Genomic DNA, 50872 nt, shown 5'->3' on the forward strand with positions numbered 1-50872 from the left:
CGAAGAATAATTGGGTAATTCCTAATACTGGTGGGAGCGGAACAACAATTTTTTACGTGATTGGTATTATGCTAATGTTTGGTGTGCTATATTTCTGTAAGAAAAATCGTATATTATGAACTAATTTTATAGAGTTAGACAGATTGTTGCGTTAGAGAGTTTTTAGGGCATGAGTTCGGTATTGTACTGGACTCATGTTACTAAATTTGTTGAAGGAGGAAGCATAATAGTAAACATAGAATATATTAATGAATTAAAATATTTAAGAGGTGAAAATGGTGGTAATAAAACAAGACGAAATTAAAGTAGTTGTCGGAGCTGGAGTGTTTAATAATAATCCAGGCTGGATTCAAACACAAGAAGATGAACTTAACTTACTAGATAAAGCTACGTGGGAAGAAAGATTTGAATACAACTCTATTTCAGCTATTTTAGCTGAGCATGTATGGGAACACCTTACTTTTGAAGAAGGTGTAAGAGCAGCTGAAATTTGTTATGAATTTTTAAAACCATCTGGTCATATTCGGTGCGGAGTCCCTGATGCATTCTTTCAGGATGAGGCATATCAAAATATAGTTCAAATAGGGGGCCCCGGTCCGAAAGATCATCCAGCAGCAAGTCATAAAATCGTTCATAATTATAAAACATTAACGAAAATGTTTGAAACTGCTGGATTCGAGGTAGTTTTACTTGAATATTGTGATGAAAATGGTCGGTTTTATTACAACGAATGGGATGCAAACGACGGTGTTATTTTCCGTTCGAAAAGGTATGATTCTAGAAATAAAGGCGATAAACTTGGTTTTCCATCGCTAATTGTCGATGCGATTAAGCGCTAATCATTCAACAAAAAAAGGAGTTAATCCTATGATTTCATAAGTCGCAAATGCGGCTTTTTTATTTGTACGTAAATCTATATTTAATTTTCAATACTATATAACTCGATTTAGAAAATATTTAAGTTTTTCTCAGCGTCATTCGCTTTAAATTAACACTTCGTTGACATAAATATTTATTTTATATTTATATTCGTGTAAAATGAAATAAGAACATATATTCTATATAAGGAGGCAATCAAAATGATAGCTGAAATTTGGAAACTAACTGATGGATATATTGTAAAATTTGAACGTGAATTTCCATATACGGTAGAGGAAGTTTGGTCTGTATTAACAGAAAACAGTAAGCTGAAAAAATGGATGTCCAATTTACAGATTGAAAGCCTTAAAACTGGTGGAATAATAAAGTTCGACATGATGGACGGTTCATTCATAAATATTGATATTTTAGAGTGTCAACTAAACTCAGTACTTGAATTTACTTGGGATAAAGACCGTGTCCGATTTGAAATACATAAAGAGGAAAATGGTACTCTTTTACTTCTTAAAGAGTACATTCATGAATTAACAGATCATACACCGAGAGATGTAGCTGGTTGGCATATTTGTTTAAATCTTTTTTCTTGCGTTTTAGAAGGAGAAGAGAAAGAATTTTCTAAAGATGAATGGCAACAATGGTTTGAAATATACAAGGGTAAGATTCATGAAGTTAGAGGATAATTACATAATAGGTAATATTCATTATGTAATTATTATATTATAAAAATGCTTTTATGGATAAATAAGAATAGAGGTTAATATGAAAGTAAATCAATTAATTGCTAATAACATAAATAAATTAGATGCAACTATACCGTTTAATAAATCGTTTGGAATTGCTGGGTTATCTGGATCGGGTAAAACAACTTTTTGCCAAACAATTGGTGAAGAGTCAAAAAAACGATTAGTTTCTTTATTACCAAAGGCTGAATATCAATATTTATTTCCTAACATTATGGAAACAAATTTTAGTGCTATTAAGATGGAAGAAATGCCATTAGTACTTTTTTTAGGGAAATCATCGATTTCGTCTAATCCACGTTCAACGATTGGTACTCATACTGGTGTTTTTACAGAGGTTCGGGAAAAACTTGCTGAAGTATTTAATCTTTCTCCAGAGGTCTTTTCATTTAATAATCAATTAGGCTGGTGTACTGGTTGTAAAGGCCGTGGTACTACAAAAAATGTTGAGTGTAAAAAATGTAAGGGAAAACGTTATAGTGAAGAAATTGAAAAACATGAAATTGATTTGTTGGCCAAGCCACATTCAATTTCAAATATTAATGATTTAAGTGTTGAATCTATTCTTTCAATAGCAAAAGAATTAAATATTAGTGAAGAAAAACAGCATATACTGCAAAATATTATTAATATGAACATTGGTTATTTAACATTAAATCGAATTATGGGTACGTTGTCAGGTGGAGAGTTAACACGACTTTATTTGGCTGAATTCATGGCAGTAAGTGAAAATGCTGTAATTATTATTGATGAGATTTCAGTTGGACTTGATCATGAAACATTATTGAAAATTTTGGAAGAGATTAAACGATTAGGGTGTAAAAATCAAATTTGGCTTATTGATCATTCAGATACGGTACTAGATACAACTGATGAGCAATTGTTCTTTGGACCTGGTAGCGGAAAATATGGCGGGAAAATTGTGAAAGAATCACCAAGACCAAAGTCAATACTGTGGGATCGAAATAAAGAAATACCAACAGAATATTATACATTCTATGATTTATATTGCCGTAATATCCAAATGGAGGAGTTTCAAATTCCTAAAAACAGGCTTGTAACGGTTACAGGAGAATCAGGATGTGGGAAATCTACACTTGTCAATGAATGTCTAGCTACAGATTTCTTGAAAAGATATCCAAAAGATAAATTAGTTATGGTGGGACAAGACCGAAATCAATCAATTACAAGTCGATCAACTGTAGCAACTTTCCTAGATATTAAAAAGAAACTAACAAAGTATAGTGAAGACATTGATGATATTTTTGAGCGCTCGATTGAGGATATTATTGATGAACTTCCAAATGAAGATATCGCTTATAAACGTTTGAGCCTACTAATTAAGTTAGGACTTGGCTATTTAACATTAGAGAGAAAAACACAAACATTATCGACAGGTGAGTTTCAATGTGTTCATTTAGTTTCGGAATTATTTGCAAACACTAGAAATCCACATACATTATTCATTTTTGATGAGCCTTCAAAAGGTTTATCACAAAATATTTTAAATCAATTTATCGATAGTATTAGAGGTATTCTGCAAGATGAATCAGTTTCTATCATTATGATTGAGCATAATCGTTACATGTTAGAAAGCTCTGATTATATAGTTGATTTTGGAAAAAGGCAGAATGAATCTGTAGAGCATTTGGATGTTGTTAATCATGAGGATTACTATCGTCAAAAAAGTAATGTGAATAGCACAGAGAAAATAAATATCTCTTCAATGCTTAAGCAGAAAAAAGGAGTTCACTATTTAGAAGAAAATCATATTAACTATTTTAAAAATGCCGAAAATGTTTATAAGGGCGGTATTTTAAAAAGTTTATCATCAATGGCTAGGTTAATTTATGGTGAATATGAATCTGATACAATCGCACCTGTTATTGCTATTGATCTTGAAAAACATTTATATAGTCAATATAGTTTCTTATATGAGCTTGGTGGATTAATTAATCATATTGTAGCTGCTCATCCAATTAATAAAGATACGAGAAGTTTTGATTTCTATTCACAGGACAATCATTGTCCATCTTGTTCTGGACGTCTTCAAATTGAAGTTTTTGATAAAGATATTGCCATTCAAGATAAAAGTGTTCCATTTTGGGATGGGCTATTCGATCCAGAAATCATGAAGGTATTAAAATTTTATCAGCATGAAAAAATAGAATTTCTATTCGAAGAAATAAAAAATGAGCTTGGTCACGATTTGTCAAAGAGCTATAATGATATGTCAGAAGAAGAAAAGCATACGTTTTGGTATGGATATTTTGAAAAATCATTTTATGATAAAAAAGGAAAGACACGTAGAACATGGGTAGGGTTTAATACAATTATTGGTGGATATATTGTTATTTCAAAAGCACCTATTAAAGAAGAAATTAAGAGTTCAAAAAAAATGATGAAATGTCCAATTTGTGAGGGGACGGTTTTAAATCATCATAAACCACTTAAATTTGGTAACGTAGATATTCGTGAAATAATCAATCAGCCTATTAATAAAGTATTGAAAACAGTTGGTGATTTACCGGCACTTGTTAAATTGAAGTCTATTGTTGGTGGCGATATGGTATTGACGGAAGATATTTCTTTATTGCCAAGAAAAGCACAAGTTGCACTGAAGATGTTTGAATTAGAACAAGCAAGCTTTTCAAACTATGAAATGGTGTTACAAAATGTCTTACCATTCTGGGGCGAAATAAAAGGAAATATCGAATCCATTAGTGTTAATAATCAAGTAACTGTTTGTGATTTCCCTAATGTTTATGAAACGAGAGAAACCATTATAGATAAGTATTTCACAAATGGTAAATATAAAAAACTTACGTATGTATACGAAGCATTTGGATACAAAAAATTAGTTACCCAAATTAATAAAATTAAAAAAAGTAATCCATGTCCATTTTGTAAAGGTAAGAAAGTGATAACCGAAGATAATCTACATGATGGTGTCTTTAAACTAACAATTCCATGTGTAACTTGTAATGCAAGTGGTATTAATGACGAAGGGTTAAAAGAAGTTGTCGAGGGCGTGGATGTACAAACGTGGTTAACTGGAAAAGCAAGTGATGTTGTGAATGAAAGCTTATTAACAGAAGCGGTTGGAAAAATACCAATTTTTAATCGCATACGTGAGTTGGATAAACGAGATATGATGGCGGTTTATGAATGTTTAGAGAAAAATAACTGATGATGGATTGTCAATTGTAGTAGTCATAAAATAGGAATATAGGTTTTTAATTATGTAAATATAACATGTTAAATTATCGTTTAAATCGTCAAAAAAACGATTGACCCTCACACAATGTCATTGTTTAAGATAAAGTTGAGCTTCAAAGTAGATGTAACTTATAGGAGGAAATCATGTTTAAAATAGGGGATTTTTCAAAACTATCTTCCATTAGTATACGAATGTTGAGACACTACGATAAAGTGGAATTACTACAACCAGTAAAAGTCGATGAGCAGAGTGGATATCGATTTTATTCAGCAGACCAATTAAAAAAAGTAAATCAAATTCAAACGTTAAAAGCTATGGGGTTTAATATTGCTACCATCAAAGAAATAATAGAATGCGATAATATAGATACCATAAAAGAGCAATTTTTAAATCGTAGTGCTCAAATTAAAGAAGACATGAATAACCTCCAAAAACAATTACGTCTCCTCGAAGACTCAATGAAAACGATGAGAGAGGATGTTGTTGAGATGAATTATCATGTTTCAATAAAAGAAATTCCAGAAAGAACTGTAGCTAGTGTTAGAAAGATTATTCCATCGTATAATTGCGAAGGTGATTTATGGAGTGTATTAATGCAAGAAATTCAAATGAAAAATATTAGTATTGCCCAACCGAGTTATAGTATTGCGGTTTTCCATGATCATGAATACAAAGAAAATGATGTAGATATAGAAATACAGCTAAGTATTCTAGGTAAGCACGAAAATACAAAAGACGTTACATTTAAAAATATGGAATCGACTCATGTAGCTTCTATAACAGTTAATGGAAGTTATGAACAGATGACAGCTGTAAATGAGGCTGCGGCAAAATGGATTGAGACAGAGGGTTACAAATTAGCAGGCCCGATGTTTAATATTTATCATGTGAGCCCAGCGATGGAATCCGATCCTAATAAGTGGGTTACAGAAGTTTGTTATCCAATAAACAAATAAGTAATAAAAAAAGGCATGTTTTATGCCTTTTTTTATTTTATTAATATCTCAAAATATATAATTTTTTCCTCTTTACAGTTTTCGTATCGGACTACATAAGGCAATAAAGACTTCAATTATTTTAGTAAAAGCAGCTAAAGCAAATATAAATACAGGATTGTAGGCTGAAATAATTCCACCTACTAATGCCCCCAATGGCATAGATAATCGTGTAAGTACACGAGAAAAACCTAAAACACGTCCTTGCAAATTGGATGGAACAGTTTCCTGCCGAATTGATGTAACAATCGTATTCCATGTGATATTACATGTCATCGCGATACCGAAAGCAATTCCGGGAGCAAGCCAATATGTACTCCATAAAGCAAATGTTAATCCAAGCGCTCCACAAAATAGGAGTAAAGGAATAAGTATACCACGTCGAAATTTCTTTTCTAAAGGAACGGCAATTAAGCTTCCTAAAAGCCCACCTATTCCTATTAAAGTATAATTATAACCACTTTGTGCGGAGGTAAAATTTAATGTCGATAATAAATAATACATAAGTACACCTAAAACAGCACTTGCTCCAAAGTTACCTACCATAGCTTGAAGTGACAAAGCTATATTTAACCGATCATTTTTGAGCCATTTAAATCCATCAAACAAATCATTTAGTACATTTTGCAATATTTTTTTATCAGTATTCTTTTTATTTAAGTTTTTCATAGAAGGTAATATAATCACAGCAATTAATGTAGCAATAAATGAAAGAGCATTAATCCAAAGTACTTGAAAGCCGCCAATAAAAGATATGAAAAGCCCAGCTATGATTGGACCAAACAAACTAGCCAATTGATTAACCATTTGATATAAAGAATTAGCCTTCGTTAATGATGCACCTGCGATGTGTGGAATGACTGTAACTGTTGTTACATCAAAAAGCATGGACATAACTGCTAAGATAAAAGTAATTACGTATAAATGCCAGACTTCTAATATATGTAATGCATGTAAAATTGGTACGAGACTTACTAAAATAATATTGGTAATATCCGCCATCCAAAGTAACTTTTTTCGATCATATCGATCAACTAGTACACCAACTAAAGGGCCAAATAAAACGATTGGCAATACGTTTACAGCAAATAAAGAACTCATAATTACAGCTGAACCAGTTAATTGATAGGCAATCCAAGGCAGTGCAAAAGTATATAATGAATCCCCGATTCGTGAAATGAGTAAACCAAAAATAAAAATCTTGTATTCTTTTGAAAAAATTGTCTTGACAGTTAATCTTCGTTCTTGTACAAATTTCACAATTGTATGAACCACCTTTAGTAAAGAGGAATTTGAAAATAATCCGTCCAATACGTATTAAATATAGAATTCTGTAAGAAGTTGTTGAATCCTACCTTTATAAGGTTAATTTTATATAAAAGTGTAGGGAATAGAAATTAGGGCGGCTTTTATTGGATGAGGCGGTATGATTCGAGAACAAAAGGGGTTGCTGGATAAAGAGTTAATCTTATGACCTTTTCCGCAATTATTGTTGTTAGCAGAACTTTTGAAAGAAGATCCTACATTAATATATCCCTTTTTTAGTTAATAATAGCCTCCTTAATACTAGTTAATACAAGGAGGCATTAAATTTTTAATAATTAATGATATGTGTACCCTCCATCAGGAAATAATACATTACCCGTAGTAAAACTATTTTGCATTAAATATAGGACAGTATGTGCAATTTCATCATTATATCCAGCTCGTTGTACAAGTGAAAGAGATTTATAAGCTTCGTAAGCAACTAGTCTATTTTCATTTTGTTCATTTTCTCTTTGTATTGTTCCAGGAGAAACCACATTAACTCTAATAGGAGCTAATTCCACAGCTAAGGCCTTCCCTAAACTTTCAATAGCACCATTGCAAGCTCCATAAGCAGGCGCACCTTTAAGTGGTCTTTGACTAAAGGCACCGGACATTAACACGATCGATCCAGAGTTTGAAAGAAAAGGAATTGCATATTTTACGGTATAATATTGAGGCCGAAACTTTCCGATGAAGCTACTTTCAGCAATTTCCTCTGTAGAGGTAATTGGTCCAAGTGTATAAGAGGCTCCCGGTGTGAATAAATGATCAAAGTTCCCAACTGTCTTGAAAAAATTTTGTAATTGCTCTTTATTTTGATTATCCAATATATAAGTTTGAAGATGATTGTTATTTATTACTTCTCGAGCAACTTTTAATTTTTCTTCCGAGCGTCCGGCAATAATAACATGTGCGCCTTGTTTAATTGCTTGAGTTGCTGTTGCTAATCCAATACCAGAACTCCCGCCAATGATAACAATACGGCTATTTTCTAATGTAGTAATAGACATATTTTAGCCACTCCTTTAATAAAAAACTTTAGAATATAACTGTGCTATGCTTTTATTATTCGCTAAAAGGGAGCAAGTGAAAAGTACGCACTTTATATGTACATAGTCGCAAATTTCGTACTAATTGCTATTTATGCGGATAAGTAATACGAAAAATTTCTACATATTGTTTATCCCGCATTAACGGGCAGTAAAACTCTCACCTCAAAGTTAGGAAAATGCAAGGAAGTTAGGTAAGAGATCAACTGCCCGTAAAAGCCCGATTGGTTCAACTAATAATCAGTGTGGGATGAACAAAACCCCCACTGATTAAAGTTTCACTTTATGATATCTGAGGAGAGGTGAGAAAAATGGATTTACAAGAACCGAAGTTAAAAGAGGTAATAGCAACATTACAAATAATCGGTGGGAAATGGAAGCCGCTTATTTTATTTATTTTGCTAACAGATGGAACGAAACGTTTTGGTGAATTAAAGAGATTAATACCAGATATATCTCAAGGGACGTTAGCAAAGCAATTACGTGAATTAGAGCAAGATCAACTAATAAAACGCGAAATTTATCAAGAAATACCACCTAAAGTAGAATATAGCTTAACTGAACATGGAAAAACAGTCAGTACTGTTTTGGATAGTATGTGTAGTTGGGGAAGAGGGCATTTAGAATATATAGATAAAGATAAACCATAAAAATATTATGTAAACTTATTGTAGTTTGAAGGGAAATGTTGTTTTAATAATTTGTATTTTATAATATATAATTAAGGAGTGTCGTAGGTTATTATACATATTTAATTTATTTTTACAAAGGGGAAGTAATAAGATGAACGAATTAGAGTATAAAAGCTTCTATGATAAAGTAGGAAGATTAAATGGATGGGATTTTAGTAAAATAAAATGTGAAACTGTAGGAGATACATGGGACTTTTATAGTGAGGTAAAAGAAAGGTGTAAACCATCACATATTTTACTTGATGTTGGTACAGGCGGAGGAGAAAATGTACTTAACATAGCATCATCAGCTAAATTGTTGATTGGAATTGATAATTCTAACGGCATGATTGAAACGGCACATTCCAACTTGAAAAAATCAGGTGTACAAAATGTTGAGTTTCTTCAAATGGGTTCTGAAGCGTTAACGTTTCAGAATGCCCATTTTGATATCGCTTCAAGTTGTCACGCACCGTTTATAGCATCTGAGTTAGCGAAAGTAATGAAACGAGGTGCTTTTTTCTTAACGCAACAAGTAAGTGAGAATGATAAATTAAACCTGAAAGAAGCATTTGGCAGAGGACAATGCTTAGATGAACGAGATGGCACTTTAAAAGAAAAGTATATGGATGAACTTATTAGTGCAGGATTTGATCTCGTGCAAGTACGTGAATATGATGTTACTGATTATTACAGTACGTCTGAAGATCTCATTTTCTTATTAAAACATACGCCTATTATTCCTAGATTTGGAAAAGAGGAAGAAGATTTTACTATTTTACAAAAGTTCATTGAAACGAATAGTTCTGAAAAAGGGATTCGTACGAATTCAAAAAGATTTATGATTATCGCTGTTAAATTATAATATATTTTAGTGTAAAAGCTGCTTTTCTTTAAATGAAAAGCAGCTTTTTGTGTGGAAAAGAATACAGGAAATACTTGAAAATAATAGAAATAAATAAAGTATAAATTAAAAAATCAAAATATGGAGGATAAATGTTTTGAAACGTTACTATATTAGCAATGAAAAAATAAATGTACATATTACTGAATGGGGGAATAATGACAAGCCCGTTATCTTTTGTTTACATGGATTAGGTAGTACGAGTTTAAGTTTTATAGAAATTGCTGAAGAATTAAAAGAAGAGTATAGATTTATCTCCGTTGATGCACCTGGACACGGTAAAACCCCGCCATTTGAAAGAACAGAAGATTATGAGATGCAAAATTTAGCAAATTGGTTAAATGAAATAATAAATGAATTGAGAATCGAACACTTCTATTTTCTATCACATTCATGGGGAAGTTTTGTAGCGTTATTTTATTTGTTAAATCATCCAGAAAAAGTACAAGGAAGTATTCTTATTGATGGTGGATATCAAACAAAAAGGCTTCAAGAAGAAGCGTTGGAAGAAGAAATTGCTTATTATGAAAAAGACTTTGATGAATACGTTTTTAATAATTGGGACGAATTTTTCAAAAGTGAAAAAGAAGCTTATACTAGGTGGTCTTCATTGTTAGAAGTTGCTGTAAAGGATCTAGGGATCGAAATGGATAATAAAGTATGGTGGCATGCCAGGGGGAATACAGCTAATAATATAATAAGAGGTATGCATAAAGATGAAACAATAGATATATATGAGAAGCTACCGGCTAATATTGTATTACTTCGAGCTACAGTCCCACAAGTTTGGGCGGATTATAGAGATAAGACAGTACATGTTTTTAAAGAGAAAACGGACAGTATAGTAAAAGTAATTCCTGATACTACACACATGTTGCACTGGGATAAACCAGAAATTGTTATAGCGGAAATAAAAAATAATTGTGGCTAACATATTCATACTAAAGTTGTAGTTTCTATATGAAAAATCCATCCTTCCGTTTGATTTTATCTGTTTATAAGTGTAATACAATACGAATAGATAATAAGAAATGAGGGGGAATGTAAAGTGATTACACATATATCAGATATAAAACTACAAACGGTTTCCATAGAAGGGGTAAAACAAGTTTATAAGGACATATTATCTTTTCCAATAAAAAAAGAAACAGCATCCTTCATTCAATTTGAAGTAACACCTTATACAACAATTAGTTTTCAAGAAGTGTATGAACCAATTGCACCTGCACATTTTGCTTTTGAAATCCCATATTCAAAATTTCATGAAACAGCAAGATGGCTTGAGGAGTCTGGATTACTCATTGTGAAATGGAAAGATGGTCATATAATTGATGAAGAGGATGGTCGATTCAATTTATACTTTAAAGACGGAGATGGAAATCTACTCGAAATTATCGCGCATAGTTATGTTAAAGAAGATGTATTAGTACCGCAGTCACCTTTAAACATTTTATATGTAAGGGAAATTGGTCTTCCTGTTAAAAGTGTACCTGTTTTTACGGAATGGCTAAAATCAAATCTAAATATGAAAACGATGGAAGACGGGGATATTTTTAACTTTGTAGTTGGTGGCACTGCTTATGTCGTCGCAACTTGGTGGCAGCGACCTTGGATTCCAATCGCGATGAAAGCTCTATCACCGAAAGTACACGTTTCTTTTGGAACACCAGACGTCGCATTTTTACAGCGAATCCAAAATAACTTTAAGAAAAATAGTGTATCATTTGAATGTAAACGTAATGAAGTATCATTTATTGAGCAAGGATATACATTTTCAATTGTGCATACATCAGAGTTTCATTCGGATATTCCTAAACAATTAAACTTACCGCTTTCTATTTAAGGATGAAAAGCGGTAAGTTTTTTGTATATTCGTGAAGAAGGTTTTAGCTAGGATTATAGTGAATTTAAAGAGAAGTATAAGGTGTTATTCTAATTTATGTTAAGGGGGGAAATAAAGTGGTTTTAGGTAATCCAATTGCAAAAGGGAATACAGCAGAAATTTATTTAACTGATGATAAGGTTGTAAAATTATTTAAAGATTACCTCCCAGATACAGAGTCTATGAATGAAGCAAAAAAACAAAAATATGCGTATTCATGCGGGTTGCCAGTTCCAAACGTATTTGAAGTGAAAAAGATACAAAATAGACAGGCAATTATTATGGAACATGTAAAAGGGGACAACATTGGTGATCTTCTGCTTAATAATTTAAATGAGGCAGAGCGTTATATCAGCCTTTGTGTTAATGAGCAAAAAAAGATCCATGCTATACATGTGAATACAGATGAAATGGAGTTAATGAGGGAAAGGTTAGAGCGTCAAATTAAATCTGTGCATAAATTGGATGAAAAACAAAAGGAAAATATATTAAATAAGTTAGAAGCAATCAAATTTGAACATAGATTATGTCATGGGGATCTCCATCCATTTAATCTAATTCTCAGTAATAGTAATGTGAAAATTATAGATTGGGTAGATGCTACTTCAGGTGATATTGGTGCAGATGTATTTCGTACATATTTATTGTACGCTCAAGCTTCAGTAGAATTAGCTGAAATGTATTTACATATATATTGCAGAAATACGAGGTTATCAAGAAATGAGATCTTTCAATGGGCTCCTATTATTATTGCAGCTAGGTTAACTGAAAAGGTGTCAGCTAATAACATTGAATTACTAAATAAATTAATGATTCAGTAGTGTAATTAAATGAGTAAAATTATTAGATTTTGCTTACAAAAAATATAGTAGTAAAAAAAGGAGTCCGTTTTATGAAAACTGATGAATCGATTTCATTGACCACCGAATTTGAGAAATCTGCTCCTGCGCTACAACTTTCGAAATTACATAAGCGGTTCGGTGAATTTATTGCAGTCAATCATATTGATTTAACTATTCCAAGGGGATCTTTTTACGGAGTTGTTGGTCCTAATGGAGCAGGAAAAACTACATCTTTATCGATGGCTGTTGGTTTGTTACGACCGGATGGAGGGAACGCTAAAGTTTTTGGGATTGATGTTTGGGGTAATCCAAAACAAGCTAAAGCGCTGATTGGGGTATTACCAGATGGGTTGGCTTTACCGGAAAGACTTACTGGTCGTGAATTATTAACATATATGGGATTGTTAAGAGGAATGAATGCCAAGGAAGTTGCTCAGCGGACAGAAGAATTACTTGCAGTATTAGAGCTGAATAATACTGAGGGGACTTTAGTTATTAATTATTCTACTGGTATGCGTAAAAAACTCGGCCTTGCACTTGCACTTCTTCATGCGCCAAAATTACTCGTTCTCGATGAACCGTTTGAGGCAGTAGATCCCATTTCTGCAACTACTATTAAAAAGATTTTACAGAAATTTGTTAGTTCAGGTGGTTCTGTAGTATTTTCTAGTCACGTCATGGCATTAGTTGAACAACTTTGTGATCACGTTGCGATTATTTCGCAAGGGGGAGTAATTTCATCTGGAAAGATGGAAGATGTTTGTGGTGAAGAAAAACTAGAGGATATTTTCATTCGATTAGTAGGTAAACCCGCCACTAAAGGAGGGGAATTGTCTTGGTTAATGTTTTAATTCAAATGAAGTTATCAATGCTTAAACATTCAATGAATCGTGGCAGGGCAGTGTTATTTATTATGACAGGATTAGTTGGTTTGTTGCTAGCGATTGGAACTATTCTACTTTTTTCTTTTTATCCAACAGAACAAACTATATCAAAAAGCATTTTATATGTAACATTCGCTATTTGGGCACTAGGGTGGATTATAGGTCCGATGCTTACTGGAGGAGACGGAATATTACGTCCTGAATATTTTGTGTTGCTTCCGCTCAATTCTTATAAACTAGCTAGGATGCTTCTCGGTGTAACTTTTATTGGAGTAGGCCCACTGGTTAGTTTTTTAGCTTTCATAGGATTATTAATCTATGCAGCTAGAATTAGTATATATGCAATTGTAGTTGCGGTCCCGGCAATTATTTTACAGTTAGTTTTTGTAGTGTTGTTATCAAAAGTAATAGTTAGTATTATGGGTGAGGCGATGAAATCAAGAGTCGGTATGGAAATGGGAGCGATGTTCATTGGTTTCATTATTGCATTTCTAAATGTGGGCTGGTATGCACTTCCTGTAATCAATAGAATAATATTTACTGATACCGTGCTACTTTACATGATGCCATCTAGTTGGACAATACTTGCTGTTGAGTACGCAAGTCAATCTAATTGGTTATTAACCAGTGTTTTCTTGAGTGCAATAACGATATTTTGTGGACTTCTTTTATTTATATGGACTACATTATTGACTAGAAGTACAGTGAGAGATTCTAAAAAAATCCAAAGTGAGATTACTAAAAAGCATTATAGAAAAGTTTTTAAAATCTTTTTTGAAACTAAAATAGGAGCGATCATAACTAAGGAGCTAAAATGTTGGGGGAAGGATCCACAACGAGGGCGTTTCTTGCGGATGGGAATATGGATAGGTGTATTTTATGGGATTATAGTTACAATTGCGGATATACCATACTTAATGCCTTGGGCGGGAGTAATTATGATTGTATTTACAAGTATGTTTGCTTGTAATTTATATGGTTTCGATGGAAGCGCGTTATGGTTAACGTTGGTGACACCTGGCGCAGAAAGGATTGACGTGCGTGGTCGTCAATTAGCTTGGTTGATAGCTATTGGTCCTGTAGCAATTTTAACTACAATAATTTTCACTTTTACTAGCGGACTTACTTTCGTTTATCCATGGGTATTTGCAGTAGTCCCAGCTTTACTTGGTGGGGCAGTCGGCCTTATTGTCTTATTTTCTGTAGTTAATTTAATTCCAATTACTGATCCACATCGCCGTGGAAGAGGAACGATAATATCTGGTGACGATATGAATGCGAGTAAAATGTTTATAACCACGTGGCTCATGCTGTTGATGGTGCAAGTAACAACGATACCCTCGTTACTAGTTGTATGGTTGGGGACATCATTACATATACAATTCATACAATGGTTAGGTGTACCGACTGGGGTTTGTACGGGAGTGTTTTTAGCATGGCTATTTGGGCGCATCGCTTACAAAAAACTTGAAAGAAATGGCCCTGAGTTGCTATTTGAAATGAAAAGTGGGGTGAAAATTAACAGTGATAATCACAAAAAGAAAATTCGTAATACAGAAATAGAATTACCGAAGAAAAAACTTGCCGTTGTTGTTCTTCTTGTGTTTATGGGAATCTTTTTCTTAGTGCACCAAAGTATAGTGCCGATTGTCTTTGAAATATTTGATGTGGATGAAAGAGTCCGTCTATTCTTTCTTCCGCGCTACCTTCCTCATATTGCCCGTATTCCAGTAAGTATCATTTTCGCTGTACTAGGTATAGTGTTTTTGTATAAAGCAATATTAATTAAGATACAGCACGCAAAAGAATCACAACTAATAAAAGATGATATGTAAAACATTCCTAATCAATTAAGTTTTTAGCGGATGTTGTTCAACTATAGTTACATAGTTAAACAACATTCGCTTTACATATTTATTAAGGAATAATTATTTTCAAGTTTTAATCTATAAAGATTCATTATCCGTACTTGTTCCTCCGTTAATTCTTCTTTATCCCAATACATATGCATTAAGCTATATTCAAAAATCTCTTTTAATTTAATAAATAATGGAAACTTGTCTATCATCTCTTTTGGTAGTTCATTTTCCTCTTGGTAGCCTTCAAATAGTGCTTTTGTAATAGAATACTCATAGTCAACGATATTCCCATTTCCAGCAAATGAATATTCTATCGCACTATAAATAGGAACGGCTAAATCGAATATGTAAAAATGTTTTTGGAATGAATCCAAGAGAATATCAACTTAACAAAATGCCTAGTCAATCATTTGTTAAACTAAATTTAAATAAAGAAGGGGCGTTTAAAATGAATATTTCTAGAAAAATAGAGGTTGAACAGTTACGAGATAGAAAGAGTAAGCTATTTGATAAAGAGGTACTTAACATATTAAATGGTCAAGTTATGTATGAAGAATTTAAAAACGAAAAGCTAATGGGTGATTCTGATTATGCCCCATTTAATGAGGCAATGTGTGTGAACTCGGCTACTACTCAAGTTTTTAATGAAGAGTTTATTAAAACAAGAGCGAAAGGACATAACAGTTCAGTAGAAAGTTATATAAAAAAGGTTATAGATCCGTTAGAAAACCTTTTTACGAAAAAGTATAAATGTATTGTTCTATGGTTTGGTGAAGATATGTTTTGCCAAATGAACCTACTTACCATACTTTCTCACCTTGAACAGTCTGCTTATGAAGGGAAGGTATACTTAAATAGCTTTAGAGAGGATGAATTTAAAGTAAATCAAATTGAACTTGAATTGGGGAATTATTCTTCTATATACAATGAAGTATTAGTAAACCATAAAAAGACCTCTCATAAAGTACCACCTGTAATGTATCAGGCTATAGACTTATTTTTAGAAATGTTAACAGAAGATAATGCAGTAATGAAATTCATCTCTAAAAATAAAGATTTATCAACTCGTGAATTATTAATAAAGTTGTTTTATCTTTTTCCAACAATCGGATATGGAGATACTCAGTACATAGAGCTGATTAATAAAATAAAGAAGAAAGCTACACCCAAAATATAGGTGCAGCTTTCTTCTTATAATTGCTCAAGTAATTCTAATTCTTTTTCTACAAATAGCATTAGTTCTTTAATTGTTTCACCAGAAAAATCAAAACGAATACCGGCTGCATCATACACTTCTTTTATAGATTGCGAGCTTCCTAGTGATAATGCCTTTTTATAATTTTCTAGCGCTTGCTTAGGATCCTCTTTATATTGTTTATACATTTGTAATGCACCAAGTTGGGCGATCGCATATTCAATATAATAAAATGGTACTTCAAAAATATGGAGTACAGGTAACCAACTCGTTGCTATCCAGTTTTCGTAGCCATCAATATGTATGACGCTAGACTGATAATATTTTTGAAGTTGTAAGTATTTTTCATTTCTTTCTTCAGAAGTATGACTTGGATTTTCATACAGCCAGTGTTGAAATTGATCGACAATAAGCATAATAGGTAAATATGAAATAACATCTTTAAAGAAGTTAATTTTTGCTTGTTTTAAATCTTTTTTGTCTGTATAGAAGGTATCCCAATAATTAAGCGAGAATAACTCCATTGTCATACTGGCTAGCTCAGCTGTTTCAGCTGGAATTTCTATATACTGTCGTAATTTTAATGGTTTTATGAGTTCGTTATGAATACTATGACCCATTTCATGTATAAAAGTGACAATATCATCTTGTGTATAATTTAAGTTCATAAAAATATAAGATAATTGTGAAGCTGGTAAGTACTCACAAAAGCCACCAGCTGCTTTTCCTTTGCGGCTTGTTAAATCAAGACAATTGTGTTTATACATTCGGTTTAAAAGTGCTGAAAATTCAACATCTAGTTTATTAAAGATATGAGTGCTCTTTTCAATTAAATCATTTTCATTTGTAATAGGTTTAAGTACTTTTTGATCTGGAGTTACAGCTGATACATCCCACGGGCGAAGTGTATCAACTTGCAGTTTATCTTTTTGCTCTAGCAATATTTTATCTTTAAGCGGCACAACATACTTACGTATCGATTCAGCTAGTTCATAGCAATCTATCGCTGAATAATCAAAACGCTCGTATTTTTTGAACATATAATCGCGATAATTCTCTAGTTGAATATTTTTTGCTTTTTGATGGCGAATTTTAATTAATTGATTTAATATGTTTTGGAGTTCTTTTTCAACAGATAAAAATTGTTCAGAAATAATGGTTTTTGCCTTTTTACGGGTGTCACGATTCGAATCTTGTAAATAGGATTGTAATTCTGTTATCGTTTTTTCTTCTCCGTCCCAAATTCCACTTAATCCTCCAGTGATTTCAAAGTACTCTGTGACTAATTTGTCTTCCTGTATTTCTAATTCGATATTTTCCTCACAAAATAACTTTTGAGCATTTTTTATTTTTGTATCTAATAAACCATATACGTTAGAATCTAATTCCATTCGAAAAGGTGACTCTAAATATTTATTATCCAATAAATTTTGGTACCGCTTTAAAAGTGGCTTTACAAATTGTTGATCATGTTCAAAAGTATCCTTTATTTCTTCATCATCCGTATTACATTGAAAGGCGATGTAATGTGATCTTAATTGTTCTTCGATGTCCCAAATTACTTTTGACTGCTCTTTTAACCAATTTTCAAGGTCTAGTTTTGAAGAAATTATTTTATTTAATAAAGTCGAAAGAGTTTTTTCCAATTGTAGTACATTACTAATATCAATCGTATTTACATGTTGCATTATATATCCCTCACTTTTTATTTATTCATAGAGATATTCTATTTATTAATTGTAATTCCCTTGTTAAGTGGGGTAAATGTGAAATAATGTTAAATTTAATAATTAAAGAAGGTATTTATATGTCAAAGTAAAAAGTTTATCGTAAATGAAAATATATGGAGGGGTGCTGCATGAGAAAGGGAAAGAAGTTACTTGTATTTTTATTTCCACTTGCTTTATTATGTGCCTGTGAGAATGACATTGAAGATGCTAAAAGTGAAGAGTCTATAGTGATGGATATTGCTACAGCCGCGGTAAAGGAGGAATCTTTTTTTAGTGCTGCTATAAGAGATGAAAAAGAAAGAATATTAGATTTAGAGATTGCTGATAGCGAAGATAGTAACGAAATAAAAAATGATATTAATAAAAGATTGGTGATACAAGGTGTAACGTCTTATAAAATCAATATAACTCAAAGAAATAGAGAAGTTGTAAAGGCAGAGAGTAGATGGAATCAAGTTTTTGGACATATATTTGATGACGTATTCAGAAAAAATGGATATGAAGGGTTTGGTATTCAGCAAATAAATTATAAAAAGAATCAACCTGTTACCATTGATATAAAAACTAAGATTAGCGATGATGAAGTAGGGGCGAGAGAACTTGGACAGAAAATAGAAAAAGAAGTTGAAGGGGTACTTAAAACAGAAGCAGTAAAGAAATGGATTGAAAATGATTCATATGCTATTGGGATTTACGATATAGATGATCGGAAAATTAACTAATTGAGGAATGAATGCTATATGAATGAAAAATCGATATAATTAAATATAGAATTACTGAAGGAGGTGTAAGATGTATAAGTATTTACATATTTTAAACGACATAGAAAATATGATTCAAAATGGAGAAATAAGAGAAGGAAAGAAATTACCGTCTATACGGTCACTCGTTACGCAATATGAATGTAATAAGGCAACAGTTATACGTGCTCTTCATGAATTAGAAAAGCGTCACATTATATATTCTGTCCCTCAAAGTGGATACTACGTTGTTAAAAAATCAGAGAGTACTATAGAAAATAACGAGATAATTGATTTTGCCTCCTCAGCACCAGATCCAGATGTTTTTCCGTATTTAGATTTTCAACATTGTATTAATAAGGCTATTGATACGTATAAAAATGATTTGTTTGTATATGGAACGCCGAAAGGCTTACCATCTTTAATACCAGTTATTCAAAAACAACTAGCAAATTATCAAGTCTTTACAAAAGAAGAAAATATTTTTATAACATCAGGTGTTCAGCAGGCACTTGCTATATTAACTTCTATACCATTTCCGAATGGAAATGAAACTGTATTAATTGAACAACCAACATATCATCTATATATTGATTATCTAGAAATAAATAAAGTTCCTGTAATCGGTATTAAACGTACGAATGAAGGTATCGATTTGAATGAATTGGAGCAAATATTTCAAACCGGAAAAATAAAATTCTTCTATACGATACCGAGATATCATCATCCGCTTGGAACGTCTTATTCTAAAGATGAGAAAGAAAAAATCACACTATTGGCTAAGAAATACAATGTATTTATAGTGGAAGATGATTATTTAGCAGATTTAGAAACTGATTCAAAAGCAGATCCATTATATAGCTTGGATAATTGTAGTCATGTCATATATTTGAAAAGTTATTCGAAGATTATTTTTCCAGGTTTACGGGTTGGAGTTGCGGTCATTCCACCATCCATTGCAAATGCGTTCTATACATACAAAAAGATACTAGATATTGATAGTCCGATGATTTCTCAAGCGGCTTTAGAAATTTATATAAAGAGCGGTATGTTTGAACGTCATAAAAGTAAAATTAATTCTTCCTACTATAATAGATCAATAAAACTAGCAGAAACATTAGAAAAAGTGCAAAATGAAGATCCATCATTATTTACATATAATAGACAAAACACATTTGGAATACACACCTGTTTAGAAATGCAGAAAAACATAGTTACAGAAACACTTATACAAAAATTAGGTGACATGCAAATAAGTGTCGATACTATTGATAAGAATTATATGAGGAATTTCCCTAAAGAAAAACTATTAAAATTAAATGTTTCGAATGTAAAAGAAGATAAGATTGAAGAAGGTATTCGTAAAGTAATTGGGGAAATCAAGCAATTAAGACAGTTTAATTTTCAGTTTAGAAAAGAATAATTTGAATTAGGGGTTTGTTTGGTTTTGAGGCGAAAAATCATTCTCTTGTTTGTATGTAGCGCTATAGTAGTTGGTGTAATGGTTGTGGCTAAATATAAAAAAAGAGATCAATGCATAGCAGTTGCAAAGTATTCAAGAGGTATTATCGTAGATCAAAATAACGAACCTATAATTAATGTGAAAATTTATGAAGATTCAATTGAAAGTAAGGAACACAGTATTTCAAATGCACAAGGTGAATTTGAAATACTAGATGGGGTTTGTGGTGAGATTGTTTTACAATTAGTTACTCCTGATGGAGAAATCTATACGAGAAAATATGATAGGAAGTATATACCAGAAGTAATAAAGCTGAATTATAAAAATAAAAGTGAATAAGATGAAACCATTACGGAGAAAAATAGCAGTTGTGGCCGGAGCAATTATATATGTAATTGGATAATTATATATTTTTTAAGAGCACTCTTAGCAAAGAGTGCTCTTTTTCATCAATGTAAATATTTACTTATCATCTTTTTAAAGTGATTTTTATCATAATTTACATATTGCGTAGCTGTATTTCGTATTGGATCTCCGGCATAAAATCTTTCATACAATTCGTGTCTAGATCCTAATGGACTTCCAATGATATCCCAGGCCAACTTAAATAATTTTGTGCGTTGTTCGGCATCTATATTCGTTCCTTTAAAGTACTTTTTCAATAAATCAGCTATCGGACTTTGGAAGTCATTCGAGCTCGAAGGAAGTTGAATGAACCCACCTGCTCCAATTAATTGTAAAATTTCTATTGCACGGGGATAATATTTGGAACCAAGATTCCTTGCAGTTTCGATATATTTAAAATTCGGCAAATAAGTTTTCGTTTCATTTGTAGTACCTTCAACTTCTGCAGCAATTAAAAGTGCGCGAATTGTTTCGATTTGCATAATTAATTCCCCAAGCTTCACTTGAACATACAAATAAGTAGTAGCACCGATCGCTTCAGCAATTTCACAAGCAATTGCAGTTATAAATTCTAGCTTTACTACTAATCGTACAATTGCTTGGTGATAAGCTAAACTACTAGAAGCTACATCTGACTTTATTGCCCATAACGCTTCAGGGTTGTTATATAGTAAGACTCGTTCCCATGGTACAAATACATTATCAAAGATTAATAGTGCATCCATTTCATCGTACTGTGAGCTAAGAGGGGAATCAACTGTAATTGAATGTGTATTCGCAAATGGTTCTCTACAAACCATATGTAATCCAGGGGAATTGGCTGCCACAATGAGAAAGTGAGCTAAATCTTTTTGCGTATCAGTCAGTTTTGCTAATGGATAGATTAATAAATCATTTGAATAAGGAGAAGCAGTACCAATCATTTTAGCACCACTTAAATAAATTCCATCAGAAGTTTTTTTCGTAACTCTTAGTAATCCTAAGTCGTTTGTATTCAACATTGATTCTGTAGATCGATTTATTTGTGGATCACGTTGAACTACGCTTAAGAATAAGTGATTATCTCTCGCTTCTTCATAATAAGATGTAATTTTATTTGGAAACTGTGCATCGAATTTTTTATAAAAATATTTTGATACGTACCAGCCAGTAAGTCTCGATCTTGCGTAATCAGATAGTCTACTCATTACACCGTCTGTAGCATAACTCCACGTTTCAAAAGCGGTTCTCCTCATTAATAATTCGTTATAGGAATTCGGAACTAAAAAGGCTGTATGAACAAATTCTTTCGTTTTTGGACTAACATATCCAACAGAATCTCTTCGTATTGGATCATCAAACAATGTAAATAAATTAGAAATGGTACTTAATGTTCCTGCAAAATGTTTGTCTGTAGTTACATCTACTTTTTGACCATAGAGCCAAACGTTACGACCATCTTGTAAGCTCTTTATATAGTAATCTTTCAAATTTTGCATATTTCCTCCTTCTAAAGACTATTCATATATTTGGACATCTTTTAATGGTGGGGAATATACGTGGAAAGTTATTACTGCTGAATCTGTAGCATTATACATTTTATGCACAGTATCTTTTTTTACTGTGAAAATATTTCCCTCTGTAAACTCTTCAATCCGCTCGCTATTATTTTCGTACGTTATATTTTGTAACGTACCATTGACTATTAGTATACATCCTACAGATATTCCATGATCGTGCACAAAGGTCTTTGCTTTGCTGGGGAAATTTAATACTAAAATCTCTACAAATTCAGATTGATAGATAATGTTCCTTCCGTATTCAAGGTTAACTGGTGAAGTAATAAAAGGAGCTATTTTATGAAGTGAAATATTTAATGATTGAATAGTGTGTATTAAATTGAACGTATCGTAGTTACATAGGTTATTAAATGCCTTTCTTATGTTATGAATCAATTGCATGTACAACTTCCTCCTAAGCATTTGCAGTGAAAGAAAGTAATCTCCTATTATATCGTGTGTAGTCGATTACATAACATTGTATTGAATAAATTCAAAAAGGTGACTGGTTTTAATTGGGTAATATTTGCTCTAGACTACATGGTAATTAATTCCTTTTTTATGATATGCTTGAACTATAGCCCGCTTTCTATTGGAAAGGTGATGAAATAAATGGCAGTTCTTTTAGTGGAAAATCTATATCAAATGTCTATTGTTTTACTGATTTTATGTTCATTTTGTTTTTATAGATATTTAAAGAAAATAAAAAAGGAAAGAAAGCTTACAGGTTTTGAAATTACGATGTATATCGTTACGCAACTTGCCTATTTCATTTGGGCGGCAACAACTTTTCTTAAAATGTTATCAGAATAGTAATCTTAAAGTGTTAGATGCTGAACAGTAATGTACAGGAGCAGTAACGGTATAAACGTGGGCAAGGGTAATTTCTCTAGTGGGTAAATAAATATAGTCGATAACTAGATGGATAACAATATTACTTATAACATCTTTATAAAAAGAGAGGATATAAATGGAACAATATAAATTAATTTTAAAAGGGCCTAAACAACTCAAGTGGGAAATAAATGAAATTAAGGACATACAGGACGATGAAATTATCGTTAAAACAATCGCAGGAGCGATAAGCATTGGGGCCGAGTTACCACAGTATAATGGATCCGATGTTACGGAAACGAATCCTTTTTATCCAAGAAAAACTGGATATGAAAGTTATGGTGAAGTGATTCAAGTTGGTAATAAAGTAACACATGTAAACGTAGGTGATAAAGTAGTTTCTTTTTATGGACATGAAACGATAGGGATAGTTAAGGGGCATAAAGTAATCCGAGTGCCTTGTTCTATACAACCTAAAGTTGCTTTATTATCTATTCTTTCGTGTGATGCTGCTAAAGGAGTATTGAAACTAAACCCGCGACATGATGAAAAAGTACTTATAACTGGAATGGGAGTTATTGGTTTGTTCGCTTGTTATTTCTTAAAATACTATCTAGGCATTGAGCACGTGGATGTTGTTGAGCCTAATAAAAATAGAAGAGATTTTGCAAAGAAGTTTGGTCCGAAAAACATATATGATTCAGAAGAGAAAATAATAGAAACATATAATTATGGTTTCGAATGTTCTGCTACAAATAGTGGGTTCCATACTTTGCAAAAAGCTCTTAAAACTAATGGTAAAATATGTATACTATCTGATGGTAATATAGAAGAACTAACATTAACTGCTAACTTTTATCAGAAAGAATTGCAAATCATTGGATCAAGTGATGGATACGATTATCAAAAGCATGCAGATTGGTTTTTTGAAGAAATAGGAAAAACACCATTTATAGAAGAGATCTTTCAACATGAAATACATTATACTTCACTCATACAATGCTTTGATGAATTGAGTTTAGGGATAATTAAACCATTAAAAGTATATGTTTCATATGAATAACGAAAAAAATGAGAAAATATTTGTCACATACCTTACAAATGTTTCGTCACATTTATGATTACTAAATGAGGAGGAACATATATGAAAATATTTGTAGCAGGTGCAACGGGTGTAATAGGACGTTCTTTATTGCCAATGTTAATAAAAAATGGGCATACAGTTTTTGCGATGATCCGTAATACTTCGCAAGTAGAAGCAATGAAAAAGGTTGGTGCCATACCAGTAATAGCTGATGTATTTAATAGAAAGGCTGTATTTTCTGTATTAGAAGAAACAAATCCCGATGTAGTTATTCATCAATTAACGTCATTATCTTCATGGGATTTTGAGGATAATGCAAAAATTAGAACAAAAGGCACTCGTAACCTTGTCGATGCAGCTAAAAATGTAGGGGTACAGAAAATAATCGCTCAAAGTATTTCATGGGCGTATGAACCAGGGGATACATTTGCGACTGAAAAAGATTCACTACATATTACTGCTTCCATGCCTCGACAAGTCACTGTTAATGGCATATTGAAATTAGAAGAAGCTGTTACTGAGTTACCTGAATCGGTAATACTTCGTTATGGCACATTATACGGACCAGGAACATGGTATGCGGAAAACGGATTAATAGCAAATCAAGTTCGTAATAATGAGATTATTGCATCAGATGGGATAATCTCGTTTATACATGTTGAAGATGCTGCAAGAGCTACTATGCTAGCCCTTAATTGGCCTTCAGGAATCGTAAATATTGTAGATAATTATCCAGCAACTAGTAAAGAATGGTTACCAATATATGCAGCAGCGATAGGGGCACCTAAGCCTAAAGTTCAAGATGGGAAAGATAGTTGGGAAAGAGGAGCTTCCAATAATAAGGCGCGTAAAGAGTATGGTTGGATACCTTTATTTCCATCATGGTCTGAAGGGTTTAACAACTTAATAGGTAAGTAAAACACAACTTTAATGGGAATGATAGTAAAATACACCATTAAAGGATTGGGTTATTATGAATATAATTTTGGAAAGTATTATATTAACTTTTACTGGAATAATTGTTTTGAAAATGACAGGTAGTGCATCTGTCAGCCAAATGACAAGAGCTGAAATCATTATAGTTGTATCAATCGGCCGTATTATTGTGGAACCTGTATTAAGTAGAAAAGTAGTCCCATCTATATTTGCGGCTATCATATTTGCAAGCATACTACTTATCATTCATTTCTTTGAATTGAAATCAAGGAAGGTGGAACAATTTCTAAATGGAAGTAGCATTATAATTGTTGAAAACGGAGAGATTGTAAAAGAGAATTTGATGCAGGCAAAAATGTCGGAGCAACAACTATATATGCAATTAAGAGAAAAAGGAATCCATGATGTAAAGAGTTTACAGCAAGTTACAGCGGAACCGAATGGTCGTATTGGTTATCAATTAATAAAAGAAGCACAACCAATAACTTTAGAAATGTTAGAAAAAGTATTAGATCGGTACAATATAAAAAGATAATTTCTCGTGAGAAAAAGCCAATACTATAACGGAAGTATTGGCTTTTTTATTTTTCTACAAATGTAAGGATTAATAAAATAGGGTGGATTTTAAACCAATCATTATAATAGATATAGGCTTATAATTGTGCTATATTCAATGGACTTATAGTGAATGTGGTAAAAAATTAATTTGGCATAGGTAGACGCAGCGTTAAAATTTATAAGTTTTTAATGTGATACTAAAAATGGATTGAAAATAAGGAGATAGATACATAATGGAATTTTGGGAATCAAGTTTTATCGAAAAACAAACGATGTGGGGATTTGAATCTACAGAATCTGCAATTTTGACAAAAGATTTTTTTCTTGAAAAGAACGTTAAAGACATATTAATTCCGGGTATTGGATATGGAAGAAATGCAAAGGTTTTTATCGATAATGGTATAAAAGTAACAGGTATTGAAATTTCAAAAACAGCCATTGATTTAGCAAAGCAAAATGGACTAGAAGATATTAGTATCTATCACGGTTCGGTAAATGAGATGCCTTTTAATAACAAACTGTATGATGGGATATTTAGTCATGCACTTCTTCATTTGTTGAATGAACAGGAAAGAGAGAAATTTATTGAAGATTGTTATAATCAGTTAAAACCAGGCGGATATATGGTTTTTACAACTGTTTCTCAAAAAGCCCCAATGTATGGAAAAGGAAAACAGCTGGAGCAAGACTATTATGAAATAATGGAAGGCGTAAAAATGTTCTTCTATGATTCTGAATCTATAAAACGAGATTTTAATCAATATGGATTAGTACAAGTTTCGGAAATTGATGAACCAAATAAGAACGTGGTAAATAAACCTTCAATCAATTTTTTTACGATAAAATGTAAGAGAGAACTATAATTAAAAGTTATTAAGAATGATTAAAGATGTTTATATATTGATTATGCACAAATAAAAAGGACAAGCATATAATAGAAGTACCTATTAACTTTAAGTAACCTTAACTTTCTTTAATAGGATATCTCAAAATCCCCAAAAAGAGCACTTGCGGAAACAAGTGCTCTTTTATTTTTTGTTTCATAAATATTTATAGTTGCAAATTTCGTGCAATAAAAATAAATCTGAGAAAAATAATCATATCTTTATTATACGATTATTTTTGAACTACAAACGTTATAGCATTTGTTTTTAATTGAATGTGTCTTTCATCACGAACTATATTATAAGCTAATTCTTTTATTTCAACTTTTACTTCTTTCCATCCTTTATAAATGCTTTTTAATAGACGTATTATTTCTTCGGTTGGGAGATTAATTTCAATTAAAGCTTCTAATTCTTCATTCGTTTTTAAATCAATTTTTTGTATGTTAGAGTTAATAATCAAACAATTAATACCGCCGTTTTTTGTCCCTTTTTTCATAGAATGAAGCACGTTTTTAAAATCTTCTTCTGATTTGACATGTTCTAAACTTGATACTGCAACGATATAATCATAAGCGTTAGAGTCAATATGATAGTTTTCAATTGCTGCTTGTTCTGTTTTTATAACCTCGAATACATCATGTTCTTTGCTATAAGTTTGTAGCTTTGTTAAAGCGGAATTAAGTAAATCAACACATGTAACAGTGCCGCTAGTATTCCTTAACTTTTGTGCAATTGGAATGCTATTTCTACCGACGCCAGAGCCAAGATCAAGTACTTGCAAGTTGTTTTGTCCTTCAAAGTGATCCATCAAGTCCATAACTGTTTTAACCGGTTTGTACAGCCAAGAGCCAATTTCAAATAGTTTATATTGTTCATAGCAAAGGTCGTGATATTTCTTTTCTTCTTGTCTTATGTAATCGATACGGTTCACATTGTTTCAACTCCAATATTTTTATTGCAAAATTCATATGTAGAACAACCTTTTATATTTGTTTGAATTCGAAAAATACCACCAGCATGTGGATACTCTTTTAATTCGTCATCCGTCATTCTTGTTCTGGCTGTTGTAACATATAAATCTGTTAAATTAGGTCCTCCAAATGTACATGATGTTACATATAAAGCTGGAATTGGAATATTTAATATTTGTTCTCCAGTAGATGGATTCCATCTAGTTATTTTTGAACCTCCCCAATGTGCAATCCATAAACAACCTTCTTCGTCAATTGTCATACCATCAGGTAGACCATCATTTTCAGAGAAAATGATTACATCACTTGGATTATGAATTTCTCCAGTACGTATATTATATTGATAGCGAACCACTTTTTTAGTAGGTGTATCTATAAAGTAAAAGTATGTATGATCAGGTGACCAAGCAATTCCATTTGATGTATTTACATGTGAAACTTTTTTCTCTACACTTAAATTATGATGTAAACAATACAAGGAACCTGCAGCATTCATACCGTATGTATCTGTAGAACCTGCCCAGAAACGACCAGCTGGATCACATTTTCCATCATTGAAACGATTTTCTATTAAATGTGGTTCAGGGTCAAAAATATGTGTCAGTTTCTCGGTATTTACATTAATAGAATAAAAGCCTTTTTCCATAGCTAAGAGTAATACATCCTCTAAATATGGAACAACACAGCCAATTTGTTGATTGAGAGCAATTACTCGGTTCGTATTAGCGGTAGGATTGTATATGCATAATTTTCTCTCCATAATATCAACCCAATATAAAAGTTGCTTTTTTCCATCCCAACATGGTCCTTCAGCTAAACTTGCTTTAGCATCTAAAACTAATTCTATATTACTGAACAAGATGTTCACCTCGCGTTATAAGATATTAATATAATTCGATAAGAATAGAGGTAAACCTTTTAGTCAAAGGATATTAAAATTTATACTGTAGAAAAATGACCTTCTCACAAGTGATTAAAAAAGTGTATAAACAAGGAGAGGAAAATGCATATGATGTTTTATGAGATTGTTTGCTTTTCTTGTAAGAATATATTTCGTGTTTACGAAGGCAGTGAAAAATATAAGCGATTTAAAGAGAAACCAAACGGGGCATATTGTTGTGATGAGTGTAGTCATAAAATTCAATTAGAAGCGATAAAGAATTTTTTTAGGTAATTAAACTAAAATTCCGGAAATCATAACTTAATTTTTATTTTAGAAGATTTTTTAAGAATAATGTCTAAATATAGAATGTAAATAAAGATGAAGTATACACAAAACAATTCGTTTAATCGATAAGTATATATTATGAAAATTGAGTTAGAAATAAAAACGGCAAGCTAGAATTCGCTTGCCGTTTTTTTTATAGTTTTGTATGTATTTGTATACCTTTTGCTTTTTCTTTTTCGTTCTTTACGCGTACAATTAAATTATAAGATCCAGATTTTGGTGCTTCAAAAGAAAGTAAACCTTCTTTTTGAGAAGTGACTTCTTCTTCGTAAATGACCTTATCGTCTTTAGTGATTTGTAATAAAATTGTACCCTCTTCAACGGTTGCATCAAAAGGAAATTGTACATTTCCTTGTTCAGTTTTGATCGTTTGTACATCGTAATACCCTTTCAGGGAGCCAATGTTTAAAGTTGTTTCGCCGTTTTTTTGAACCTTGGTGACTTTTACTGCTGTATTACCACATGCGCTTAATAATACAACAAGAGTTAGAATGAGAAATAAACGTAGTAATTTCATAGTGATCCCCTTTTTATCATTATAAAATTTTTCCAATGCGTAAATTAGTTTATCATTTTTTTATAAACAAATATATACATTAAAACTAAAAGTTGTTATTTAGTGATAATCTCTTATATACCATTTGGTTTCTATTAGTCTAAGAAACTTCAGTACATGTTGAATATTCGATTAATAAAATGTTATAGGAGTTAAATATTTTATCTTACTATTAGATTACTTGAATAAAAAGAAAACACCGAAAGTATATATAAAAGCAGGTACTTTCGGTGTTTTCTTTTTTACTATCGTGAATACATTTTTGGACATTCATCACCACTTGGCTCATAAAAACAATGGCTTTTAAACTGTCCTACAAATGGCTGATTATACCATTCAGGTGGACAAGCTCCGACTGGACGGAAATACCAAAGAGCCCATCGTGCAGGCCAGCGCCATTCACCTTGTAAAACTTTTCGTGCGATTTCTTTTTCTGATTCACGAGCGAGTTGGTAAAAATATCCATATTGTACTGCTTCAAATCCGCCGGGGCTTTGATATACAGCGTCGCGTACGGTACGGAGTTGTTTAAAATCTAAGCAATCACAAAATACACGGTTTACTACAACGCATCCAACTAACTCCTCACCTTGGCGACCTTCGCCTTCAGCTTCAGCACGAATTAAACGAGCTAGTAAATCAACATCACTTTCATTGTATGGAATAAGGGGCATAGTGATACCACCTTTCTGTTATAGTAAAGAGTGTATGTTATAAAACAATCTGCGTGCTTTTTTACATAAAAATAACATTTAATTTTAAGAGGAGCTTGTATAAAAAGAGCTAATTAGTAATAGTAGATAAATATAAAAGGGAGAGGTATTATGTATCGAATTCATAAAGACCATATCATTTACTCAATGTCACCAGAAAATAAGCCTTGTATGGAAGTGGAAATTGGGAGCAGTCTTGTATTTGAAACATATGATTGCTTTGAAAATCAAATCGATTCTGAAGATGTTGTGTTTCAAGAATTAGATTGGAACCGAATTAATCCAGCCACTGGACCTGTATATGTTAAAGGAGCAGAACCTGGCGATATATTAGCCGTAACGATTGAAAAGATTAAAATTGCAGAGCAGGGCGTTTTGACTACAGGTGCAAACCTTGGTGTAATAGGTGATGAGTTAAATGAAAATACAGTGAAAATTGTCCCAATACATAATGAACATGTTTTGTTTTCAAGTGAACTACAAATCCCGATTAATCCAATGATTGGGGTAATTGGTACTGCACCGAAAGAAGAGAGCATTTCATGTGGCACACCGCATGATCACGGCGGGAATATGGACTGTAAAGAGATTAAAGAAGGAACAACATTACTACTACCAGTTAATGTCCCAGGAGCACTATTAGCGTTAGGTGATTTACACGCAGCGATGGGTGATGGTGAAATTGGTGTTAGTGGTGTAGAGGTTGCTGGTGAGGTAACGGTGACAGTTCAAATTATAAAAGAAAAGAAATGGCCGTTACCAATGGCTATTCAAAAAGGAAAAATGATGACGATTGCTTCAGAGAAATTGTTAGATGATGCAGCAAGTCGTGCTGTACATAATATGGTAACATTTTTACATGAAGAATTAGCAGTGTCTAAAGCTGATGCAACTCTTTTATTATCGGCAGCAGGTAATTTAAAAGTTTGCCAAGTTGTGGATCCGTTGAAAACGGCGCGTATGGAATTAGGGATGGATTATGTGGAGAAACTAGGATTTACTTTTAGTAAATTTCATATTAAATAGATAAGGGACGAAAAAGGATACTTTTGTATAAAAGCATCCTTTTTTTAATTTACGGATTTTGTGAAAAGAGGTAGTATTTATTTTATATAAGTATATTTGAGATTGTGGATTAAAAAGGAGTTCAATAATGGTCAAAATTATGATTGTAGAAGACGATATGAAAATTGCAGAACTATTATCAACATATGTTGCGAAATATGGTTATCAAGGAGTTATTGTATCGGACTTTCAAAATGTATTAGACATTTTTTTAGATGAACAACCAGAGTTAGTTTTATTAGATATTAATTTACCGAGTTTTGATGGTTACTTTTGGTGTCGTCAAATTCGTGGTGTTTCTACATGTCCGATACTATTCATTTCGGCTCGTGAAGGTACGATGGATCAAGTTATGGCGTTAGAAAACGGTGGCGATGATTTTATTCCGAAGCCTTTTCATTATGAAGTTGTAGTGGCGAAAATTCGTAGTCATTTAAGACGTGCATATGGAGATTATGCACCGAAACTAGAAGAGCGAATGATTGAGCAACAAGGCCTTTGTTTATATCCTGAAAGACTTGTATTGAAACTTAGAAACGAAGAGATTGATATAACGAGAAATGAAGCTATTTTATTAGAGACATTAATGAAAAATTATCCGCGTGTTGTGAGTAGGGAAGTGTTGTTAAATAAATTATGGGATAGCGAATCTTATGTTGATGATAATACATTAAGTGTAAATACAACACGTGTGCGTAAAAAGTTACAAACGTTACATATAGAAGGTGCGATTGAAACGATTCGTAGTGTTGGATATAGATTGCATATTACTTGGGATACTGGTATAGAAAAATGATAAGGTTGTTTATACGTGATCATATACCACTTATTTGCTTTACTATAATTCAACTACTAGCTATATTTCTCGTATATTGGTTTGATGGGCATAATCATATTACAACGGCGTTATATGCAATGTTTCTAGGTGTTTTCTTTATGGGAAGTTATTTAGTGTTTCGTTATTTTACACATCGTTCTTTTTATGAGCGCTTAGCAAACCCGATGCAATCTTTGGATGAATCTGTTCAAAAATCTGATTTTGCAGCTGTATCGGCTGCTCTTCAAGAACTACTTGAGGTGCAATATCGACATTATCAAAATCAGCTGCAAATGCAAGAGAGAAAAAATAATGACCATTTAACCTTTATGAATCAGTGGATTCATCAAATGAAAACACCTTTATCTGTAATAGAATTAATTACACAGGATGAAGTAGATTCACGTTTTGAAAGTATAAATGAGGAAACTGATCGATTAAAAAAGGGATTAGAAATGGCTCTGTATGTCGCACGTTTAGAAGCATTTACACAAGATTTTTATGTAGAAAGAGTACAACTATATAAAATAGTGAATGATTCGGTACATGAGCATAAACGGTTCTTTATCCGGAATTTTGTATATCCAGAGCTTGAAATTGATAAGGACATTACAGTAGAAAGTGATGCGAAATGGTTACAATTTTTAATTGGACAAATACTATCGAATGCGATTAAATATTCATCTGGTAGTAGAGAGAAGATTAAAGTGAAAGCTTGTAAGGAAGGTAATAATGTTATACTTGAAATTTCTGATAATGGTGTAGGAATACCGAAGCAAGATTTACCAAGAGTGTTTAAACCTTTCTTTACAGGAGAAAATGGTAGAGATTTTAAAGAATCAACTGGAATGGGGCTATATCTCGTACATGAAATTACGAAGCAATTAGGACATAGTGTAGAAATCCATTCAGAAGTTGGTAAAGGTACCGTTGTACGTATTAAATTTTAAATGTGTAAAAATGACTCAGGCTAAAGAACTTTTGAAATAAGTTTTTTAGCCTTACTTTATATGGATTAAATAAAATGATATAAAAGACTGGTATGATCCTAATAAAAGGTCGTGTAAGTATGTGTAATGACACAATAATAAATAAGGCTGTTAAATGAGAGGTTTTTAATAATTTATTAATATTTAAATAGTTTTTTGTAAGAAAAAAGCTCGCCCTTTGAAAGAGCTAGCTTCATGAATTTTAATTAAGTAAACAAACTTAATAATTTATATCCAATTAATCCTAAAATAGTGATAGGAACCATCATTAAGAAAGAAGAAATTCGATTAGCATTAGAGCGTTCTAATACAAGAATCAAGATAATCCCGACTATGACTTCGGTATATCCAACAGGTAACATGTGACTATAGTCTTCAAAATTTAAAAGAATGTGAAGTCCATCCGTTACAAAAACGCCACTAATAAGCGCGCTTCCGAATTTATGAAGTGGATCCGTAGTATCTTTCCATAGAAAACCTGCAACTCCAAAGATAGTTCCTCCTATACATGCACATACAATCCATACGGATATAAAATAAATAGAGTGAGCTACATTTTTAATAACTATTGCATAACCATAGTAGCCTAATACCATACCGAGTAGTGCAAGGATACCAGAAAGTATAGCTGTACGCTTAGAATAACTAAAGCTAGCCACAAAAAAGGATGGAACTAACCAAATGCTTCCTAGATTAGCTAATGAATTCCAATGTCCAGGAAGTATACCTTGCCCCAATTTAGTTAGTATACCAACAATTATCCCTACTATAATCGGGACGAGAAAAATCCTTAAAAACATATTTAACTTTGTGATTTTTAATGTCCTGTCCATAAATTCAATCCTTACATTAATATTTTCTGTAAAGATATAATAGCTTATTACAAGGGAATAATCAATAAAAATTTATCGAAAAACAATAAGTTATTATTGGATAATGAATAACATTTTGTTTTTATACAAAATTTATCCCGCTTTAATGGGCAGTAAGACCCCCACCTCAAAATTCAGCGAAAGCAAAGAAATTAGGTGGGGGTCGGGCTGCCCATTAAAGTCCGATTGGTTCAACTAATAATCAGTGGGGATGAAGAAAACCCCCACTGATTAAAGTTTCACTTTATATAATAGAGAGTGCTTAGAAGTTTACTACTGGGGAAATCTAAAGGACGTATTACAATCAATGTAACTTGTGCTTATTCAACATGAAGTTAAGGAATGATAAATAAACCTAAAAGAAAGCAATCTTTTTAACAGCACATATAATTGCATTTACTCATACAGTACTAGTATGGTACAATATGGTTATTAACGACGGAAAGGAATGATGGGTGGACGATGATTAACTAATCTTATTTTTAAATGTTGAAATTAAATAAATTTCAATTTCTAAAAAATAGGATTAGTCTGCCCAATTTCCATACAACGGTATTGCTATTTATATTGCGCAATAGCTTATTTGGGTATAAATAATGTAATGACTAATCCTGCCAAATTTATTTGGGAGGATTTTTTATTCTCCCTTAATGAAAGGGATCGGTATTTATGAAAGAACTATTAAAATTAAATGATGTTTATGTTGAAATAAAAGAAAATATGTTGTTAGAGAAAATGAATGTGACAGTAAAACAAGGGGATGTTATCGGATTAATCGGTAAAAATGGTGCTGGTAAATCAACGTTACTTCAATTAATAAATGGGAAGATTGAACCTTCAAAAGGTACTGTTGAATGGATGCAAATGAATATGACAACAGCATATGTTGAGCAAGAAATAGAATCTTTTATTAGTAATGATGTAATTGCAAAAGAAGCAGAACTTCTTGCGAAATGGGGCGTGCCAACGAACGATTTTCATACTTTAAGTGGTGGTGAAAAGCTGAAAATTCGATTAGCAAAAGGATTTGCTGAAAATCCTAATGTCTTAATATTAGACGAACCGACAAATCATTTAGATGAGATCAGTACGGGATTTCTCATTAAACAAATAAAAAACATGAAAGGTACAGTTATCGTTGTATCGCATGATCGATATTTTTTAGATGTTGTCGCAACAAAAATATGGTCAATTGAGGACAAAAAATTAATTGAGCATAGTGGTAATTATACGAGCTACATGAAAGCACGTGAGAAAAAAAGAAAGTCGCAGCAGCGTGAATATGAAAAGCAGCAAAAAAAGATAGAACAAGTAGAAACACATATAAAAGAATTGAGTTCATGGTCACAAAAGGCACACGCGCAGTCTACAAAACAAGAAGGTGTGAAAGAATTCTATCGTGTAAAAGCGAAGCGAATGGATGCACAAGTGAAGTCAAAACGAAAACGACTTGAAAAAGAGCTGGAGAAAGCGAAAGTAGAACGTGTGAAAGAAGAGTATTCAGTTGAGTTTTCTATTCAAGCGAACAAAAAAGTAGGAAAACGTTTTTTAGAAGTGAAGCAATTAAAAAAAGACTTTCATGGGAAAGTATTATTTGAAAACGTTAATTTTACAATTCAGCACGGTGAGAAAGTTGCGATTGTTGGACCAAACGGTAGTGGGAAAACAACATTACTGAAGATGATTATGGGAACGGAAACTGCTGAAGGAGAAATATGGATTTCACCATCTGCGAACATCGGCTATTTAACACAAGAAGTTTTTGATTTACCGCTTGATAAAACACCAGAAAATTTATTTTTTAAAGAGACGTTTGAAGAAAGAGGAAAAGTCCAAAATTTAATGAAACATTTAGGGTTCCAAGCTTCTCAATGGAAAGAGCCGATTGAGCATATGAGTATGGGAGAAAGAGTAAAATGTAAGCTAATGGCTTATATTTTAGATGAAAAAGATGTACTCATTTTAGACGAACCGACGAATCACTTGGATCTACCTTCACGTGAACAACTTGAAAATACATTAGCTGAGTATAACGGAACATTAGTAATTGTATCTCACGATCGATATTTTTTGGAGAAAACAACTAACACAAAACTCGTGTTTTCAAACAATACGATACAAAAGCAGCTAGAAGAACCTACGAAAACAAGAGATGATATTGAAGAGCTACGTTTAACGTTAGAAACAGAGAGACAAGAAGTATTAGGGAAATTAAGCTTTTTAACTTCTAACGACAAAGAATATAAAGCACTGGATGAACGGTTTATGGAACTTACGAAGCAGATTAAGGAGCTTTAATGTAAGTAAGGGGGATTAACATGGATGAAGAGAGATTCACTAAGTTATTTAAAATAGATTGTGGAGATATATACCTACAAGAGTTTACGGTCAAAGATACAGAGAGTATTTATAACATATCCAATCAACCGGAAATAGAAAAGTTTTTACCGGACTGGAAATCGACGAAAGAACAAAGGGTTAATTGGGTTGTAAATTATGAAATACCAGAAAATAAAGCGTTTCTTCATGCAGTGAGAACTACGACTAACATAGATGATCACATATTAAGACTAGGAATATTTAAGAAAACCACAAATGAATTTATTGGATGGTGCTGCACAGGTATGAAAGAAGAACTCCCTTCACCAAACAGAGAGATAATGTATGCTATCTCAAATGAACATCAAAATCATGGCTATGCTACAAAAGCGACTAAAGGTTTAATTGACTTTTTGTTTAAAGAAACAAATTTAAATGTCCTTAACGCAATTGCTTTAATTAACAATGTAGCATCAAATAAAGTTATTGAAAAATGTGGGTTTATTTATAAGAGCCAACAGAGGATAGAAAATCAAATATATAATCATTATATATTGAGAAGATCTGAGTGGATAAAAATATAACGTTGGGTAGTAAAAGACCGATAAAGCAATCGGTCTTTTCTCATTTATATAATAAAGGTTTCATATACTTTGTATTTCCTGCTACTATACAATTATTATAAGATAGTTATGCGTTAATTTCAGTTTAAAAAAAGTTTTATTATCAGTTTTTTTAGAAATCTTACAAGCGTGTAAGATAAATGAAAGGCGAATCAATATGAGCTGTAAGACAATTCATTTACACTCTGTTATGAGACGTGCAAATGAAGGGAGAATATACATGGAAATTTTACATGCAAAAAGTATTAGTAAAGTATATAAAGGGAAAGTACCTTATAAAGCATTAGTTGATATTGATTTATCAATTCAAGAAGGTGAATTTGTAGGGATTATGGGGCCATCTGGTAGTGGAAAAACAACGTTATTAAATATGGTATCTACTATTGATTCTCCATCATCGGGAGAAATTTTAATAAATGGCACAAATCCTTTCCAATTATCATCAGAAGATTTAGCGTTATTCCGCAGAAAACAATTAGGATTTGTTTTTCAATCATTTAATCTTCTTAGCACACTTACTGTAAAAGAAAACATCGTATTGCCGATGACTTTAGATGGTGTTTCCGTGCAAGAAATGAACAAGCGATTGGAAGAGATTGCAGAGAAGTTAAATATTACAGATATCTTGAATAAAAGAACATTTGAAATATCAGGGGGACAAGCTCAAAGAACAGCAATCGCTCGTGCGATCGTTCATAAGCCGCAATTATTACTTGCAGATGAACCAACAGGGAACTTGGACTCTAAATCTTCAAATGATGTAATGGAGATGCTTGATACTCTTAATAAAGAAGAAAAAGCAACGATGATGTTAGTTACACATGATCCGTATGCAGCGAGCTTTTGCAGCCGAGTAATCTTTATTAAAGATGGTCAACTATATAACGAAATTTATTGTGGTGAAAGCAGACAAGCCTTTTATCAAAAGATTATGGATGTTCTTTCTTTGTTAGGAGGGAAAAGGCATGACTTTTCGTCAGTTCGCATTTAATAATATTTTTCGTAATAAGCGTACATATGCTGCCCATTTTTTAAGTAGTACATTTTCTATTATGGTTTTCTTTACGTATGCTCTTTTATTATTTCATCCTGATTTACAAGGGGAATTAAAATCAACAAGTGCAACAATGAGTGCATATGGTACGATGGGATTTACAATTTCGCAAGGTTTGATTTTTGTATTTTCATTTTTCTTTATTTTATATTCAGTTAGTTCATTTTTAAAAACTCGTAAGAAAGAATTTGGCATATTAATGATGCAAGGTATGTCAATGAGACAGTTTAAGAAATTATTATTAATTGAAAATATGTTGATTGGACTTGGTTCAATTTGTATAGGGATTTTCATTGGACTCATATTTTCTAAACTAGTTTTATTGATAAGCGCAAGTGTATTAATGATTAATAATGGTTTGCCTTTTTATACACCAGTGAAGGCTGTATTATTAACAGTTATCACTTTTCTTTTCTTATTTTTCATTGTTTCACTATTTACATTTAAAATGGTAAAAATAACGGAACTTGTCGAACTTATTCGAGCAGAGGAAAAACCAAAACCTGAACCGAAATCTTCAATTTTATTATCACTGCTTTCTTTAATTAGTATAGGATATGGATATTTCTCAGTATTTCGCTTTATTTCAAGTTCCAGTTTTACTACACTTGGAATGGGTGTCTTACTAGTAATTATAGGAACGTACTTTTTATATACACAGTGTAGCGTTTATATATTACATCTTGCTAAAAGGAGAGAATCTTTCTTTTTAAAAAGAACAAATATATTAACGTTTTCTGAATTAATTTACCGTATGAAAGATAATGCAACGATGTTTTTTATTGTATCTATTATTTCAGCAGTTGCATTTACAGCTATTGGTACAACAGCTGCTATTGGTAATAGAAATTTAGTGTGGATGACAAACCCATATACATTTCTGTATGAAAGCTCTGAAAACAACAAATTGGTAGATAAACATCTCTCTATTATAAAAAAACATCTCTTGGATGCAAATATTCCGTATCGAATGGCTTCATCTTCAAGTAAATTTACAGAAAGTAACGTAAATGTATTGAAATTAAGTGAATATAACGAACTTACGAGAGCACTCGGGTACCAACATGAAACGATTGAAAAAGAAGATGAAATTTTACTAATCCCTGGGAGGGTGTCACAAAAGCAAGAATTTAAAAATGGTGACTATAAAAAAAATATTGAAGTCATTCAAGGAGATTGGACAAAGACATTTCGTGTGAAGAAAACTGTAGAGAATTTAGTTTTACCACATGATTCTAGTAGTATTTATATTGCTGTTCAAGATCATGTGTATGATGAAATTCCTCTGACGAGTAATCCAGAGGATGAAGATATTCAACATCGTACTTACGGATTTGTTGTAGATGATTGGATAAAAACGAAAGAGATTTCCAATCAATTAAAGAGTATATTCGATAAAGATCTTAGGGACAGAGATTTCTACTTTGAAGCTTTAACATTAAACTTGTTGGAGGCAAAGCAAAAGAATGGTTTATTACTTATGGCAAGTGTTTTAGTCGGAATCGTTTTCTTTACATTTGCTGCTAGTTTTATTTATTTTCGATTATATACTGATTTGAATCGTGATCAACAGCAGTATAAAATGATTTCGAAAATGGGGTTAAGTAAACGGGAGCTAAAGAAAGTTGTAACGAGACAGTTATTATTAATGTTCTTCTTACCGATTGCTGTTGCGGTGATTCATACTGTAGTAGCGTATACGGCACTGCAACAATTAGTTAGTTTTTCTATTTTAAATAGCTCGATTTTTATTTTAATTTCATTTATATGTATACAAGTTTTATATTTCTTTATTACTCGTTGGCGTTACCTACAAAAGCTTTATAAGACTATGGAGCAATAAAGGATATCAACTAATAAAATTACAGAAAAGCATGTAAAAAATGATATGAATTATGAAAGGAACCGTGATGAAAAGAACTTTAACTATTTTTATGTTAACTATAATACTTTTAATAAGCTTTAGTTCATGCTCTAAAAAGGATAAATCATTTCCTGCAAACGGTGTATTAATTATTGGAGATGAAAATAATATTTCACCAATTATTAATCGTTATCAGGAAATTACGAAAGAAAATGAAGTGTTTTCTGTGAAAAAAGGTGAAGTTGGAAATGGACATGTATTAATTTTAAATGAATCTACAGCACTAGCACTGATTAAAGAAAAAATTTTTCATAAACGAGGTAATGGCTCAAATTATATTTTAGATACGTTACCAAAATTCCCAAAAGAAGGATCACTATTGTTTACAAATGAAGACGAAAAGACTATGAAAAGTATTAAAATAGAAGGAAATGAGATTCCTGTTACATACGATAGTGACACTTGGATAGGAAACACTCGTAAATATCCAACGCAATCGTATGTGATTGTAGCAAAAAATAGCGTATATAAGGAAATAAAAGCAAATGAAACGAAAATGCACCTTCTTCAATTAAAGAAATCTCTAGGTGATGAAAGACCTAAAATGTCGACAGATAATACAATGGTTAATGAAAATGTCAAAGTAAAAAAGCTAATTAAAGGTTTGGAAGGAGAAGTATCTTTTCAATTTGTAACGATTGGCGAAAAACCTTAAAAAAGAGTTCGGAGTTGATAAAAATTTCATCAGCTTCGAACTCTTTTTAGTTTATAGACAAATCAATTATTATGCTTTACATTACTTCATTTAATCGAGTCTCGTTTGTTTCCTCAATCCCATTTGAATTTTGAACTGAATTATTTTGGGCTTCTTTTTCTTTACGAGCCTTTTGTAGCATTTCAAGGATGATCCATAAGGGAACACCTTTATCCTTTAACATCTTCCATAAATCTAATTCATTAAATTTATGCTCAGGCTGTTTCATTTCTTTTTCAGATAAACGAATATCAAACTTGATAGGATCATTTATTTTCTTACTTTCAAGTTTAGTAGAAGAGATAGTATTATGCTCAAGATTAGATGGAGTTATTTTAGTAGGTTGAGACAATGTATGAATATTTGATCCGATTTGCATGATTTTTCCTCCTTTTCAAGCAATGAGATTAGTTTTCTTATGGTTTTTAAATCTTTTTAACATGAGGAAACTATATCTAATTATAAATCTAAATAAATAGATTTATAAGTTGTATTGTAAAAAGTAAATATTTACTTGAATTAATATTTATCAACATTTGTATATGTTTTCTATATATACAACGTATATAAAATACTTTACATTATGTTTAAATTGTTAAATTATTCTGTTATTTTTTTGAAAAGAAAAATGTAAACGTTTTATTAGGGGGAGAAAGTATGGGGAAGTTATTTTTAAAAATATGTTTTTTTGCATTAGTGACCGTATGTTCATTCGCAGCGAAAATATCATACGCTGAAGAGAGGCAACAAAATAATTATCCTATCATATTGGTGAATGGATTTGCTGGATGGGGTAGAGAAGAAATGCTTGGCGTAAAATATTGGGGTGGTGTTCATGATATACAGGAAGATTTGAAACGAAATGGTTATACGGTACATACCGCAGCTGTTGGACCTGTTTCTAGTAACTGGGATCGTGCATGTGAATTGTATGCACAAATTAGCGGTGGGACAGTAGACTATGGTGCAGTCCATGCTGAGAAACATGGACATAATCGTTTTGGCAGAACTTATAGTGGTTTTGCGCCGAATTGGAGTGAAACAAATAAAATTCATTTAGTTGGACATAGCATGGGTGGACAAACGATTAGAACATTAGTACAGCTATTAAAAGAAGGTAGTTTTGAAGAAAAGAATTATGTGAAAAATCACCCAGACACCAAAATATCACCACTATTTGAAGGCGGAAAATCATACGTTCATAGTGTTACAACATTAGCAACCCCTCACAACGGTACAACACTTGCGGATGGTAGTCTTCTACTGCCGTTCGTTAAAGATTTACTCATTACAGCTGCAAGCTTTGGAGGAAACAATAATTTATCATTATATGATTTTAAATTGGATCAATGGGGTATAAAGAAGAATGCTGGAGAGTCCTTTTTCCAATATAGTAATCGTATTCTAAATAGTTCACTTTGGAAAAATACAAAAGATATAAGTCAATGGGACTTAAGTACAGATGGTGCAAAGGAGTTAAATAATTGGGTAAAGACGCAACCAGATGTGTATTATTTATCCTATAGTGGACATGCATCACAAGCAGCACCTATAACAGGTTTACATTTGCCTCATATAACGATGAATAAAGTGTTGATGGGGAATGCATTTTTCTTAGGTTCTTATGCGAGATATGAAGAAAACCGTCCGTTAGTTGATACTTCTTGGTGGCAAAATGATGGTGTAGTAAATACGAATTCTATGATTGCACCATCTTCTAATGTTGCTGTAAATAATAATGGGTCATTACAGATTGGAAAATGGAATCATATCGAAACGAAAGCGAATTGGGATCATCTCGATATGGTAGGATTAAGTGTTTCAGACTCATTAGGTTTTTCTAGCATTCAAGAGTTTTATAGAACAATTGCTGAAAAGCTATCACGTTTACCGAAATAGGTAATAATAAAGCGCTCTCGATGGAATTCGAGAGCGTTTTATATTATATTGAAAGAGGGATTTGGTAGAAAAATATGGGGGGATATTATGAAAATTCAAGTTGTATTATCAGGATACGGAACAGTAGGCAGAGAGTTTATAAAATTATTAAATGAAAAATATTCATATATATATGAAACATATGGGATTCAATTAGTTGTAAGTGGCGTATTAGGGAGAAATATTGCAATACATAATGAAGACGGCTTATCACTTCATCATTTATTGATGTATGGTGGCGGTACCGCTGCAATTGAAAAATATTTAGAGTATCATCCGAAGGAACGTGCAACAACTAGCATAAGTGGTACTGTATTGGTAGAATCAACAGTTACAAATCTTAAAGATGGAAATCCAGGGAAACAATATATGAAACAAGCGATTGAAAAACAGATGGATATAGTAGCAATTTCTAAAGGTGCGCTCGTTACAAACTGGAGAGAAATAAATGAAGCAGCAAAAGGCGCAAATATACGAATTCGATATAGCGGTGCAACAGCCGCTGCACTACCGACACTAGATATCGGACAATTTAGTTTAGCCGGTTGCAGTATTGAAAAAATAGAAGGAATATTAAATGGAACAACTAATTATATTCTTACGAAAATGTATGAGGAAGATATGACATTTGAAGAAGCACTGAAAGAAGCACAAAATAAAGGAATTGCTGAGACGAACCCTATATTAGATATAAGTGGTTCAGATAGTGCGTGTAAATTGTTACTTTTGACAAACAGCTTAATGGAAACAGAGAAAACACTTACTGATATACATATAAAAGGAATCGAGCACGTTACAAAACAGCAAATTCGAAATGCTAAGGAACAACATAAAATTATTAAATTAATAGCATCAACATATAAGGATGAGGGAGGCAATGTGAATTTAAATGTTGAACCGTGCCAAATAGAAAAAAATCATCCGTTAGCAAAAGTAAATGGAACCGAAAAAGGAATTACGTTCTTTACAGATACGATGGGACAAGTTACTACAATTGGTGGGGCTTCTAATCCAAGAGGCGCTGCAGCTGCAGCTTTAAAAGATGTAATTAACTTATATCGAAAAGATTTGTAAGACCGTACCGCCCTTTATAAAAAATACATATGTCGTGGACCTTTTGAGAATGAAATAAATATGCAAAAATGATTGCAGGGGGTAAGGAATTGTTTAAGGATTTTAAAGTTGTTAAAGATCGTCCCGTTTATATTCAGTTGAAAGATTATTTGAAGAAGATGATTATGAAAGGGCATTTGCTCGGGGATCAAAAAATCCCATCAACAAGGGAACTAAGTGAATTACTAAGTGTGAGTAGAAACACTGTACTCGCTGCTTATGCAGATTTAGAGCAAGAAGGACTCATTTATGCAGTTAAAGGAAAAGGGAACTTTGTTGCGAAGGTGGATATATCTAACACTTCGTCTGTTGAAATAGATTGGAAAAAGAAACTTAATACAGTGACCGCATTAGCGGATGAATTAGATTTAATGAAACATGGTGTTCGTTGGGAAAAGGGAATGATTGTTTTTAATAGTATAGCCCCGGATGAGAAGCTATTTGATGTTGAAAATTTCAAAAGAGCTTTTCTTACTCGTATGTCCATTGAAGGAGACATCGTATTGAACTACGGATATGCAAAGGGATATAGACCGTTAATGAATTATTTACTTCATTACATGGAAATGAAAGGTGTAGACATTTCGAATAAAGATATTCTAATTACAAATGGATTTACAGAAGGATTGGATATTGTACTCTCTTCTTTATCAAAAAAATCCGGGCGTGTCATTTGTGAGAATCCAACTCACCACGCTGCACTTAAGCTTTTCCGTTTACATGGACTTGAAGTTCATGGGATTGATATGCATGAGGATGGTATTGATACGAATGAAGTTGAAAAAAGTTTGCGTGAAAAAGATTTTGATTTTGCTTATTTAATTCCTTCTTATCATAATCCAACCGGTATTGTTACGAGTTCAGAGAAAAGAACGGAATTGATGAGGTTATTCTCAAAATACAAGGTTCCTATTATAGAGGACGGATTTAATGAAGAATTACGTTATTCAGGTTCACATTTAGCTCCATTATTAACTTTTGCTGGAGCTGGCAATAATGTGATTTATATTAGTAGCTTTTCAAAGGTACTTTTCCCTGGTTTACGTGTAGGCTGGATTATTGCAGATAAAGAGCTGATTCATTATTTAGAAAGCGTAAAAAGAGCAAGAACGATCCACACATCTACGTTAGATCAAGCTGTTCTGTTTCAATATTTACATGAGGGATATTTTGAGAAATATTTAAAAAAGGCAAGATCTGTTTATAAGAAAAAATATGAGTTAGCTGTCGGGGCATGTAACCAGTACATTCCTTTTAAAAGAATGACTGGAGATGGTGGACTGCATTTATTTATAGAGCTAGAAGAGCATATGAATGCCCGCACACTTTTACAAAAGTGTTATGAGAAAGGCGTTACGTTTTCACCTGGAGATGTTTTTTACTCTGATGGAGAAGGAGCGAACACTTTCCGATTAGGGTTTTCGCGCTTGAAAGAAGAAGAAATAGTTCGGGGAATTAAAATAATTGGTGATACATTAAAAAATGAAATTTGGAGTTGAGAAAATGAAAATCGGTGTTATTATGGGCGGGGTATCGTCTGAAAAACAAGTTTCAATTATGACGGGGAATGAAATGATTGCTCATTTAGATAAAAATAAGTATGAAATAGTTCCAATTCCATTAAATGAAAAAGTGGATTTAATTGAAAAAGCGAAAGACATTGACTTTGCGTTGCTCGCATTACACGGAAAATACGGAGAAGATGGGACAGTTCAAGGAACACTGGAGAGTTTAGGGATTCCTTATAGCGGAAGTAATATGTTATCTAGCAGTATATGTATGGATAAAAATATTTCGAAAAAGATTTTACGTTATGAAGGTGTAGAAACACCAGATTGGATTGAACTTACAAAAATGGAGGATCTAAATCTTGATGAGTTAGATAAGTTAGGATTTCCATTAGTAGTAAAACCAAACTCTGGCGGATCGAGTGTCGGAGTGAAAATCGTTTATAATAAAAATGAATTGATCTCAATGCTAGAAACTGTATTCGAATGGGATTCTGAAGTAGTAATTGAGAAGTATATAAAAGGTGATGAAATTACATGTTCAATTCTGAATGGAAAACAGTTACCTATAGTTTCAATTCGACATGCAGCCGAGTTCTTTGACTACAATGCAAAATATGATGATACTAGTACAGTTGAGGAAGTTATCGAACTTCCAGCAGAAATTAAGGAACGTGTAAATAAAGCGTCACTTGCTTGTTATAAAGCATTAAAATGTAGTGTTTATGCAAGAGTTGATATGATGGTGAAGGACGGAATTCCATATGTAATGGAAATTAATACATTACCAGGGATGACACAATCAAGTTTATTGCCAAAAAGTGCAGAAGCAGCGGGGATTAGTTATAGCAAACTATTAGATATGATTATTGAAACATCATTAAAAGTTAGAAAAGAAGAAGGATTTTAAGGGAATTATATAACGAATTTTTTTGACAGTTTCACGAAGTATGCTATGATGAATACATTATAAAAACAAAATATTTATCCACTAGGGGGGCCTCTTATAGGCTGAGATCAAATGTGATTTTGAGACTCTTAGTACCTGATCTGGTTAATGCCAGCGTAGGGAAGTGGGAAAGACGTTGCTATTTAATGAGTAAATAAATACTGTCGATTTCACTTTCTTTACGCCTGTAAAGAAAGTTTTTTTATTTTACAGCTTTAATAATTGTGGATAAATACTTATATTTTATACATTATTGGAGGGATTTAAATGACTTTTTCACAATCATTACGTAAAGAAGTAGATTCAATTTGGGAAGCGAGTTTTAACCATCCTTTTGTAAAAAAACTTGGTGAAGGAACGTTAGATTTAGCTAGTTTTCGCTATTATGTGCTTCAAGATTCATATTATTTGAGTCATTTTGCTAGAGTACAAACATTAGGAGCTGCAAAAGCTCTTGAATTAGAAACGACAGCTCGTATGGCACACCATGCCCAAAATACATATGAGGCGGAATTATCATTACATGAGAATTTTGCGAAGAAATTAGGGATAACAAAAGAAGAAAAAGATAATTTTATCCCTGCTCCAACTGCATACGCATATACTTCACATATGTATCGTGCTGCGTACGAAGGACATTTAGGCGATATCATTGCAGCAATTTTACCTTGCTATTGGTTGTATTATGAAATTGGCGAACGCTTAAAAGAGTGCCAGCCGGAAGAGCAAATTTATAACGAATGGATTTCTGCTTATGGATCTGATTGGTTCCGTACGCTAGTTGAAGAGCAAATTACACGTTTAGATACTATCGCTGAAAAAGTAACAGAGGCAGACCGCAAACGTATGAAACAGCATTTTATTATTAGCAGTCAATATGAATATTCATTTTGGGAAATGGCTTATACATTAGAAAAGTGGCCAGTGGATACAGACGTAAAAGACGTAATTGGATAAAGAATAGAAGTAATGTTATAGATAGGTATGGATCATACCTATCTATATATTTTTTCTTGTCAAATTTGCGTAAAGTCATTAGTGCTACGGATATGGCGAAATAGAATATCGATAATTTAGCTCATTTACTTGTCTACGCATTAACTGGATAAACTTCTGTCACATTTATTTTACAATCAAAGAACGTAAATGTTGGTGGTATGAAGTTAAATAAGAAAAGAAACCCGAGCTGTTAGCTGTAACGGAGTTGTTTTTTCTTTGCAGGAATTTCTAAATTATCATGGAGTGTTGTTAATACGATATGCAAATATGCATATCGTATTTTTTTTGAGCTCTTTATGTGTTAAAATCAGATATAGAGATATGGAAATATAAAGAAGCAAAAGCAGGAATATCCAATGAATTTTGAGAGGTGTTATATGTTTACAAATAAGAAATTAATTCGATTTGGTTTATCGTTATTTGTATTTTTAGGGATAATTAATTTTACAATCAGCTATTTCCAAACATATCTTGAAACAGCAGCAGATATTAAATGGATAATTCCAGAAATTTGGAAAACCATTTTGCTAGATGTTCCTCAAGGGATACTTGTTCTTTTAGGCGCAATTGCTTTATATGATTTCACAAAAGAGGCATCACAAAAAGGCGCATCAATCTAAGTGTGTCTTTTTTCTATTAGGAATTTCATAGAGAGTTTTACTGGAGAAATAGAATGAAAAGCCCTAATTAGGGCTTTTTTTGTTGGAATTTCTTATCCGTCATAGAAACCGGTCACTTGGAGGTGTTATAGCGAAAGCCATTTACAGTACAGAAAAATCTAAGCAGCAGACGGAAATATATAGGATATGGCATCATAATTATTGAGAAATTAATTGAACTTAGTAAGTATGAAGATATGACGCTAGAATTCATATTTTTTAATTTTTATTTATCCCGCTATTTGCCGGGCAGTAAGCCCCCCCCTCAAAATTCAGCGGAAGCAAAGAAGTTAGGTAGGGGATGAACAAAACCCCACTGATTAAAGTTTCACTTTATAAAAATGAGCCCATAGTAAAAATAGGTATATGAACAAGGTGCATCATCTAGTGATAAGTCATACTTTGTTGGTGTACGTATTGAACTTAGTTTATAGCGCTATTTCTACTTAGATGTAACGAACAGGAATATAGGGAAGTATCGATGAAGTTGTATTTTATAAACGGAGGTTATGAAAATGAATCAGTTTCAACAAGAACTACAAGCGTTAAGCCTTAATGATTACCGGTCTGGAAATATTGTCTATTGGGACCAGCAAAACCAATATCCATATTACTATATTGAAGATGCTGCTCGTCGCTGTGGCGGTTGTGGTCGTTGTGGCGGCTTCCGTTGTGGTGGCTTCCGTTGTATTGGTTGCTTCGGTTGTTTTGGTTGTGGAGGCTGTGGAGGCTGTGGTGGTTGCTCTAACTGTTTTGATGGTTTTACTGATACTACCGGTACTATTGTAACGTATGAATATTGATAACATCTATCTTGCTAGTTGCGGGCAGTAACATCCCCAAAAAAATTCAGCGAGAGCAAAGAGAAGCTAGGTGGCGGACTGCCCATAAAAGCCCGATTGGTGAGAGCTGATTAAAGTTTCACTTTAGCAATTAAAAAACATTAGTTATATGTACGTGCCGACAAAGAATATAGCCATTATTAATGGATATATTCAATCATTCAAGTGAAAAAGTAACAATAAGATATATAGATGTAATCAAGATGTGATGGATAAAGCAATGACTAGATTTAAAATCTAATCATTGTTTTTTTCTTATGGTTTTATCATTAAATATCTGTCTAGTTTGGGCATTGCTTCCTTCTAGCTAATGATTTTATTACAACCGTGTAAGGTTAATGTAATGTTAATCGATAGTAAAATAAGTTGCTTAAGTGTATTTTAAATAAGATTAAAAAGTACTGTTTATCTACAAAATAATAGGGTAAATACTATGTAATTAGGAAGTGTATGAATATGGTTGAACTAAAATCTATTTTCCATTCGTATAAACTAAAGAGAAAAATAGCTAAAGATTTATACGGAAAAAGAGATGAATTATCACTGTTATTAAATGAATTTAATAATATGAAATGTACAGTAACATCTGAAAAGAAGAAAAATAATATATTATCTCGTTTGCAACTAATTTATCAAAATATGAAATCGGATAAGCAGTACCCTCTAGCAGTTGCTTTTGATAGTAAATTATTGGAGCGATTAGAAAAAGAATCTCTACATACTATTGAGGAGGGTGTAACATGTCTACATTTAATGTTAGATATGAATTATGAGAAGATAAAACAATATGGTTCGGGTACAAGTAGGTCATTCGTTCCATTATCGCAGTCTTCTATTTGTCTTGCTGATTGTATTTGTTTAACAGGAGTTGTAGTAGGTTTACTAGGAGCAATTTCATTTGGAGGATTACTGTTATCTATATGTTCAATTACATAAAGGTTGATATTTGTAAAAAGGGCACCGAATTAAGGTGTTCTTTTTTGGTTTTTTGTAAAGTTATTGTAAATGATAAGTACAATGCATTAGGTGTAATGTATAATTCGAATGTATTGAAATACAAATATTATAGAGGTGTTATACATGATAATTACTTTGAATTTTTAAAAGAGTCGGTTTGATAATAGTTTATGTAGATAAACAGTTTTTACGTTTCTTTTAAATACTTGGTTTAAATGGATTAGATTAAGTAACTATTGTTCTAGCTTTTTGATAATCAAGACAACTGAAGAAAGGAAGGAATCATTTTATGAAAAAATTAAGGCTGCTAACATTTGAAAATATAGTAGAACCCCTTTTAAATGAAAAGGTATCATTTATATACTTTCCTATTGAATGGCTGGACATCGTAGAGATACATTATAAGACATTTTTATTAACGAGTAAGTTGAAACGTTTGAATGAAAGATTGTATGATATGTTTTCGGATATATTGTTTATTCAGCATAACCCGTACGTATTAAATGAAAATACACCATGGATTGTATCGAAAGAGCCTATTAGACAAGAGCAGCTCGATTATATTTTTCAAAGTTGGTATGAGATTATTCATGATTGGAAACCAAATAGATTAGTAGAACCACCAAAATATGAATGGCAATCCGATTTGATTTCTAATTTGCCAGTACTACATGATAATGAAACGTATTCTAAGTGGGTGCCCGCTTTAATCTCACATATTTTTTGTGAGCGTCCTATATATTTAGAAAATACAAATGAAGAAGAAATCTATTTTTCCCCTCTTAGATCACAAAATATTTGTGAGGCGATGTCTGGGCCGATAAAAGATGAAAAAACACAAGATTTTTTCTCCTATGTATATCGATTCGAATGCATAACCCGCGGTGGTGAGAACGCTCCATTATTAAATATTTCAATAGGAATTCGGAGATTTTATCAAGAATATAATCATCCAGATATTCCTTTACTTTTAAGACGAAAACGAGGCATGATATTGATTTCTACCTCAGAGTTTGCGTCAAATAATAAAAAAATACGGTTTGTAAAACTAAAAATACAACAAGCTACAACCGGCATGAAATGGATTAAGATATTTAGAAATTTAAAAGATGATTTTCAAATAGGGGGAGAGGTGGATTTAGACCATATTCTCCAATATCCGAAAGATTATATTGTAGGGGAAAATAAAAGGGTGTTATTTCCATACAATGAGAGAATTTATAAAGTTCGAGGTACTAAAATAGAACCGGGTATAACAGTAAAGGAAAGAGAGTATTTATTTAAAGAATTTCAGCGTAACTTCTCTTATTTCACAATACTTCCAGAATGTAAAAAGGTAGCAACAAATAACAAAAATGAATTATTTCCTTTATTTGCACCAAAAGGATTAGAGACATTAACATTAGAAGTTTGGTCTGAAAATATAGCGCTGGAAATAGAACAAGCATTACTTGATAGCAAAATTGTTTTGACTAAAGTT

General features: G+C 32.3%; 51 protein-coding genes, 1 pseudogene and 1 riboswitch (1 of these 53 running past the window's edge). Of the genes and pseudogenes, 40 read left to right on the forward strand and 12 right to left on the reverse strand.

Annotated elements, in window-relative coordinates:
* The 5 genes from V6946_RS12995 to V6946_RS13015 all read left to right on the forward strand — a co-directional run.
* A protein-coding gene (locus V6946_RS12995) for a SpaA isopeptide-forming pilin-related protein (RefSeq protein WP_325826297.1) crosses the window boundary here: on the forward strand, positions 1-119 show its 3' portion. The gene continues 1837 nt to the left of window position 1, outside the view; the window shows 119 of its 1956 coding nt (coding positions 1838-1956); its start codon lies off the left edge, out of view; the stop codon is at positions 117-119.
* 159 nt (positions 120-278) lie between these two features.
* Positions 279-839, forward strand: coding sequence for a hypothetical protein (locus tag V6946_RS13000; RefSeq protein ID WP_006929239.1), 561 nt, complete (start codon positions 279-281; stop codon positions 837-839).
* 240 nt (positions 840-1079) lie between these two features.
* Positions 1080-1559, forward strand: coding sequence for an SRPBCC family protein (locus V6946_RS13005; protein ID WP_006929238.1), 480 nt, complete (start codon positions 1080-1082; stop codon positions 1557-1559).
* Between the two features lie 79 nt (positions 1560-1638).
* Entirely contained in the window at positions 1639-4809 is a 3171-nt protein-coding gene (locus V6946_RS13010; protein ID WP_016122551.1) for an ATP-binding cassette domain-containing protein, read from the forward strand.
* Between the two features lie 173 nt (positions 4810-4982).
* On the forward strand, positions 4983-5795 hold the full coding sequence (locus tag V6946_RS13015; protein ID WP_006929236.1) for a MerR family transcriptional regulator: 813 nt from the start codon (positions 4983-4985) through the stop codon (positions 5793-5795).
* A gap of 72 nt (positions 5796-5867) precedes the next feature.
* Here the strand turns inward: V6946_RS13015 and V6946_RS13020 are convergent, their stop codons facing one another.
* On the reverse strand, positions 5868-7094 hold the full coding sequence (locus tag V6946_RS13020; protein ID WP_366981577.1) for an MFS transporter: 1227 nt from the start codon (positions 7092-7094) through the stop codon (positions 5868-5870).
* 341 nt (positions 7095-7435) lie between these two features.
* Positions 7436-8152, reverse strand: coding sequence for an SDR family oxidoreductase (locus V6946_RS13025; RefSeq protein ID WP_006929233.1), 717 nt, complete (start codon positions 8150-8152; stop codon positions 7436-7438).
* A gap of 350 nt (positions 8153-8502) precedes the next feature.
* Here V6946_RS13025 and V6946_RS13030 point away from each other — a divergent pair, with 350 nt between their 5' ends.
* From V6946_RS13030 to V6946_RS13060, 7 genes are all read left to right on the forward strand, one after another.
* Positions 8503-8841, forward strand: coding sequence for a winged helix-turn-helix transcriptional regulator (locus tag V6946_RS13030; RefSeq protein WP_366981576.1), 339 nt, complete (start codon positions 8503-8505; stop codon positions 8839-8841).
* 133 nt (positions 8842-8974) lie between these two features.
* Positions 8975-9727 carry a class I SAM-dependent methyltransferase gene (locus V6946_RS13035; protein WP_006929231.1) on the forward strand — a complete coding sequence of 251 codons (753 nt, stop codon included), beginning with the start codon at positions 8975-8977 and terminating at the stop codon, positions 9725-9727.
* Between the two features lie 136 nt (positions 9728-9863).
* Positions 9864-10697, forward strand: a complete 834-nt coding sequence (locus V6946_RS13040) for an alpha/beta fold hydrolase (RefSeq protein ID WP_006929224.1) — start codon at positions 9864-9866, stop codon at positions 10695-10697.
* Positions 10698-10814: 117 nt separating this feature from the next.
* The gene (locus tag V6946_RS13045; RefSeq protein ID WP_102956490.1) at positions 10815-11609 is read left to right on the forward strand and encodes a VOC family protein; all 795 of its coding nucleotides are present in this window, start codon (positions 10815-10817) and stop codon (positions 11607-11609) included.
* A 116-nt stretch (positions 11610-11725) separates the two neighbouring features.
* A complete protein-coding gene (locus V6946_RS13050) occupies positions 11726-12469 on the forward strand; it encodes an aminoglycoside phosphotransferase family protein (RefSeq protein WP_006929222.1) in 744 nt (247 codons plus the stop codon).
* Positions 12470-12540: 71 nt separating this feature from the next.
* On the forward strand, positions 12541-13341 hold the full coding sequence (locus V6946_RS13055; protein ID WP_366981575.1) for an ABC transporter ATP-binding protein: 801 nt from the start codon (positions 12541-12543) through the stop codon (positions 13339-13341).
* Positions 13326-15209 carry a hypothetical protein gene (locus V6946_RS13060; RefSeq protein ID WP_366981574.1) on the forward strand — a complete coding sequence of 628 codons (1884 nt, stop codon included), beginning with the start codon at positions 13326-13328 and terminating at the stop codon, positions 15207-15209. Before V6946_RS13055 ends, V6946_RS13060 begins: the two co-directional genes overlap by 16 nt.
* 71 nt (positions 15210-15280) lie before the next feature.
* On the opposite strand, the gene V6946_RS13065 is transcribed toward V6946_RS13060, so the two are convergent.
* Positions 15281-15607, reverse strand: coding sequence for an aminoglycoside phosphotransferase (locus V6946_RS13065; protein ID WP_366981573.1), 327 nt, complete (start codon positions 15605-15607; stop codon positions 15281-15283).
* Between V6946_RS13065 and V6946_RS13070 the strand changes: the two genes are divergently transcribed.
* Entirely contained in the window at positions 15598-16410 is an 813-nt protein-coding gene (locus tag V6946_RS13070; protein ID WP_231392313.1) for an AraC family transcriptional regulator, read from the forward strand. The two genes, V6946_RS13065 and V6946_RS13070, sit on opposite strands and share 10 nt — an antisense overlap.
* Before the next feature lie 14 nt (positions 16411-16424).
* On the opposite strand, the gene V6946_RS13075 is transcribed toward V6946_RS13070, so the two are convergent.
* Entirely contained in the window at positions 16425-18116 is a 1692-nt protein-coding gene (locus V6946_RS13075; RefSeq protein ID WP_006929518.1) for a M3 family oligoendopeptidase, read from the reverse strand.
* A gap of 170 nt (positions 18117-18286) precedes the next feature.
* Between V6946_RS13075 and V6946_RS13080 the strand changes: the two genes are divergently transcribed.
* From V6946_RS13080 to V6946_RS13090, 3 genes are all read left to right on the forward strand, one after another.
* Positions 18287-18880 carry a DUF4030 domain-containing protein gene (locus V6946_RS13080; protein WP_001225387.1) on the forward strand — a complete coding sequence of 198 codons (594 nt, stop codon included), beginning with the start codon at positions 18287-18289 and terminating at the stop codon, positions 18878-18880.
* Positions 18881-18950: 70 nt separating this feature from the next.
* Positions 18951-20321, forward strand: coding sequence for a PLP-dependent aminotransferase family protein (locus V6946_RS13085; protein WP_149215687.1), 1371 nt, complete (start codon positions 18951-18953; stop codon positions 20319-20321).
* A gap of 24 nt (positions 20322-20345) precedes the next feature.
* Positions 20346-20699, forward strand: coding sequence for a serine/threonine protein kinase (locus tag V6946_RS13090; RefSeq protein WP_033692968.1), 354 nt, complete (start codon positions 20346-20348; stop codon positions 20697-20699).
* Positions 20700-20809: 110 nt separating this feature from the next.
* Here the strand turns inward: V6946_RS13090 and V6946_RS13095 are convergent, their stop codons facing one another.
* Together V6946_RS13095 and V6946_RS13100 are read right to left on the reverse strand one after the other, a co-directional pair.
* Entirely contained in the window at positions 20810-22243 is a 1434-nt protein-coding gene (locus tag V6946_RS13095; RefSeq protein ID WP_006929512.1) for a 4-hydroxyphenylacetate 3-hydroxylase family protein, read from the reverse strand.
* A gap of 18 nt (positions 22244-22261) precedes the next feature.
* Positions 22262-22705, reverse strand: a complete 444-nt coding sequence (locus tag V6946_RS13100; protein WP_001176008.1) for a cysteine dioxygenase family protein — start codon at positions 22703-22705, stop codon at positions 22262-22264.
* Positions 22706-22915: 210 nt separating this feature from the next.
* Between V6946_RS13100 and V6946_RS13105 the strand changes: the two genes are divergently transcribed.
* The 5 genes from V6946_RS13105 (at position 22916) to V6946_RS13125 (ending at position 26578) form a co-directional block, all read left to right on the forward strand.
* Positions 22916-23116: a hypothetical protein gene (locus V6946_RS13105; protein ID WP_000279694.1), complete on the forward strand. Its 201-nt coding sequence runs from the start codon at positions 22916-22918 to the stop codon at positions 23114-23116.
* Between the two features lie 157 nt (positions 23117-23273).
* Entirely contained in the window at positions 23274-24200 is a 927-nt protein-coding gene (locus tag V6946_RS13110) for a zinc-binding dehydrogenase (protein ID WP_366981572.1), read from the forward strand.
* Between the two features lie 81 nt (positions 24201-24281).
* Entirely contained in the window at positions 24282-25139 is an 858-nt protein-coding gene (locus tag V6946_RS13115) for an NAD(P)-dependent oxidoreductase (RefSeq protein WP_006929510.1), read from the forward strand.
* A gap of 55 nt (positions 25140-25194) precedes the next feature.
* Positions 25195-25692, forward strand: coding sequence for a DUF421 domain-containing protein (locus V6946_RS13120; protein ID WP_001021411.1), 498 nt, complete (start codon positions 25195-25197; stop codon positions 25690-25692).
* 256 nt (positions 25693-25948) lie between these two features.
* A complete protein-coding gene (locus V6946_RS13125) occupies positions 25949-26578 on the forward strand; it encodes a bifunctional 2-polyprenyl-6-hydroxyphenol methylase/3-demethylubiquinol 3-O-methyltransferase UbiG (RefSeq protein ID WP_006929509.1) in 630 nt (209 codons plus the stop codon).
* Between the two features lie 253 nt (positions 26579-26831).
* Here V6946_RS13125 and V6946_RS13130 read toward each other — a convergent pair whose 3' ends face one another.
* A complete protein-coding gene (locus tag V6946_RS13130) occupies positions 26832-27533 on the reverse strand; it encodes a class I SAM-dependent methyltransferase (protein WP_006921575.1) in 702 nt (233 codons plus the stop codon).
* Positions 27530-28432, reverse strand: a complete 903-nt coding sequence (locus V6946_RS13135) for an SMP-30/gluconolactonase/LRE family protein (RefSeq protein WP_006921576.1) — start codon at positions 28430-28432, stop codon at positions 27530-27532. Before V6946_RS13135 ends, V6946_RS13130 begins: the two co-directional genes overlap by 4 nt.
* Before the next feature lie 144 nt (positions 28433-28576).
* On the opposite strand from V6946_RS13135, the gene V6946_RS13140 reads away from it, so the two are divergent.
* Positions 28577-28747, forward strand: a complete 171-nt coding sequence (locus V6946_RS13140; protein ID WP_000551047.1) for a DUF2197 domain-containing protein — start codon at positions 28577-28579, stop codon at positions 28745-28747.
* A 187-nt stretch (positions 28748-28934) separates the two neighbouring features.
* Here the strand turns inward: V6946_RS13140 and V6946_RS13145 are convergent, their stop codons facing one another.
* Together V6946_RS13145 and V6946_RS13150 are read right to left on the reverse strand one after the other, a co-directional pair.
* Positions 28935-29318 (reverse strand): hypothetical protein, encoded by a 384-nt coding sequence (locus V6946_RS13145; RefSeq protein WP_000771814.1) that lies wholly within the window; start codon positions 29316-29318, stop codon positions 28935-28937.
* Between the two features lie 284 nt (positions 29319-29602).
* A complete protein-coding gene (locus V6946_RS13150) occupies positions 29603-30031 on the reverse strand; it encodes a cell wall hydrolase (RefSeq protein WP_006921577.1) in 429 nt (142 codons plus the stop codon).
* A 150-nt stretch (positions 30032-30181) separates the two neighbouring features.
* Between V6946_RS13150 and V6946_RS13155 the strand changes: the two genes are divergently transcribed.
* The 3 genes from V6946_RS13155 to V6946_RS13165 all read left to right on the forward strand — a co-directional run bounded on the left by V6946_RS13155 (position 30182) and on the right by V6946_RS13165 (position 32902).
* A complete protein-coding gene (locus tag V6946_RS13155; RefSeq protein ID WP_000285661.1) occupies positions 30182-31096 on the forward strand; it encodes an acetamidase/formamidase family protein in 915 nt (304 codons plus the stop codon).
* 127 nt (positions 31097-31223) lie between these two features.
* On the forward strand, positions 31224-31931 hold the full coding sequence (locus V6946_RS13160; protein WP_000239007.1) for a response regulator transcription factor: 708 nt from the start codon (positions 31224-31226) through the stop codon (positions 31929-31931).
* Positions 31928-32902, forward strand: coding sequence for a HAMP domain-containing sensor histidine kinase (locus V6946_RS13165; protein ID WP_033692331.1), 975 nt, complete (start codon positions 31928-31930; stop codon positions 32900-32902). The genes V6946_RS13160 and V6946_RS13165 overlap by 4 nt, the downstream gene beginning before the upstream one ends.
* A 245-nt stretch (positions 32903-33147) precedes the next feature.
* Here the strand turns inward: V6946_RS13165 and V6946_RS13170 are convergent, their stop codons facing one another.
* The gene (locus tag V6946_RS13170; RefSeq protein WP_406622326.1) at positions 33148-33774 is read right to left on the reverse strand and encodes a DUF6518 family protein; all 627 of its coding nucleotides are present in this window, start codon (positions 33772-33774) and stop codon (positions 33148-33150) included.
* Positions 33775-34482: 708 nt separating this feature from the next.
* Between V6946_RS13170 and abc-f the strand changes: the two genes are divergently transcribed.
* The 5 genes from abc-f (at position 34483) to V6946_RS13195 (ending at position 40388) form a co-directional block, all read left to right on the forward strand.
* Positions 34483-36111 carry a ribosomal protection-like ABC-F family protein gene (gene abc-f, locus V6946_RS13175; protein WP_000661370.1) on the forward strand — a complete coding sequence of 543 codons (1629 nt, stop codon included), beginning with the start codon at positions 34483-34485 and terminating at the stop codon, positions 36109-36111.
* Positions 36112-36131: 20 nt separating this feature from the next.
* Positions 36132-36716 carry a GNAT family N-acetyltransferase gene (locus V6946_RS13180; RefSeq protein ID WP_006921584.1) on the forward strand — a complete coding sequence of 195 codons (585 nt, stop codon included), beginning with the start codon at positions 36132-36134 and terminating at the stop codon, positions 36714-36716.
* Positions 36717-36975: 259 nt separating this feature from the next.
* Complete coding sequence (locus tag V6946_RS13185) at positions 36976-37746, forward strand: ABC transporter ATP-binding protein (RefSeq protein WP_000404282.1); 771 nt, start codon at positions 36976-36978, stop codon at positions 37744-37746.
* A complete protein-coding gene (locus V6946_RS13190) occupies positions 37721-39652 on the forward strand; it encodes an ABC transporter permease (protein ID WP_006921585.1) in 1932 nt (643 codons plus the stop codon). The genes V6946_RS13185 and V6946_RS13190 overlap by 26 nt, the downstream gene beginning before the upstream one ends.
* A gap of 67 nt (positions 39653-39719) precedes the next feature.
* On the forward strand, positions 39720-40388 hold the full coding sequence (locus V6946_RS13195; protein WP_006921587.1) for a lipoprotein BA_5634 family protein: 669 nt from the start codon (positions 39720-39722) through the stop codon (positions 40386-40388).
* Positions 40389-40464: 76 nt separating this feature from the next.
* On the opposite strand, the gene V6946_RS13200 is transcribed toward V6946_RS13195, so the two are convergent.
* A complete protein-coding gene (locus V6946_RS13200) occupies positions 40465-40806 on the reverse strand; it encodes a DUF3914 domain-containing protein (protein WP_001165493.1) in 342 nt (113 codons plus the stop codon).
* Positions 40807-41084: 278 nt separating this feature from the next.
* On the opposite strand from V6946_RS13200, the gene V6946_RS13205 reads away from it, so the two are divergent.
* From V6946_RS13205 to V6946_RS13250, 10 genes and pseudogenes are all read left to right on the forward strand, one after another.
* Positions 41085-42326: a lipase gene (locus V6946_RS13205; RefSeq protein WP_366981571.1), complete on the forward strand. Its 1242-nt coding sequence runs from the start codon at positions 41085-41087 to the stop codon at positions 42324-42326.
* Between the two features lie 87 nt (positions 42327-42413).
* Positions 42414-43439 carry a homoserine dehydrogenase gene (locus V6946_RS13210; protein ID WP_006921589.1) on the forward strand — a complete coding sequence of 342 codons (1026 nt, stop codon included), beginning with the start codon at positions 42414-42416 and terminating at the stop codon, positions 43437-43439.
* An 89-nt stretch (positions 43440-43528) separates the two neighbouring features.
* Positions 43529-44977 (forward strand): PLP-dependent aminotransferase family protein, encoded by a 1449-nt coding sequence (locus V6946_RS13215; protein WP_006921590.1) that lies wholly within the window; start codon positions 43529-43531, stop codon positions 44975-44977.
* A gap of 4 nt (positions 44978-44981) precedes the next feature.
* Entirely contained in the window at positions 44982-45896 is a 915-nt protein-coding gene (locus tag V6946_RS13220) for a D-alanine--D-alanine ligase (protein ID WP_006921591.1), read from the forward strand.
* 73 nt (positions 45897-45969) lie between these two features.
* A riboswitch (TPP riboswitch) is annotated at positions 45970-46075 on the forward strand.
* A gap of 127 nt (positions 46076-46202) precedes the next feature.
* Positions 46203-46892 carry a thiaminase II gene (gene tenA / locus V6946_RS13225; protein WP_000144513.1) on the forward strand — a complete coding sequence of 230 codons (690 nt, stop codon included), beginning with the start codon at positions 46203-46205 and terminating at the stop codon, positions 46890-46892.
* A 398-nt stretch (positions 46893-47290) separates the two neighbouring features.
* Positions 47291-47554 (forward strand): DUF3937 family protein, encoded by a 264-nt coding sequence (locus V6946_RS13230; RefSeq protein WP_366981570.1) that lies wholly within the window; start codon positions 47291-47293, stop codon positions 47552-47554.
* Positions 47555-48102: 548 nt separating this feature from the next.
* Positions 48103-48396: a heterocycloanthracin/sonorensin family bacteriocin gene (locus V6946_RS13235; RefSeq protein ID WP_002041180.1), complete on the forward strand. Its 294-nt coding sequence runs from the start codon at positions 48103-48105 to the stop codon at positions 48394-48396.
* 145 nt (positions 48397-48541) lie between these two features.
* Positions 48542-48676 (forward strand): annotated as a pseudogene (locus V6946_RS13240) (site-specific integrase); the annotation flags it as partial.
* 209 nt (positions 48677-48885) lie between these two features.
* On the forward strand, positions 48886-49371 hold the full coding sequence (locus V6946_RS13245; protein ID WP_002024190.1) for a hypothetical protein: 486 nt from the start codon (positions 48886-48888) through the stop codon (positions 49369-49371).
* Positions 49372-49681: 310 nt separating this feature from the next.
* Positions 49682-50872 (forward strand): pPIWI_RE module domain-containing protein (locus V6946_RS13250; RefSeq protein WP_406622327.1); only part of this gene is annotated, 1191 nt, incomplete at its 3' end.

Origin of the sequence: Bacillus sp. PPSBB_2, from assembly GCF_045291115.1 — a bacterium.
GTDB classification, from domain to species: Bacteria; Bacillota; Bacilli; order Bacillales; family Bacillaceae_G; genus Bacillus_A; species Bacillus_A cereus.

Coding starts and splice junctions, on each gene's coding strand:
- V6946_RS13195 (WP_006921587.1), top strand. CDS start 39,720: ATGAAAAGAACTTTAACTATTTTTATGTTAACTATAATACTTTTAATA.
- V6946_RS13180 (WP_006921584.1), top strand. CDS start 36,132: ATGGATGAAGAGAGATTCACTAAGTTATTTAAAATAGATTGTGGAGAT.
- V6946_RS13005 (WP_006929238.1), top strand. CDS start 1,080: ATGATAGCTGAAATTTGGAAACTAACTGATGGATATATTGTAAAATTT.
- V6946_RS13075 (WP_006929518.1), bottom strand. CDS start 18,116: ATGCAACATGTAAATACGATTGATATTAGTAATGTACTACAATTGGAA.
- V6946_RS13220 (WP_006921591.1), top strand. CDS start 44,982: ATGAAAATCGGTGTTATTATGGGCGGGGTATCGTCTGAAAAACAAGTT.
- V6946_RS13125 (WP_006929509.1), top strand. CDS start 25,949: ATGGAATTTTGGGAATCAAGTTTTATCGAAAAACAAACGATGTGGGGA.
- V6946_RS13015 (WP_006929236.1), top strand. CDS start 4,983: ATGTTTAAAATAGGGGATTTTTCAAAACTATCTTCCATTAGTATACGA.
- V6946_RS13100 (WP_001176008.1), bottom strand. CDS start 22,705: ATGCAATTGATTCATAACATAAGAAAGGCATTTAATAACCTATGTAAC.
- V6946_RS13115 (WP_006929510.1), top strand. CDS start 24,282: ATGAAAATATTTGTAGCAGGTGCAACGGGTGTAATAGGACGTTCTTTA.
- V6946_RS13145 (WP_000771814.1), bottom strand. CDS start 29,318: ATGAAATTACTACGTTTATTTCTCATTCTAACTCTTGTTGTATTATTA.
- V6946_RS13245 (WP_002024190.1), top strand. CDS start 48,886: ATGAATATGGTTGAACTAAAATCTATTTTCCATTCGTATAAACTAAAG.
- V6946_RS13035 (WP_006929231.1), top strand. CDS start 8,975: ATGAACGAATTAGAGTATAAAAGCTTCTATGATAAAGTAGGAAGATTA.
- V6946_RS13110 (WP_366981572.1), top strand. CDS start 23,274: ATGGAACAATATAAATTAATTTTAAAAGGGCCTAAACAACTCAAGTGG.
- V6946_RS13230 (WP_366981570.1), top strand. CDS start 47,291: ATGAATTTTGAGAGGTGTTATATGTTTACAAATAAGAAATTAATTCGA.
- V6946_RS13055 (WP_366981575.1), top strand. CDS start 12,541: ATGAAAACTGATGAATCGATTTCATTGACCACCGAATTTGAGAAATCT.
- V6946_RS13120 (WP_001021411.1), top strand. CDS start 25,195: ATGAATATAATTTTGGAAAGTATTATATTAACTTTTACTGGAATAATT.
- V6946_RS13070 (WP_231392313.1), top strand. CDS start 15,598: ATGAATCCAAGAGAATATCAACTTAACAAAATGCCTAGTCAATCATTT.
- V6946_RS13185 (WP_000404282.1), top strand. CDS start 36,976: ATGGAAATTTTACATGCAAAAAGTATTAGTAAAGTATATAAAGGGAAA.
- V6946_RS13210 (WP_006921589.1), top strand. CDS start 42,414: ATGAAAATTCAAGTTGTATTATCAGGATACGGAACAGTAGGCAGAGAG.
- V6946_RS13155 (WP_000285661.1), top strand. CDS start 30,182: ATGTATCGAATTCATAAAGACCATATCATTTACTCAATGTCACCAGAA.
- V6946_RS13200 (WP_001165493.1), bottom strand. CDS start 40,806: ATGCAAATCGGATCAAATATTCATACATTGTCTCAACCTACTAAAATA.
- V6946_RS13160 (WP_000239007.1), top strand. CDS start 31,224: ATGGTCAAAATTATGATTGTAGAAGACGATATGAAAATTGCAGAACTA.
- V6946_RS13080 (WP_001225387.1), top strand. CDS start 18,287: ATGAGAAAGGGAAAGAAGTTACTTGTATTTTTATTTCCACTTGCTTTA.
- V6946_RS13105 (WP_000279694.1), top strand. CDS start 22,916: ATGGCAGTTCTTTTAGTGGAAAATCTATATCAAATGTCTATTGTTTTA.
- V6946_RS13165 (WP_033692331.1), top strand. CDS start 31,928: ATGATAAGGTTGTTTATACGTGATCATATACCACTTATTTGCTTTACT.
- V6946_RS13095 (WP_006929512.1), bottom strand. CDS start 22,243: ATGCAAAATTTGAAAGATTACTATATAAAGAGCTTACAAGATGGTCGT.
- V6946_RS13190 (WP_006921585.1), top strand. CDS start 37,721: ATGACTTTTCGTCAGTTCGCATTTAATAATATTTTTCGTAATAAGCGT.
- V6946_RS13030 (WP_366981576.1), top strand. CDS start 8,503: ATGGATTTACAAGAACCGAAGTTAAAAGAGGTAATAGCAACATTACAA.
- V6946_RS13140 (WP_000551047.1), top strand. CDS start 28,577: ATGCATATGATGTTTTATGAGATTGTTTGCTTTTCTTGTAAGAATATA.
- V6946_RS13205 (WP_366981571.1), top strand. CDS start 41,085: ATGGGGAAGTTATTTTTAAAAATATGTTTTTTTGCATTAGTGACCGTA.
- V6946_RS13010 (WP_016122551.1), top strand. CDS start 1,639: ATGAAAGTAAATCAATTAATTGCTAATAACATAAATAAATTAGATGCA.
- abc-f (WP_000661370.1), top strand. CDS start 34,483: ATGAAAGAACTATTAAAATTAAATGATGTTTATGTTGAAATAAAAGAA.
- V6946_RS13025 (WP_006929233.1), bottom strand. CDS start 8,152: ATGTCTATTACTACATTAGAAAATAGCCGTATTGTTATCATTGGCGGG.
- V6946_RS13235 (WP_002041180.1), top strand. CDS start 48,103: ATGAAAATGAATCAGTTTCAACAAGAACTACAAGCGTTAAGCCTTAAT.
- tenA (WP_000144513.1), top strand. CDS start 46,203: ATGACTTTTTCACAATCATTACGTAAAGAAGTAGATTCAATTTGGGAA.
- V6946_RS13085 (WP_149215687.1), top strand. CDS start 18,951: ATGTATAAGTATTTACATATTTTAAACGACATAGAAAATATGATTCAA.
- V6946_RS13150 (WP_006921577.1), bottom strand. CDS start 30,031: ATGCCCCTTATTCCATACAATGAAAGTGATGTTGATTTACTAGCTCGT.
- V6946_RS13170 (WP_406622326.1), bottom strand. CDS start 33,774: ATGGACAGGACATTAAAAATCACAAAGTTAAATATGTTTTTAAGGATT.